This window comes from Luteolibacter sp. Y139 (assembly GCF_038066715.1).
Lineage (GTDB): Bacteria > Verrucomicrobiota > Verrucomicrobiia > Verrucomicrobiales > Akkermansiaceae > Haloferula > Haloferula soli.
The window spans coordinates 461,372-519,042 of sequence record NZ_JBBUKT010000004.1 but is presented as its reverse complement, the minus strand read 5'-3'; the positions used below and the strand labels follow the sequence as shown (position 1 = coordinate 519,042).

General features: G+C 63.0%; 33 protein-coding genes and 1 pseudogene (2 of these 34 running past the window's edge). 17 read left to right on the top strand and 17 right to left on the bottom strand.

Annotated elements, in window-relative coordinates:
- The 4 genes from WKV53_RS13130 to WKV53_RS13115 all read right to left on the bottom strand — a co-directional run.
- A protein-coding gene (locus WKV53_RS13130) for a beta strand repeat-containing protein (protein WP_341405058.1) crosses the window boundary here: on the bottom strand, positions 1-1,079 show its 5' portion. It extends 2,500 nt beyond the left edge of the window; the window shows 1,079 of its 3,579 coding nt (coding positions 1-1,079); the start codon lies at positions 1,077-1,079; its stop codon lies off the left edge, out of view.
- Between the two features lie 101 nt (positions 1,080-1,180).
- On the bottom strand, positions 1,181-1,819 hold the full coding sequence (locus WKV53_RS13125) for a YdcF family protein (RefSeq protein WP_341405057.1): 639 nt from the start codon (positions 1,817-1,819) through the stop codon (positions 1,181-1,183).
- A 197-nt stretch (positions 1,820-2,016) separates the two neighbouring features.
- Complete coding sequence (locus WKV53_RS13120) at positions 2,017-5,466, bottom strand: exo-alpha-sialidase (RefSeq protein ID WP_341405056.1); 3,450 nt, start codon at positions 5,464-5,466, stop codon at positions 2,017-2,019.
- Positions 5,467-5,609: 143 nt separating this feature from the next.
- On the bottom strand, positions 5,610-6,389 hold the full coding sequence (locus tag WKV53_RS13115; protein ID WP_341405055.1) for a hypothetical protein: 780 nt from the start codon (positions 6,387-6,389) through the stop codon (positions 5,610-5,612).
- A gap of 178 nt (positions 6,390-6,567) precedes the next feature.
- Between WKV53_RS13115 and WKV53_RS13110 the strand changes: the two genes are divergently transcribed.
- From WKV53_RS13110 to WKV53_RS13100, 3 genes are all read left to right on the top strand, one after another.
- Positions 6,568-7,746 carry a sialate O-acetylesterase gene (locus WKV53_RS13110; protein ID WP_341405054.1) on the top strand — a complete coding sequence of 393 codons (1,179 nt, stop codon included), beginning with the start codon at positions 6,568-6,570 and terminating at the stop codon, positions 7,744-7,746.
- 85 nt (positions 7,747-7,831) lie between these two features.
- Positions 7,832-9,781, top strand: coding sequence for an exo-alpha-sialidase (locus tag WKV53_RS13105; protein WP_341405053.1), 1,950 nt, complete (start codon positions 7,832-7,834; stop codon positions 9,779-9,781).
- 295 nt (positions 9,782-10,076) lie between these two features.
- Complete coding sequence (locus WKV53_RS13100; RefSeq protein ID WP_341405052.1) at positions 10,077-11,429, top strand: hypothetical protein; 1,353 nt, start codon at positions 10,077-10,079, stop codon at positions 11,427-11,429.
- Positions 11,430-11,598: 169 nt separating this feature from the next.
- Here WKV53_RS13100 and WKV53_RS13095 read toward each other — a convergent pair whose 3' ends face one another.
- The 3 genes from WKV53_RS13095 to WKV53_RS13085 are packed head-to-tail and all read right to left on the bottom strand — an operon-like array spanning position 11,599 to position 14,282.
- Positions 11,599-12,624, bottom strand: coding sequence for a type III polyketide synthase (locus WKV53_RS13095; protein ID WP_341405051.1), 1,026 nt, complete (start codon positions 12,622-12,624; stop codon positions 11,599-11,601).
- A 3-nt stretch (positions 12,625-12,627) separates the two neighbouring features.
- Positions 12,628-13,644 carry an NAD(P)/FAD-dependent oxidoreductase gene (locus tag WKV53_RS13090; RefSeq protein WP_341405050.1) on the bottom strand — a complete coding sequence of 339 codons (1,017 nt, stop codon included), beginning with the start codon at positions 13,642-13,644 and terminating at the stop codon, positions 12,628-12,630.
- Complete coding sequence (locus WKV53_RS13085) at positions 13,641-14,282, bottom strand: class I SAM-dependent methyltransferase (RefSeq protein ID WP_341405049.1); 642 nt, start codon at positions 14,280-14,282, stop codon at positions 13,641-13,643. Before WKV53_RS13085 ends, WKV53_RS13090 begins: the two co-directional genes overlap by 4 nt.
- 30 nt (positions 14,283-14,312) lie before the next feature.
- Between WKV53_RS13085 and WKV53_RS13080 the strand changes: the two genes are divergently transcribed.
- On the top strand, positions 14,313-15,062 hold the full coding sequence (locus tag WKV53_RS13080) for a hypothetical protein (RefSeq protein WP_341405048.1): 750 nt from the start codon (positions 14,313-14,315) through the stop codon (positions 15,060-15,062).
- Here WKV53_RS13080 and WKV53_RS13075 read toward each other — a convergent pair.
- The gene (locus tag WKV53_RS13075) at positions 15,034-15,294 is read right to left on the bottom strand and encodes a hypothetical protein (RefSeq protein ID WP_341405047.1); all 261 of its coding nucleotides are present in this window, start codon (positions 15,292-15,294) and stop codon (positions 15,034-15,036) included. The genes WKV53_RS13080 and WKV53_RS13075 overlap by 29 nt on opposite strands.
- A gap of 182 nt (positions 15,295-15,476) precedes the next feature.
- Between WKV53_RS13075 and WKV53_RS13070 the strand changes: the two genes are divergently transcribed.
- The 4 genes from WKV53_RS13070 (at position 15,477) to WKV53_RS13055 (ending at position 28,403) form a co-directional block, all read left to right on the top strand.
- Positions 15,477-17,864 carry an exo-beta-N-acetylmuramidase NamZ domain-containing protein gene (locus WKV53_RS13070; protein WP_341405046.1) on the top strand — a complete coding sequence of 796 codons (2,388 nt, stop codon included), beginning with the start codon at positions 15,477-15,479 and terminating at the stop codon, positions 17,862-17,864.
- A 115-nt stretch (positions 17,865-17,979) separates the two neighbouring features.
- A complete protein-coding gene (locus WKV53_RS13065; RefSeq protein WP_341405045.1) occupies positions 17,980-18,780 on the top strand; it encodes a phosphatase PAP2 family protein in 801 nt (266 codons plus the stop codon).
- A 333-nt stretch (positions 18,781-19,113) separates the two neighbouring features.
- Positions 19,114-24,027, top strand: coding sequence for an FN3 associated domain-containing protein (locus WKV53_RS13060; protein ID WP_341405044.1), 4,914 nt, complete (start codon positions 19,114-19,116; stop codon positions 24,025-24,027).
- Between the two features lie 509 nt (positions 24,028-24,536).
- Entirely contained in the window at positions 24,537-28,403 is a 3,867-nt protein-coding gene (locus WKV53_RS13055) for a beta strand repeat-containing protein (RefSeq protein WP_341405043.1), read from the top strand.
- An 81-nt stretch (positions 28,404-28,484) separates the two neighbouring features.
- On the opposite strand, the gene WKV53_RS13050 is transcribed toward WKV53_RS13055, so the two are convergent.
- Positions 28,485-28,967 (bottom strand): hypothetical protein, encoded by a 483-nt coding sequence (locus WKV53_RS13050; protein WP_341405042.1) that lies wholly within the window; start codon positions 28,965-28,967, stop codon positions 28,485-28,487.
- Between the two features lie 161 nt (positions 28,968-29,128).
- On the opposite strand from WKV53_RS13050, the gene WKV53_RS13045 reads away from it, so the two are divergent.
- Positions 29,129-29,737: a hypothetical protein gene (locus tag WKV53_RS13045; protein ID WP_341405041.1), complete on the top strand. Its 609-nt coding sequence runs from the start codon at positions 29,129-29,131 to the stop codon at positions 29,735-29,737.
- Between the two features lie 98 nt (positions 29,738-29,835).
- On the top strand, positions 29,836-30,882 hold the full coding sequence (locus WKV53_RS13040; protein ID WP_341405040.1) for a LacI family DNA-binding transcriptional regulator: 1,047 nt from the start codon (positions 29,836-29,838) through the stop codon (positions 30,880-30,882).
- Here the strand turns inward: WKV53_RS13040 and WKV53_RS13035 are convergent.
- Both WKV53_RS13035 and WKV53_RS13030 read right to left on the bottom strand, forming a co-directional pair.
- On the bottom strand, positions 30,879-33,011 hold the full coding sequence (locus tag WKV53_RS13035) for an alpha-galactosidase (RefSeq protein WP_341405039.1): 2,133 nt from the start codon (positions 33,009-33,011) through the stop codon (positions 30,879-30,881). The two genes, WKV53_RS13040 and WKV53_RS13035, sit on opposite strands and share 4 nt — an antisense overlap.
- A 21-nt stretch (positions 33,012-33,032) precedes the next feature.
- On the bottom strand, positions 33,033-34,205 hold the full coding sequence (locus WKV53_RS13030) for a glycoside hydrolase family 88 protein (RefSeq protein ID WP_341405038.1): 1,173 nt from the start codon (positions 34,203-34,205) through the stop codon (positions 33,033-33,035).
- 815 nt (positions 34,206-35,020) lie between these two features.
- Here WKV53_RS13030 and WKV53_RS13025 point away from each other — a divergent pair.
- The 3 genes from WKV53_RS13025 to WKV53_RS13015 all read left to right on the top strand — a co-directional run bounded on the left by WKV53_RS13025 (position 35,021) and on the right by WKV53_RS13015 (position 49,620).
- Positions 35,021-40,471, top strand: coding sequence for a beta strand repeat-containing protein (locus WKV53_RS13025; protein ID WP_341405037.1), 5,451 nt, complete (start codon positions 35,021-35,023; stop codon positions 40,469-40,471).
- 395 nt (positions 40,472-40,866) lie between these two features.
- Complete coding sequence (locus WKV53_RS13020) at positions 40,867-47,133, top strand: LamG-like jellyroll fold domain-containing protein (protein ID WP_341405036.1); 6,267 nt, start codon at positions 40,867-40,869, stop codon at positions 47,131-47,133.
- Between the two features lie 234 nt (positions 47,134-47,367).
- On the top strand, positions 47,368-49,620 hold the full coding sequence (locus WKV53_RS13015) for an alginate lyase family protein (protein WP_341405035.1): 2,253 nt from the start codon (positions 47,368-47,370) through the stop codon (positions 49,618-49,620).
- Between the two features lie 179 nt (positions 49,621-49,799).
- Here the strand turns inward: WKV53_RS13015 and WKV53_RS13010 are convergent, their stop codons facing one another.
- The gene (locus WKV53_RS13010) at positions 49,800-50,126 is read right to left on the bottom strand and encodes a YegP family protein (protein ID WP_341405034.1); all 327 of its coding nucleotides are present in this window, start codon (positions 50,124-50,126) and stop codon (positions 49,800-49,802) included.
- Positions 50,127-50,251: 125 nt separating this feature from the next.
- On the opposite strand from WKV53_RS13010, the gene WKV53_RS13005 reads away from it, so the two are divergent.
- Positions 50,252-51,853, top strand: coding sequence for a thrombospondin type 3 repeat-containing protein (locus tag WKV53_RS13005; RefSeq protein WP_341405033.1), 1,602 nt, complete (start codon positions 50,252-50,254; stop codon positions 51,851-51,853).
- A 721-nt stretch (positions 51,854-52,574) separates the two neighbouring features.
- Here the strand turns inward: WKV53_RS13005 and WKV53_RS28625 are convergent.
- From WKV53_RS28625 to WKV53_RS12995, 3 genes are read right to left on the bottom strand one after another with little or no spacing between them, the layout of a single operon-like run.
- Positions 52,575-53,012, bottom strand: coding sequence for a ribosomal maturation YjgA family protein (locus tag WKV53_RS28625; RefSeq protein ID WP_345789655.1), 438 nt, complete (start codon positions 53,010-53,012; stop codon positions 52,575-52,577).
- Between the two features lie 51 nt (positions 53,013-53,063).
- The gene (locus tag WKV53_RS13000; RefSeq protein ID WP_341405032.1) at positions 53,064-53,744 is read right to left on the bottom strand and encodes a DUF1294 domain-containing protein; all 681 of its coding nucleotides are present in this window, start codon (positions 53,742-53,744) and stop codon (positions 53,064-53,066) included.
- Positions 53,741-54,661: a nuclease-related domain-containing protein gene (locus tag WKV53_RS12995; RefSeq protein ID WP_341405031.1), complete on the bottom strand. Its 921-nt coding sequence runs from the start codon at positions 54,659-54,661 to the stop codon at positions 53,741-53,743. Before WKV53_RS12995 ends, WKV53_RS13000 begins: the two co-directional genes overlap by 4 nt.
- A gap of 413 nt (positions 54,662-55,074) precedes the next feature.
- Here WKV53_RS12995 and WKV53_RS12990 point away from each other — a divergent pair, with 413 nt between their 5' ends.
- The 3 genes from WKV53_RS12990 to WKV53_RS12980 all read left to right on the top strand — a co-directional run bounded on the left by WKV53_RS12990 (position 55,075) and on the right by WKV53_RS12980 (position 56,576).
- A complete protein-coding gene (locus tag WKV53_RS12990) occupies positions 55,075-55,587 on the top strand; it encodes a hypothetical protein (RefSeq protein WP_341405030.1) in 513 nt (170 codons plus the stop codon).
- Positions 55,588-55,729: 142 nt separating this feature from the next.
- On the top strand, positions 55,730-56,152 hold the full coding sequence (locus WKV53_RS12985) for an OsmC family protein (RefSeq protein WP_341405029.1): 423 nt from the start codon (positions 55,730-55,732) through the stop codon (positions 56,150-56,152).
- A gap of 73 nt (positions 56,153-56,225) precedes the next feature.
- Positions 56,226-56,576 carry an FEKKY domain-containing protein gene (locus tag WKV53_RS12980; RefSeq protein WP_341405028.1) on the top strand — a complete coding sequence of 117 codons (351 nt, stop codon included), beginning with the start codon at positions 56,226-56,228 and terminating at the stop codon, positions 56,574-56,576.
- A 36-nt stretch (positions 56,577-56,612) separates the two neighbouring features.
- Here the strand turns inward: WKV53_RS12980 and WKV53_RS12975 are convergent, their stop codons facing one another.
- Together WKV53_RS12975 and WKV53_RS28715 are read right to left on the bottom strand one after the other, a co-directional pair.
- The gene (locus WKV53_RS12975; protein ID WP_341405027.1) at positions 56,613-57,311 is read right to left on the bottom strand and encodes a hypothetical protein; all 699 of its coding nucleotides are present in this window, start codon (positions 57,309-57,311) and stop codon (positions 56,613-56,615) included.
- A gap of 169 nt (positions 57,312-57,480) precedes the next feature.
- Positions 57,481-57,671, bottom strand: a pseudogene (locus tag WKV53_RS28715) (LamG-like jellyroll fold domain-containing protein) (its annotated part continues 1,111 nt past the right edge of the window); the annotation flags it as partial.

Below are 57,671 nucleotides of genomic sequence, written 5' to 3'. Positions count from 1 at the left end.
CCGCCGGAGATCGCATTCGCCGCCGTAATCACCGCTCCGCTGCCATAGTTGAAAACAAGCGAGCCATTGTTGGTCACGCCGCTGCCGCCGATCAGGCCGGTCGCGCCGCCGTTGCCGGCTTGCAAGATCGCACCTGTATTGATGGTCGTCGCCCCCGTGCGTGTATTCGCCGCGGCCAATACCAGCGTGCCACCCGAGACTGTTAGATCAACGTCCGCCGCATTGGCACCTGCGGAAGCCGTCTGCTTGCCCACCACACCGGCCAGCGTCAGCGAACCCGCACCGCTCTTGGTCAGGGCAAGCCGCCGGATGTCCGTGTTGTTGCCCGCTGTGTGCGATAGCACCATGCCATTGAAGACCGTGTCCGTCGCCTGATTCACTTCCACCGTCGCCAGCACCGATCCACCCGCACCCGAGTCGCGTCGCAGCGAGCCATAGCCGGTCAGCGACGTGAGATGAATCGTCTGCCCGCCCCACACGCCGCTGTCGAGAATCACATCTTTTGCACTGGTCGCCGAAGCACCGGTATCGAGCGCGAAGGCCGTCCCCGCAGCCTGCGTGATCCCCGCCCGGCCCAGATACATGAAGCTGCCACCCACTGCGGCCGGAGTCGTCGCCGCATTGCCACCGCGCAGCGTTAGCGTGCCGGTGAAATTGAGCGCGTTCGCCGTGTTGAACGTGGTCATCCCCAGGTTCGCCGTGCCGTTGTTGATCGTCAGGTTTCCGCTGCCGGTCAGTGACGTGAAGTTCAGGCTGTTGTTCGCCGCACTCGTGGTGAGCGACAGACCGTTCGCACCCAGATTCATCGCACCCGCCGCCAGCGTGTTCGCGCCGCTGATGCTCACCGCACCGGAGGCCGCGCTGACATTCAGTCCGCCCCAGGTCAGGTTCGCGCCGAGCGTGTTGGTCAGCGTGCTCGCGGCATTCCACGTCGCCGTGTCCGCGGCTACTGCCGGCGTGCCATCCACCCAGGCACCCGCGACGTTCAGGTTATCGGTGGTGGCACTGCGAAGGTCCTGGCCATGACTGGCACCTGTGGCGACCGCGGCGAAAAGAAGGGCATACGATGTTCTGTCCATGGGGCTTTACTAGGTTCGACGCGGCCACGCTCATCCCGCACGAGCCTCACAACAACGCCCCTCAAGTGGTCGGTATCACCAACCAGTTCACCCCGCCCACCTCAACGCAATTGCCCCGTGAATCCCGCATCAACCAACACCCGGAAAGCATCCATCACCTCCTCCGGCACTTCCTGAACCGAGGCAAATCCAAGCGCCGGATAATCCAGGATCCGCTGGAAGTCCCCCGCCATCGCCGAAGTCACCAGCTCAGTCGTAAGCGTCCCCACACAATACTCCTCAAAACCCAATCCCGGCGAACTCGCCCGAAAGCTCACCCCCGGCCACTGCACATCCAGCGCCGCAATCGTCCGCCGCTCCATATACGGCTTCTGCACCACGATCGCATCGGACAGCACGATGCCCCTCGCCTCCAACAACTCCCGGCTAAAGCAAATATTCTCCCCCGTATTCGTCGCCCTGTTTTCGACAAGGATCACCTCCTCCGGCACCCCACACTCCCGCGCCACACCAGCCATCGCCTCCGCCTCCGTCTCTTTCCAATCCTGAGTCATCCGCCCCCGCGCACCCGAAAACAAAATCCACGGCGCGAGGCCACGATGAAACAACCCCGCCGCATGCTCCGCCACCCGCAGGTCATTGCTCCCAAAAACTAGAATCCCATCAGTCGGCAAGAGTTCATGATTCAACCGATGATAGTTCCAAAGAACCAAGGCTGCAGCGAGGTGATCAGGATGCATGCGATTGATGAAGACCATGACGAAGCGCGAAGCTCACTGGGAGCGCGGAGCCTCTGGCCCGCAGAAGCACCTGACACCTCCGCATCTCATTCCCCTCCGCCGAACCTGTCAACTCAGTGTCAGGCGTCAGCAGTCACGCCTCTTCACGCACTCCGATTGGTGATTGGAGGATTGATGATTGATGGTTCGCTCCCCTTTCACCTCACCACCCTCACCCGATAAAACTCCGCATCCTCCTCACCACTCGGCAACTCCACCCCCATCTCCCCACCCGTCGCCAACACCTCACCCAACCCCGACACCACGTCCCAAGAAAAAAGATCCACACTCCTCTCCACCGCATAGCTCCGCCCCGGCACACTCTTCCACCTCAATTCCCCACCCGCCTCAAACCCCGTCACCCCCAGCACCGACCCCGCATTCGCCGGACCAGTCCCCGCCTCATACTCATCCTTGTTAGAAAACCCATCCCGGTCGAAATCCAGCCCTGCATCGTTCACCGAAGCATTCAAGCCATACAGCAGCTCCCACGCATCCGGCATCCCGTCCCCATCGCCATCCACCGCCGGATTCATCAGCCACTCCGCCTCCACCCGCGCAAACGTGATCCGCGTGTAGTCATCCTTCTCAAACAAAACCCCCACCGAATGATCCGGCAAGATGCAGATCGAGGAATAAGCCGCCGCCCCCGCATAAAGCTGCCGCGACACCGGCCACGAAGCCCCGCCATCCGGCGAAACCCTTAGCGTGAAGTTACTCCGCGCCGAAGAACTCGCCGGATTTCCGAACAACACCAGCTCCCGCGGATCCCCGCGATGCACGCTCGTCCACTGGATCACACTCCCTTGGCAAACGGGATCCGGCACCGCCGCCAGGCGGAAGAGCGAACCCCAGCTCCCATCACGCATCGGCACCGCTCCACCCGGCGTGTAGCGAATCCACGCCCGCTGCCCATTCGAGCCGCTCGGCGTCCGCATCGAAAACAGCAACTGCCCGTCATCCAGCTCGCACACCGTATTCTCATTCGTCTGCGGCGACGAAGTCGGCACTCCCGATCCGAAGTCCCACGTCGCCCCATGATCTGAGCTAAAGACCGAGCAAACCCTCACAGTCCCGCTCTCATCCCGATACTGCGAGGGAAACACCAGCGTCCCGTCGCGCATCGCCAGTCCATGTCCCGGCCCTTGGAAGATCAGATGCCAGTTCACATTGTCCTTCACCGCCGCCGTCACATTGATCGGCGCCGACCAAGTCACCCCGCCATCTTCGCTCTTCACCAGCACATACTGACCGCTCTCCGTGGGCAGCGTCCCCGCACCCGAGCCATTGTAAGCATGATTCCCGAAGGACCACAGCGCCGCCACCCATAAGGTATCCGTCACCGGATCATGAAGGATGCACGGATCACCCACCCCGTTCCCCGATGAACCCGACACCGCGGCATCGAAGTCCATGATCACCCGCGAGGTCGTCCACGTCGCGCCCCCATCCGTGCTCCGGCTGTAGCCCACATCCACATTCGCCGGCAGGTCCGCCGAGCTGTCATATCGATGATCATACACCGCATGCATCACCCCATGCCCGTCACACACGATCCCCGGAATCCGGAACGTGTTGATCCCCAAATCCCCGCTCTTCACCACATCCGTGAACTGCGGCACCAGCCCCAGCGTCACCACTCCCACAGGATCCGCATTCACCGGAACAGTGCTCCCTTGGCCCGCCACCGTCACACTCGTCACCGAGGCATCCAGCGAACTGCCCAAAGGCACATACCGCTGCGGAATGATAGCCACCTGAAAACGATGGCTCCCCTCCGCCAAACTCGCCGACACCGGAAACACCAGCGCATCACTCCCCGGCGCATCCACGCTCCCAAGTACGACACCCGTAGTCGCATTCACAATCGCCACCGATGACACCTTCTCCCGCGTCCCCGCCGCCAGCTGCACTCGCACCTCTTGCAGCGTCGTCACCGCAGGCGTGTTGATCTCCATCCCCAGCAACTCGTTCCTCCCAAAACGCGGAATCTCCCGCGGCGTCTGGCTCACCGAAATCGAAAGCGGCGGCCCCGTCAGCGTGCCCCAGCGCGCATCCCAGTCCGCCTTGAGCTCCGCCACCTCGCCCGCGCCCAGCACACTCGAAAACACCGCCACCTCCGCAATATCTGCCTTCAATCTCATGAAGGGCGAACCACCATTCGCCCCCAGGATCAGCCCGCCCAGATTCGTCACCTGGCTATCCGTCACCGTCGCTGTTAGAGCACCGTTGACCCAGTGACCCACCGTCGTCCCGCCGCTCCCGTTCGGCATGAAGGTGAACACATGCTGCTGCCACACCCCCGTTTGCCGCGCTGTCGTGTTCGTCTCCGTTCCATTCCACGATCCCGTGGAAGTCGTCACCCCCGCCTGCCACTGCCCGGACCGCACCTCCGCACGCGTCCTTCCAGTGCCCGTCGTCCCGTCGAAGAGAAATCCGTCCGCCGCATCCGTCACCCGGCACAGCGCCGCCACGCTCCGCGCCCCGGTCAGCGCACCGAATTCCGTCGTCGCATTCGCCCACAGGTCATTCGTCCCATCGAAGCGCATCACCTGCCGCGCCTGCCCGTTGCCCGCCGTCACCGCGCGGCGAAATGTCTGCCCCGCCACCCGCCGCGTCAGGTCCCGCACCGCACCGCCATTGTGAATGTCCGCCCAGCGATTCACCGCATCCGCACTGTCGAAAGCCATCCCATTGTCCGCCACAAACCACGCATGAACGTTCGCCCACGCCGGCAGCGGCTTCGTCGGCAGGGCATCCATCCCGATCACCTCCGCCGCCATCCGCTCACCTAACAGAATCTGGCTCTCCGCATCATAGTGCACACTCTGCCCATCCTGATTCTGCAGCGTGAGCCCCGTCGATTCCGCATACCCGATGTCCGCCCGGCTGTTCGCCAGCGCCAGCTGCGCGCTCCTCGTCGTATCACGGCTCGTCCCCGCCCCACCGATCTCACCAAACACACCCGTCAGCGACGCCGCCCCTGCCAAGTCCGCCTTCAAATTCACTAGCAGCTCACTGAACCGCGTCCCCGCCTCGCTCGCCTCCGTCGTGCTGTTGCTCTCCCCCTGCACATACAGCAACCCCGCAATCCGGTGCGCATGATACCCGCTCGGCAAACTCGCCACCGCCGCACTCACCGTCGCGACCACATGGTCATACATGTGATGATCCGCCGCGCTCTTCTGCCAAAAGCTATTCCCACCACCACCCCGCGCCGCCTTCACGATCGCAAAGTGCCGGTAGCCCGCATTCCACAGCATCCGCGCAAATCCCACCTCCGGTCCCCAGTGATCGTCATTGCCCGCATACACCCCGCCCGTCTGCGCGCCCACCACCGTCCACCCATCCGATTTGCCCAGCGCCGCATCCCCCGCAGCCGTGCCGTCACTACGATTGTCCCAGTAGAAAGGCACGCCACCCGCCTGCTCCGCCGGATGCGTCCCCACCGCCCCGAAGCGCATGCTCAAGTCAGTCGTCCCAAGCGTCCCCAGCGAATTCGACTGCCCCGTCAGCACGAAGATCTTCAGCGTCTCATCCTCCGGCACCACCTCGGCGTTCGCGAGGGTCAGCAGACAAGCCAGCAGCAGGAAGCGGAGAAACAACATTCCCCACCGTCACTCCCCGCACCCGCGATTTCAGCCCCCCTTCACTGGTTCGGTGAACCAACCAGTCAGCTCCAGGAAACAATCAAGCCGCACGGGCGACCCCACCCGTGCGACCCAATAAACTACCCACGAAAAGAAAGATCTCACCCCCGCCGGCGCCGCAACAACACCAGCACTCCGAACGCCCCCAGCACCGCACAACCCGGCTCCGGCACGATCGCCACATCCAGCGCCACATTGTCAAACAGCGCAAACGGCGTCCCCGCCACATTCGTCGTCCGCCCCAACGCCAGCATGAAGCTATCCGTCCCAAGCAGCGAAGTGCTCGTCCAGCTCGCCGTATAAGTCCGGTCGCTATTATAGCCACCAGCCCCACCCTGCGCCACGAAGCCAAGCCGCAAGGTATCGTCCGCGGCATTGCTATCGCTCAGGATCTGCGCCGAAAAAGTCGCCGGCGCCGTGATCGCTCCATTCGACCCGGTCGTGAAATTGAACACCTTCCCCGCCGACACGAATTCCACATAAGCATTCACGTCATTCGCCGCCGTGCTCGTCTGCGACGACGCGAAGAACGTCAGCGTGAACACATAGCTCTCCCCTTCACCCAGAGCCGCCACACCCGAGAAGCTCCCCGTCGTCGCGATCTGTTGATAGGTATTGCCAGTGGTCAGAGCACTGATCCATCCATGCGTCGTCTCACCCGACCCGGCGCCACCCGGATTGAAAAGGCGCGACTCGTTCGTGTTCACCGTGGTGCCCGCCGAGTCCGAATAGCTCCAGGTATTCTGCACCGTGAAGCTCGCCGCGGTGGGATTCACCGTGGTGCTGCCGAAGTTCTCGGAGAAAATAACGGCCGCATTCGCGGATGTCGCCGCGGTGCCGAGCGCGATCAAGGCCAGGGTGGAGAGTCGGAGCTGCATCATAGAGGGAGAGATTCGGGATGTTCCGTCGCGACCAGTAGCCGCTCGCCCCCGTGCAGCACCAACTTGCTCCCGCGGTCTGACCGACCAACCAGTTTCAGAACCCGCCCCGCCGGTCGGGAAACCCGGCCGCAGGATCAGGATGGCCGCCCCTGCCGAAAACGTCTTGGATTCCACCACGATGAAATGCATCCGCCTCGCCCTCATTACCATCCTCACCGGATGGCCCATCGCGGGAGCATTGGATCTCGGACGCCCCTTCGCTTCCCATATGGTGCTGCCGATGAATAGCGAGGTCCCCGTATGGGGAACCTCATCACCCGGCACCGCCGTCGAACTCTCCTTCAATGGCAACTCCTTTCAAACGACTGCCACCAAATCCGGCTCATGGCGCATCACCCTGCCCCCGCTGAAGCCCTCCGCGAAACCCGCGACGATAACCATCCGGAGCGACGGCCAGCAACTTAAGCTCGATGACCTCCTCATCGGCCGCGTCTTCCTCTGCTCCGGCCAATCGAACATGGACTTCCAACTCAGCCGCGCCATCGGCGGCCCGGAAGAAGCCAAACAAGCCGGCAAGTATTCCTCCATCCGCCTCTGCAATCTCACCGGCGCTCCCACCGACTCCCGCACCTACGACGTCACCACCCTCGCCCGCCTCAACAACCGTGACCACTTCACCGGCACCTGGGAGCGAGCCACCGAAACATCCGCCTCTTCGTTCTCCGCCATCGCCTGGTGGACCGGCAAGATGATCCACGCACGCGACGGCATCCCCATCGGCCTCGTCGAAAACGCCATCGGCGGCTCCGGCACTGAAGCCTGGCTCCCCCGCAATCTCCTCTCCGCGCAACGAGCCTACGCGGAACTGTTAGACAAAGGCTGGCTGTCCTCCCCGCGGATCAGCCCATGGGCCCGCGCCCGCGCCAAACAAAACCTCGGCAAACACCCCGAAGCCAACCACCCCTTCAAGCCCGGCTTCCTCTTCGAGTCCGGCATCCGCCCCTGGTGCGGCTTCCCCTTCGATAGCGTCCTCTGGTATCAAGGCGAAACCAATGCCGAGATCGCCGACAATGCTTGGAATGAAAAACTCATCACCGACCTCATCACCGGTTGGCGAAAGGAACTCGGCGAAGCCAAGCTCCCCTTCTACCTCATCCAGCTGCCCCGCATCGGCGGCCACGAACCCATCCGCCAATACTGGCCCGAGTATCGACAGATCCAGGCCGATGTCGCCCGCAAGCTCCCCGCCGTCCACCTCATCGTAACCCAGGACCTCGGCTGGGACAGCTCCGACGTCCACCCGCCGGACAAGCTCCCCGTCGCCAAGCGCCTCGCCGAAGCAATCCCACCGAAATAACCTCGGCAACCGGTCCCCCCAACCAACCAGCAAGCGACCCCATGCCCCGGACGTAACCTCTTCCAGCATGCTTTCTGTGACCCGAATGACCAAAGCCCTTCATCTCCTTCTTCGTAGCGGAACGATTACGTACACCGTCCTCGCCCTCTCCTCCGCCGAATCCTTCGAGTCTCTCCCCGCCGGCCCGTTGAAGGAAGCACGCACTTCCATCGGCACCTGGTCTGCCGATACCGGCAACGCCCAAATCCAACCAGGCCACGCCAAGACCGGCCAGCAATGCCTCCGCCTCGCCGGCGAAGGCGAACGCACCGCCACCCTTACCCTAACAGAGCCCGCCGCCAAAGGCACCGCCCTCACCTTCCACGCCGAACGCTGGACCAAACGCGACCCCTTCCGCTTCCGCATCGACGCGAAGGAACGCGACAGCTGGAAAGAGATCAAAAACGCCGACGACACCCTCACCGGCGCCTTCAAGACCGAAGTCCGCCTCGACCTTCCCACCGGCACCAGCGAACTCCGCTTCCGCGTCACAGCCGACACTGGAGTGATGATCGACGACGTCACCCTCCATCAACCCGGCCCCGCCCGCGCCGTGCTGGTGGAAACCGTCCAACCCGTCTGCCCCGCCTTCATCCGCGAGGACTACAATCCCGTCCTCGGCTTCCGCATCGTCGTCGAAGGCAGCGAAGGCACCGTGAAACTCGAAGGCCTCGAACTTGGCTTCACCGGCACCACCGATCTAACAGACATCACCTCGTTTCGCATCGTCACCGGCACCGCCGACCCATCCGCCGATCCCGGCACCACCATCGCCGAGGGCAAAAAGGCCGAAGGGAAACTCTCTCTAACAACCAAGCACGAGCTCGCCTCCGGCGAACACTGGTTCTGGATCTCACCGACTCTTAAAGAAACCGCCTCCCTCGACCATCGCATCGATGCCTCCCTCTTCCGCATCAAAGCCGGCGGCAAGGTGCTGGAACCCGCACAACCCTCCCCCGATGGCACCCAGCGTATCGGCTACGCCGTCCGCCTCCCCGGCGACGATCACTCGAAGTCCTACCGCATCCCCGGCCTCGTCCGCACCAAATCCGGCACCCTCGTCGCCGTCTACGACATCCGCTACGACAGCTCCGGCGACCTCCCCGCAAACATCGACGTCGGCGTCTCCCGCAGCATCGATCGCGGCCAGACGTGGGAACCCATGCGCGTCGCCATCGACATGGGCGACGACCCGAAGCACGGCCACGACGGCGTCGGCGACCCCGCCATCCTCTTCGACCCTTCTAACAACCGCCTCTGGATCGCCGCCCTCTGGAGCCACGGCAATCGCGCATGGGGCGGCTCCGGCCCCGGCATGACGCCGGACGAAACCGGCCAACTCGTCCTCGTCCACAGCGACGACGACGGCAAGACCTGGTCGAAGCCAACAAACATCACCACCCAGGTAAAAGACCCCACCCTGCGCCTCTTCTTCAATGGCCCCGGCGCAGGCATCGCCCTGAAAGACGGCACCCTCGCCTTCGCCGCCCAATACCGCGCCGCTGATGGCAAGCCATGGTCCACCATGATCTCCTCAAAGGACCACGGCGAAACCTGGCAAGCCGGCACCGGCGTGAAAAGCGACACCACCGAGTCCCAACTCGCCCAGCTCGCCGACGGCTCCATCATGATCAACTGCCGCGACAACCGCGGCGGCTCCCGCACCATCGCCACCACTCGCGACCTCGGTAAAACCTGGACCCCTCACCCCACCGACCGCCAAGCCCTCCGCGAACCCGTCTGCATGGCCAGCCTGTTAGAGTGGAAGGACGCATTGTGGTTCTCAAACCCGGACGCCACCGACACCCGACGCGCCATGACCCTCAAGCGCTCCACCGACCAAGGCCTCACCTGGCCCGAAAAGGACGCCCGCCTCTACGACTCCCGCAATGGCTTCGGCTACTCCTGCCTCGCCCCCATCGATGACTCCCACCTCGGCGTTATCTACGAAGGCAAGAGCACCATGTACTTCCTCCGCCTCCCCACCACGGAGTGACCATAAGGAGTGTCGACATTCTGTCGACACGGCGCGGACGCAAGTCCGCACCCTCCCACTGGGAGCGCGGGATTCATCCCGCCCGAATGCCCCCCACGCCGGCCTCCATGCGCCAGCAAGGTGGTCCGCACACTCCGTGTGCGGCAACCGAAGCACCTGAGCACTCCGCTCTCCCCCTTCACGCCCGCATCGCCCTCCCCCGGGACCGTCGGTCTCCACACCGGCCGAATGGTCCGTCAACGCCCTCCTCGCATTCACCTTGCCCTGGCCCGCAGCGCTTCTCACGCTTGCGATCATGAAGAAGCGCGTCGCCGCCGCACTCATCCTCCTTGTCGCCCTCCTCTGCCTCTACCGCGGAGCCGACCTCCTCGTGCAAAACGGCAACACCACCGCAAAAACCACCAAGCACCCAACCTCTTCCTCCCCCATCCCCGACGGAGTCACCGACTCCCCCCACCTCCCCACAAAAGCCTCCAATCGCCCCCCAACCTCTGGCATTCACGCCACCCATAGCCCCGAGCGCCTCAAGGAATTCTTCCTCCCCGAAGTCACCATCGACGGCCTCCCGCTCAAAGCCGCCCTCACGAAACTCCTCGCCGCCTACCAAGACGTCTGCCGCGAATCCGGCGAAGTCCCCCTCCACCTCACCTTCATCGTCCCCCCCGAAGCCACCCGACCCCTCACTGCCAAAACCGGCATCCGCAATCTCGACTCCTCCATCCACCTCCTCGCCGCCATAGCAGGCCTGAAGGTCTCTCGCTCCGGCAGCGAATACACCTTCACCGCACCCGAAGAAACCGGCGAGATAGTGAAGAGGGGCCTCCAAGTGCCACCCGACTTCTTCTCACGCGAGTCTTCCGCAGAAGCCGGCCCCTTCGCTGAGCCCGCCGTGATCCCGGAGGGAATGAGCTTCTCCGATTACCTTGCAACCTTGGGAACCAAGGAGGCTCATATCGCCACGGGAGCTCCCAACCAGCTCGCACCCGCCGACTACTTCGCCAGCAAGGGCATCACCCTCGACCCGTCCACTAGCTTCTCCCTCTCAGGCTCCACCTTGCAGTTCACCACCACCAGCGCCGCCGACCAGATCGCCATCGAGGGCCTGATCGATGCCACACTCAGCAACCCGCCTCTCCAACACAAGATGGAGACCCGCTTGATCAATATCCCCGCCGGCATGGATTGGACACCGCCCGATCTTTCGCAACTCGACGACACGGGCGCAGCACAAATGATGCGCCAGTTGTCCCAACTCAAGGGCGTCGATTTGATGTCTACCCCGGCCATCACCGCAAGGGTGGGTGAAGACGCCAAGGTCGAGATCATTCACGAAATCCTCGTCCCCTCGCCCACCGCCCCGGGAGGCTTCGAGACCCAGCCCTCGGGACTCATCGTCGATTTCCGCGCCGCTCCCTACGGCTTCGGCCATCACGTCGATCTCAACTACTCCGAGCGCATCGCAGAAGGAGAATCCGGCACCGCCACCGCCAAGGTCACCGAGCGCACTGCCATCGCCGACAGCTCCTTCTCCAGCGATGGCAATGCCCAGATGCACATCCAGACCCACCCCGATGGCACCCGCTCGGTCGTCCTCGTCACCCCCACCCTCATCGACGCCACCGGCCGCCCTCTCCACCCAAAGGAGTAAACCCGAGGTCTTCAGCTCCAAAGGTGCGGCCATGAAATAGCCCGGGGCAAGCGATAGCGCAGCCCCGGGTTTGACGAAGGCATGATCGGCTCCCTGAAAGGGAGCGATGGGGCCGGAACTACTAAACGCACCGTATTTTCGGCGCGGAGCCGCCCCTTCCCGCGTGCCCTCACCCCCGCCACATCTCACAAGCATGCGCCGCAAACCCCGCCCCAAACGCCGTCAGCCACCACCGCTTGTCGCCATTCACACTCCCCATCGCCCGATCCAGCGCAAACAACACCGAAGGACTGCTCATGTTCCCATGATCCCGCAGCACCTCCCGCGTCTCTAACAACCGGTGCGGCAGCACCGCCTCCAGCGCATCGATCACATCCCGTCCACCCGAGTGCGCCAGCACCCGGTCCGGCTCACCCTGCCGCTTCGCAAAAAGTTCCGCCACCGCCTCCGCCGCAAGCCCCGGCACCGCCTTGTCCAGCTGGTTGCGCAGCTTCCCGCCCGCATTCACGAAACGGATCTTCTCCCGCTGCTCCGGCCGGTGGACCGTCGTGAAATGCCCCGCCTGCCATTTTCCTTCGCCCGCCACATCCGACCACACCGCAGCCGCCGCGCCATCGCCGAAGAGACACAGCGAGATCAACACCCCCGGATCGTCATCCGCAAAGAACGCCGCCGAGCAAACCTCCACCGCCACGGTCGCCACCTTCGCCCCCGGATGCATCGCGAGGAACCCCGCCGCCGACCGCAGCATCGGAATCGCCGCCCCACATCCCAGCCCGACCAGATCCTGCAAGTACGCCGTTTCTCGTAGTCCGAGCAACTCCGCCACATGGCTCGTCACCCCGGGACACAGATACCCGGTGCAAGTGCACACAAACAGCGCATCCAGCTCCTCCGCCTTGATCCCGGCCTTCTCCAGCGCAGGCCCCAGCGCCGCCATCGCCAAAGCCGGCGCCTCACGCTCGAAAGTCTCGTTCAGCTCCTGCGCATCCCGGCCGACCACCGGCCCGATCTCCGGCAGACAAAAACTCCGCGTCGCGATCCCGGACACACCATTCCCCAGGATCTTCTCCAGCATCCCCTGCGAGCGCAGCCTCAGCGCCCCGAAGGCAGCCGAGGTTCGCAAGCCATCAAGACACTGCGATTGCGTGTAGCGATGCGGCGGAACGGCAGTGGCAATGGATTCCAGGAACATGATTCAGCGGACAAGGGAAAGAAGCGGCCGGAACGGCAATAGACCGGCGGCTGCAATCGATTCAATCACATCCCGCCCGCCCCGCCGCAGCAAAACCGGATGCATCGTCTGCGCTGCCACCAGCCGTCGGCGAAACCTCCGCCGCAGCCCCTCACGGATCTCCGCCACACACCCATCCCACGCCAGACCACCCGAGCTCCATCTCTCCAGCGGACCCAGCGCCACCTCCGCCGCCTGAAAAGCCATGCTCATCCCATTCCCCGTGAACGGCGGGATCATGCTCTCCGCATCACCGATCACACACAACCCCTCGCCCACCTCCTGCCGCCCCATTTCAAACCCCGCCACCGCACAAAACGACTCCGCATCCACCGTCGCCTCCCTCAATCGATCCGCCAGCACCCCATTCCCACCCGCACGCAGATAGCCATCTAACAAATCACTCCCTCGTCCCGCCTGCGAGCGATCCACGCGAAACAACCCGCAAACATTCACCCGACCCTCCTCCACCTGCGCCAATCCCGCATAGCCATTCGCACCCAGATGCATCTCCAGATCCGCCTTCATGCTCATCCCATGAAAGTGCGCCTTCAATCCCACCCAGGATCCCCGCCGCGGCACCCGTCCCGCCGCCCAGACCAGTCCCTCGCTCTTCTCTCTCACCTGTCGCGACCGTTCCACCACCATCCCACCCATCTCCACCACCCGCTCCTTCAGCCGCCTGTCCAATCGATACCGCGAAATCCCCATCGCCGCCTCCGGCAATACCCCCTCATGAATCGTCCTCCCCTCCCGAAACCACATCAGGCTCTTCAACTCCAAGGCATCCGCCAAATCCTGCGCGATCCCCAGCCCGTCCAGCGTCGCTCTCTCTACTCCCGAAATAAACTCCCCGCACACCCGGTGCCGCGGATAGCTCCCCGCCTCATGCACGGTCACCCCGATCCCTCGCAGTCGCAGGCCCGCCGCCAGCGAGAGCCCCGCCAATCCCCCGCCCGCAATCGTCACCAAGTCGCTCAAATGCGCGAAGCTAGCATGCGCAGCCCGCCGCGCCATGTGGTTTCCTCCCGAATCCGCCATTTCGACGAATCCAGCCCCAGCCGCTCCGGCAGCTCGCCATGCACGAAGCCCGCGCGGATGCTCACCATCATGTCGTGCTTCGTCGCTCGCCCCACGAAGGGCAGGATGAACTGCGCATCCCAGACCGTCCGCTCCACCCGATACGGCTCATTGAAACAAATCACCTCGAACCGCTCCAGATGGGGCCGGAACTGCTCCAGCTCATCGTTCTCGAAGTGATGCAGGAAAAGATTCGCCGCCAGCACCCCGCCCTTCACCTCCGCCAGGCTTTCAAACACATCCCGCCGGTCCCACGCGATCCGCTCCGGCAGGCCCTCCGGTCGCGGAGCCAAGTCACACGCCGTCAGCGGGATGCCCGCATGCTGTCTCGCCAAGCGCCGCAGCAGCGTCCCCTCACCCGCCCCGATCTCCACCACCCCCTTCGCCAACGCCTCGGGATACTGCGCGATGTGCCGCGCAATCCAGCGCTCGTTGCCCATCAAAAAGTTGATCACCTTCAGGTCCACGCGACTGCGCCTCACGTCCGGATGATCCGGCGGCAGTTGATCAATGATTTCCGGCTCCACAACGCGCTGCATCGCGGTTAGAGCGTGGCTTCCGTATCTGCGATGCGCAAGCTTCCCGCCATCTTCCACCGCCTCCTCATCCTCGCCGCCTGCCTGCTCCTCGGTGCCTGCTTCGACATCCACGAGGAAGTCTGGATCGAGCGAAATGGCTCGGGCCGCGCCGAGCTGCGCTACACCGTGCCCGAGTCCGCCCTCTTCCTCAACGGCGGCACCAGCGGCACCGAAAAGAAGATCCGCGAAATCATCGCCACCCAGCCCTCACTCATCCTCGATGACATCTCCGTCGAAGCGAAGGACGGCAACGCGACCGTTTCGGTGAAGGTCTCCACCAAGTCGCTCCTCTCCCTGCTCGACCTCAAGAAAAGCGAGAGCTTCCAAAACCTCCCCGAGTCCACCGCGGACATTGCCGGCCACTTCGACGTCCGCCTCCGCTGGCTCGACCTCGACTTCGCCCGCAGCGTCCACGTCCGCGAAGCCCTCGGCCTCGCCTCCCTCGCCGTTGGCAGCGACGACCGCGAAAACCGCCATCTCACCTACATCATCCACCTCCCGAAAGCGGCAAAGGAAAGCAACGCGACCTCCGTCACCGACGACGGCAAGACCCTCACTTGGGACTACACCCTCGGCCAAGCGATCCAGAAACCCATCGTCACCCGCTTCCGCGCCACCATGCCCATCCCGCGATACGCGTGGGCCGCGGCAGCCGCCCTACTTCTCGTAGGGGCAGCCACCGCGGCTTGGATCGTAAGGAAGCTTCGCCGCCTCAGGAGAAGAGATACATCGACGCCTTGATCACGGCCGCGAGGATCCCGATGAGACCCGCGCCGATGCCGAATGTGCTGATCACCCCGCCTCGCTTCGAAGGCGCGAGCGAAAGCACCACGCCGATGATCCCGAAGAAGATCGCGACGATCGCAAGGATCAGCCCGAAGGTAGCCCCATTCATGAAGCTGCCGATCGCGGCGACAATGGCGATGAGAGAAGGAAGGCTAAAGGAAGCCCGTGTAGCAGGTGTAGTATCCATGACACCTCCTCCTTCGCCGTTCGCGTGCCACTTCTCCTGCCCACTGGGAGCGCGGAATTCATTCCGCGAGTAAGGAACCCTCGCCCGCACCCCAAGGAAGCCAAAATCCCGCGCTACCAGCGGCTTTTGACGGGTCATTCTTGATCGCCACACTCTCATTCCCGCGTAACATCACCCCTCGCATGCCCGGCTTTCTCCGCCTCTTTCTGGTCATGTGCCTATCCTGCACATTGCACGCCGCATCGTTCGCCGCCGCCGGTCTTGCAAAAATCGACGACGCCATCTCGCAAGCCATCACCGATGCCAAAACCCCCGGCGCCGTCCTCCGCATCGAACGCGAAGACGCCCTCTACCAAAAGGCCTACGGCGACCGCGCCATCCTCCCCCAGCGTGAGCCCATGACCGAAGACACCATCTTCGACGCCGCTTCGCTCACCAAGGTCATCGCCACCACCTCCGCCATCATGAAGCTCGTCGAATCCGGCAAGCTCGATGTCGAGGCACCCGCCAGCCGCTACCTCCCCGAGTTCCACGGCAATGGCAAGGAAACCATCACCCTCCGCCAGCTCCTCACCCACACCTCCGGTCTCCGCGCCGGCCTCCCGCCGCAGGGCGATTGGCAGGGCAAGGAAGGCGCGCTGAAAACCGCCTGCGCCGAACCCCTCCCCGCCCAACCCGGCACCACCTACCGCTACAGCGACATCAATTTCATCCTCCTCGGCCTCATCGTCGAGCGCGTCGCCGGCACCACCCTCGATGCCTTCTGCGCGAAGGAAATCTTCCAGCCGCTGAAGATGACGGACACCGCCTTCCGCACCCTCGACCCCGGCGACGTCTCCCGCATCGCCCCCACCACCGTCACCAATGGCAAGCCCCTCCGCGGCATCGTCCACGATCCCACCTCGCGCCGCATGGGCGGCGTCGCCGGCCACGCCGGTGTCTTCACCACCGCCGCCGATCTCGGACGCTTCGCCCGCATGCTGTTAGACGGCGGCGAACTCGATGGCGTCCGCATCTTCAAAGCGGAAACGGTCAAGGCCATGACCTCCGTCCAAACCCCGCCCGGCCTCCCCCGCCGCGGCTTCGGCTGGGACATCGACTCTCCCTACGCAGGCCCCCGCGGCGACCTCTTCCCCATCGGCAGCTACGGCCACACCGGCTGGACCGGCACCCGCCTCTGGCTCGATCCCTTCTCAAAGACCGCCACCATCTTCCTCTCGAACCGCAATCACCCCGATGAAGAAGGCAACGTCATCGGCCTGCAACGCGAACTCGGCACACTCGCCGCCCAAGCCATCGAAGGCTTCGACTTCACCAAGGTCGAAGGCGCATTGCCACCCGACCCCGCGAACCCACCCATCGTCCGCCGCCCCACCAAAGACGGCCCCGTCCTCAATGGCATCGACATCCTCGAGCGCGACCACTTCCGCCAGCTCCGCGGCCGCAGGATCGGCCTCATCACCAATCACACCGGCATCGATCGCGAACGCAATCCCACCATCGACCTCCTCCACGCCGCCCCCGATCTCAAGCTAGTCGCACTCTTCGCCCCCGAACACGGCATCCGCGGCGAACTCGATCAGGAAAAGATCGGCGACACCACCGACGAAAAGACCGGCCTCCCCGTCTTCAGCTTGTACGGCGAACATCGTACTCCCGCACCGGAACAGCTCCAAGGCATCGATACCCTCGTCTTTGACATCCAGGACATCGGCTGCCGCTTCTACACCTACATCTCCACCATGGCGAACTGCCTGGAAGCCGCCGGCAAGGCCAAGCTCCGCTTCGTCGTCCTCGACCGCGTCAATCCCATCGGCGCCACCGTCGAAGGCCCCGTCCTCACCGCCGAACGCAGCTTCGTCGCCGCCCACGAGATCCCCCTCCGCCACGGCATGACCGTCGGCGAACTCGCCCGCCTCATCAATGCCGAGCGCAAGTTCGGCACCGATCTCGGCGTCATCCGCTGCGAAGGCGGCTCACCCCTCCGCTGGTTCGATGAATCCTCGCTCCCCTGGCGCGACCCCTCGCCAAACATGCGCAGCCTCACCGCCGCCACCCTCTACCCCGGCGTCGGCCTCCTGGAGTTCTGCAAGCTCAGCGTCGGCCGCGGCACCGGCACCCCCTTCGAGCTACTAGGCGCACCGTACATCGACGATCTCAAGCTCGCCACCGAACTGAACAAATCCACGCTCCCCGGCATCCGCTTCATCCCCGTCCGTTTCACTCCCACCGCCAGCGTCTACCAGGACCAGGAGTGCCGCGGCGTCCGCCTCCTCCTCACCGATCGCGAAACCTTCCGCCCCACCGACCTCGGCATCCTCCTCGCCACCACCCTCCACCGCCTCTACCCCTCCGAGCTGAAGCTCGAGAACATCGCCAAACTCCTCGGTGACCCCGAAACCCTCACCGTCATCCAGCAAGACAAGCCCCTCGAAACCATCCGCTCCATCCGCGACCGCGACCTGCCATCCTTCCTAAAACGCCGCGAGCCCTACCTGCTCTACCCGCGGCCTCAAAATGGCAGGGAACTTTCTCCGAAAGGTCCGGCGGGGGACGGCTCGATTCGATAGACGGTTCTCCCGAGCCCCCTGTTCCAGCGCGCAATGCCCGATTGTCCCACCGTTAGAATCTAACAGACCACCGTCCTCACGGCTTTCTAATCTCGCCCCGGTTAGAAATATTCCCATGAATCCACCGTCACGGGGTGGCAGCACCAGCGGTGAACCGGATACCCAGGGGCGGCACCGGCCCGCCAAACCCGGCCCGCCATCCGAAGGTCCTCGCATGGGAGCCCCTGTCAGCCTGCCTCGGGCTGTACCCGGCCTTTCCCTGCTTGTCGCAGCCTTCGCTGCACTGATCCTGTTCGTGATACTGGGAATCGGGGTTCGGGCGGACACGTTTGCCCACCTCGACCCGGATCTCCTCTTGGCTTTGCAAGGAAAGGAACCTCCCTCGGATCCTTTGGGCTCTTTGCGAGCCGCGGAGATGGCGCGTGACATCACAGCCTTGGGTAGCTTCAGCATCCTCACCCTCGTCTCGACTGCAGGTCTCGGTGCCGCACTTCTCTCGGGAAAGGGAAAGGCCACACTCATGGGACTCCTTTCGATCGGCAGCGCTATGGCGGCCATGAATCTTCTCAAGGTCTTCTATAGTCGTCCAAGGCCGGACCTTGTCGCTCATGGGACTTTCGTCAGCGGTGCGAGCTTCCCCAGTGGCCACACGACCATGGCCACCGTGATTTACCTGACGCTCGGCCTCATGATTGCACGCACTTCGTCACGGCGCGCGACGCGATTCTTCGTGATGACCCTGTCCCTCCTGATTCCGGTTTGCGTCGGAATCAGTCGCGTCTACCTCGGCGTCCATTGGCCGACCGATGTCATCGGCGGCTGGATGCTCGGAGCAGTCTGGGGCACCCTGTATGCCTTTGCTACAAAATGGATGGAGAACCGGGGAAAACCATCCTCTCCTCACGAGGCAAGCTAAGACCGGGGCAGCTCCCCCTCATCCTGTCTTCTGCCTCTGGATTGCTTGTTCGCCACTCAGCCTCCGGTGTGTTGCTACGGTGTCTGCAGTAGAGACCCTGGGGCAAAGGGATAGCGCCTCTCTTCTTCTGCCGGGAAATCGACGCCACCCATCTTGACGTCCTTCATACCGGAGACCTGAGTCGAAAGCCCCGCAACGCAAGCATATCTCCGCGATCAGAATGCCGCCCCGCATTCCCACCACACTGATTTTCAACAACTCCGAATTGATAGAGTGCTTGCACAAGGTCACAAACTTGTAACATGCTGCTAGAGTTCCCCTTAGCCCCCTCGCATGCCCCCCGTGCGTCACCAAACCCTGGCGCTCCTCGCTGGCTTGGCCTTAGCGGTCAATTGCCATGCCGATGTTGTCGTTAATGAATTCCAGTCGTCGAACGGCTCCACCTTGCTTGATGAGGATGGCGATCCTTCCGACTGGGTCGAGCTGTACAACCGCGGCGCCTCCTCGGTAAATCTCGCCGGCTGGGGTCTATCCGACCACACCGACGATCCCTTCAAGTGGGTCTTCCCCGCCGTCCAGATCGGTGCCGGCCAGCGGCTCCTCGTCTGGTGTTCCGGCAAGGACCGCACCGGCGCAGCCACCCTCACCGCCAGTTCCCCGGCCGATATCCCCGGCCTCGTCCTCTGGCTGAAAGCCGAAGGCCAGTCCTACACCGACGGCCAATCCGTCACCACCTGGACCGACCTCAGCGGCCGCAGCAACAACGGCACCGCCCCCTCCTCCTCGAACCGCCCCGTTTTCAAAACCAACCGCATCAACGGCAAGCCCGCCTTCCAATTCTCGCGCTCCAGCTCCCAGGAATTCCGCCTGCCCACCTCCGGCTTCAAGGGCCTCACCAATCTCCACAACTACTCCCTCTTCGCCGTCTCGAAGTGGTCCGGCACCGGCACCCCGTCCGGCATCTTCGGCGCGTGGAATACCAACGATGCCACCACCGATACCTCTCTAGAAGTCGGCACCCTCGGCAACACCAGCTTCCGCTCTGGCGCGATGAACCAGATCAATGCCGAAGCAGCAGCCGGTGACGATGAGTGGGTCGTCCTCTCCGCCACCATGGCCGGCACGCAGAATTCGCCGCTCGCCCGCCTCTACAAGAATGGCCAGATGATCGGCTCGCGAGCGCAGAGCCCCGGCACCGTGCTCCTTTTCAGCCTGACGCAGATGTCCGTCGGTAGCTCACGCACCGGCCGGAACTTCAATGGCGATATCGCCGAGTTCCTCCTCTACGATCGCCCGCTGAATTCCACCGAGCTCGCCTTCCTCGATGTCCATCTCGGCACCCGCTACGCCCTGCCCGGTGCCACCCTGCCGCCCGGACCGAAGCTCCACACCAATTTCAGCATCGATTCCGATGGCGAATCCATCGTCCTCACCCGCCCCACCGGAACTACGGAAGACCTAGTAGCTCCCATGGTGCTCCCTCAGGACACCAGCTGCGGCCGCAGCCCGGAAAGCGGCAATACCTGGAAGTGGTTCGCCACCCCCACGCCCAACCAGCCGAATGCCGCCTTGTCCTACGGCGCACCGCTGGTCAAGCCGGCCTTCTCCGCCGCTCGCGGTTTCAAGACCACCGCCTTCTCGCTCACCATCACCCATCCCGAGCCGGGCGTGACCCTCCGCTACACGCTCGATGGCAGCGAACCCTCCCTCACAAACGGCACCACCTACACCTCCCCCATCTCGATCAACAAGACCCGCGTCGTACGCGCCGCCGCCTTCAAAAGCACCGCCTTGCCCAGCCGCGCCATCACCACCAGTTCCTATTTTTTCCTCAATGACATCGTCACCCAGACCGCACGGCCAAGCGGCTACCCGGCAAACTGGGGTGACTTCGCGCAGACCAGCTATTCCATCAGCCCCACCATCGCCGCGCAGTCCGGCTACACGGCCACCATGAAGTCAGCGCTCGGCGGCCTGCCCACGCTGTCGCTCTCGCTCGCGCCTCTGGACATGTTCGGCGAGGACGGTCTCTACAGCAATACGCTCCTGCATGGCTTCGAGAAAGTGGTCTCCGCCGAGTGGCTCACCGCCGACAATTCCTTCGAAACCCAGATCGATGCCGGCCTGCGCATCCATGGCGGAGCCAGCCGCTTCGAGGACAAGTCGCCCAAGCAGTCCTTCCGCCTCGCCTTCCGTGGCGAGTATGGCGAAGGCCGCCTTCGGGTTCCCATCTTCAGTGATGCCGGCACGCCGCTGGCCGATTTCGACTCCCTCATCCTGCGCGCGAATTTCAACAACTCTTGGATTCACCCCGCCTCATCCGAACGCGATCGCGGCCTTTCTTTCCACGATCAGTTCATGCGGGATACCCAGCTTGCCATGAATGGTGCCGCCTCTCACGGCAACCTCGTTCACCTCTATATCAACGGCATCTACTGGGGCATCTACAATCCCTCCGAGCGGCCCGATTCCAAGTTCTCCGCCAGCTACTTCGGCGGCGATCCCGAGGACTATGATGCCATGAACCATGACGGCGTCGTGGATGGTGACAATGTCGCCTGGAATACCTTGCGCGACCTCGCCCGCGCCGGCGTCACCACTTCGGCTCAGTATGCCGCCATCAAGCAGTACCTCGATGTCGACCAATATATCGACTACATGCTGCTGAACTTCTACGGCTCCAATCAGGACTGGCCGGACAACAACTGGACCGCCACCCGCCTTCGATCTCCAGGTGCTGGCTACCGCTTCTTCGTCTGGGACGCGGAGAAGACCCTCGAAAGCGCCACCTCCAATCGCACCAATCCGCCGAACAGCGACCTCACCTACGAAAACCCCGGCATGCTCTACACCGCGCTGCGGCAGAATGCCGAGTTCCGCCTCCGCTTCGCCGACCGCGCTCATCGCTATCTCTTCAATGGTGGCGCACTCACCCCCACCGTGATCGCCGCCCGCTTCACCGATGCCGCGGCAAAGGCCCAGCCCGGCATCTTCGCCGAGCAAGCCCGCTGGGGCGCTTATCGCAAGGAGATCTACGATCTCGATGGCCCCTCGCCCATCTACTCGCTGAATCCCCAGTGGCTCGCCGAGCGCGATCGCCTCCTGAATACCTACTTCCCTGTCCGCACCGCGAACCTGCTCACCCAGCTCAAGAACTCCTCGCTCTACCCCGCGGTCGTTGCCCCCACCTTCAGCCAGCACGGCGGCCAGTTGACCGCCGGCCAGACCGTCTCGATCACCGCACCCGCTGGCACCATCTACTACACGCTCGATGGCTCCGACCCACGCGTCGAAAACACCGGCGCGGTCTCATCCACCGCCACCGCCTACACCGCCGCTCTCACCATCACCGGCCAGAAAACACTGAAGGCCCGCGCACTCAGCAGCGGCGTGTGGAGCGCTCTCGATGAAGCCCTCTTCTCCTCACTCTCCGCCGAATCGATCTTCAAACCGAGCGGCGACGCGAACTGGACCACCAATACCAATTGGACCCCGTCCGGCTATCCCAATGCCTCCGGCAAGCGCGCCGTCATCAATGCGCCCTCAGGCATCGATCGCGACATCAGCCTCACCGCCCCCGTCACCGTCGGCAGCATCCGCTTCAACGAAACCAACGCCTACTACCGCAATCGCATCCAGGACGAACTCACCGGAAAAACCCTCACCTTCAACGGATCCGGCCAAGACGCGAAAATCCAGATCGATGGCAATGGCGATGGCTTCGTCGAATTCGAAGTCGTCGCCGGCAGCGTCCTCACCAACACCCTTGAGTTGCAGGTGAATCAACTCGATGGCGATCACGACTACGGTGCGCTCCGCCTGCGCGAGCGCTGGAGCGGCCCCGGCGGTCTCCGAAAGACCGGCCTCGGCATCGCCTCTCTCACAGGTGAGGAAAAGAACTTCACCGGCGAGCTCGCGATCGCCGAGGGCGTACTCCAGGTCTCCCAGCCTTCCACACCCACCTTCGTCTCATCCATCACCGTCAGCCCCGGCGGCCAACTTCGTCTCACCTCCGGCAGCGACACCCCCGGCGTGCCCCGCACCTATGGCTTCGCCAAGCCCATCAAGATCGCCGGCACCGGCCGCGGCATCGCCATCCCCGATGACACCGGCCAGGGAAAGCTAGGCGCACTCCGCTACGATCCCGGCGATGGCGAAAACCACGTCGTCATCCCCGTCGCTGTCGAACTCACCGCACCGTCGAGCATCCATGTCGATGGAGCCCTGAATCGCCTCGAACTCACCGCCCCCCTCACCCCCACCGCTCACGCCCTCACCAAGTCCGGCGGCGGCACCCTCCATCTCAAGACGGCCAATCCCTCGTTCACCGGCCCCGTCACCATCTCTAACGGAACACTCGAACTCAGCGGCCCGCTCGCCTCTCCCATTACCCTCGCCGCCACCGGCACTCTCACAGGCTACGGCACCATTGGCGCCATCTCCGGCACCGGCACCATCGCCCTTGGCAGCGAGATCCTCACCGCACCCACGCTGAGCGATACCATCATCACCGCCACCCTCGCGAATCCCGGCTCACCCGTTTACACCCAGCCCACCGCCGCTGGAAATGGCCTGCTTTCCATCAGCACCATCAGCTCTCCACCCGACCTCTGCCGCATCTACCTCCCGAATCCCGGCACCACCTTCCGCGGCCTCATCTTCGCTCCTTGGGACACCGACCTAACAGCCGCCATGCATGCGGCCACCTGCGAAGTCTATCAGCCCGACGGCATCGGCGGCTGGTCCCTCTCGAACAACGCCCAGGTCGTCACCGTCCCCGAGATCGCCAACTTCGGCAACGGCCCCGTCTACGGCCACATCGTCGAAGTCCGCCTCGCCGCTCCACCTGCCTCCTTCCCTGCCTGGCAAACCGTCAACTTCCCCATCGCCGCCGACCGCACCAATCCCGCCATCGGCGGCATCGATGCCACCCCGAAGAAGGACGCCATCCCGAATCTCCTCCGCTACGCCCTCGGCATCGGCCTCGGTGAGTCGCCCTCTGCCAAAATGCCAAAGCTCGATCGCTTCTCGAACAGACGCGAGTTCCGCTTCCCCTTCGACCCCGGCCGCGACGACATCGCCTGCCTCGTCGAAGTCACCGCCGATGCCTCGGATTGGGCACACGCCTCCGTCATTTTCGACTCCCGCACCGACTACCCCGATGCCCTTCAAAACGGCTGGCTCACCGTCACCGACCCCGGCATCGCCACCCGCCGCTTCTACCGTCTCCGCGTGATCACCCGTTAGAAAGATCCGTCCTATTCCGCGATCTCCATTCGACCTATCGGGTCCACCAACTCCGGCGACTCAAAAGCCCCAAAGGGGCGGCCAGCCCTAAGCCCAGGGCAAGCGCAGCGCCGCCCTGGGTCTCCCCCCGCCAGCCACGGCGGCCTGAAGGGTCGCGAGAAGGGTGCGGCGCGAACCCGACAACCGCGGCCTCCCGCGCCTGCACGTCGCTTCCCGCCAAAACACCACACGTCCCCGCTTTGGGGACTAGCCACGACCTCCCCGCGACCATGACACAAAAATATCCATTTCTGCGTATTTCCTGACAGAACCACCCAACCCCTTCAAACCAAACCTTTTGCGCAAATCGGAAACAATTTTCCATGCAAAAGATGTAATACAACCTCGCCTGCATGCGCCTGATTCCTTGACCAATTAAACGATTTGTCAGACGGATTTTTCTGAATCGTAGAACCCAATTTTCTCACGATTCCCCTACCCTAACCCGTTTGAACCCAAATCGAAAGCCCATGACCTCGACCCGAGCCTACCAGCAGTCGCTTGCCCTCCTGCTGCCCGTCACTTGCCTCCTCACCGCCACCGCCCACGCCCAGTCCACTTGGGTCGGCACCACCAGCACTAGCTGGGCCGTCGCCACCAACTGGATCCCCGGCGTGCCCGCCGAAGGCGCGAACATCTTCATCGCCGACGCCACGAGCAATGGTGACACCGTGGTACTCGATGCCTCGCACGCCATTGGCAACTTCACCTATGGCAGCACCGGCACCCGCACCACCGCCTTCACCGTGCAGACGAATGCCTTCGCCCTCACCATGGCTGGCGGCGTCACCGCGAATGGCAGCTTCACCGCCCTCGGACCAGCCCTGCGCGGCAACTACATCGTCTCCGCCAACCAAAACTGGACCGTCGCCGGAGCCACCGGCGTCTTCAGCGATGACCGTGGCCTCGCCGTCCGCGGCGTGAATGACAACGCCGCCAGTGTGCCGTCCGGCACCCTCGTCCTCAATGCCAACGTCACCAAGAACGGCAGCGGTGCGGTCATGCTGATCGGGACCGATGTCTCCGGGACCGGCAACCTCGTCGTCGATACCGGCGCCCTGAAGCTGAACGCCGGCGCCAATCAGCCCCTCAACGTCGGCGGCACCGGCAACATCACCGTCAACGGCACCTCCAGCCTCTTCCTCGCGCGGAACTCCGGCACCTTCAATGTCACGCGCCCTATCATCATGAACGGCACGTCCACCATGTCCCTCGGCAATGGCGCTAACAGCACCATCGCCTCGAACATGACTTGGAACGACACCACACACACGCTCAGCGTCGCCAGCTCTTTCACCTTCTCCGGCGCATGGACCGGCACCGCCACGGTGAACAAGACCAGCGCAGGCGAACTCACCCTCTCCGGCACCAATACCGGCTACACCGGCACCCTGAACGTCAATGCCGGCCGCGTGAACTTCACCGGTCCCTTCGCCGGTCCCGTGAACATCGCCGCTGCGGCCCAGGTCGGCGGCGAATCGACTCTCAGCGGTGCCGTCGCCTTGAATGGCGGCACGGTTCATATCGATGCCCTCACCCCGGGTTCGTTGACCGCCACCGGCACCCTCACCGCGACCGGCACCAATACGGTGAATCTTCTAACAACGCCTGCCATCGGTGCCGATGTCACCGTCCTCACCGCCACCACTCTCGTCGGCGGCCCGGCCAATTTCACCGCCACCGGCTATCGCACCGCCGCCTTCACCCAGCCCATACCCGGTCAAATCCACATGACCACCGGCAATGCCAGCCGCACCTGGAATGGCGGTGCCGCATGGGACGTCGGCGTTTCCACCAACTGGCTCGAAGGCGACAACAAGTACTTCCAAGCCGACGCCGTCACCTTCGGCGACATCGGAGCAGGCTCCATCGCCATCACCGGCGTGCTTACCCCGTCCGCGATCACCATCAACAACACCGCCGGCAACGACTACATCTTCACCGCCGCTGCCAATAACCTCATCGGCGGCTCCACCGGCCTCACCAAGTCCGGCACCGGCACCGTCACCTTGGGTGGCGCGAATACCTACACCGGCAATATCCAAGTCAACGCGGGCACTCTGAAAGCCGGCAATGGCCAGGGCTTCGGCGGCAATAGCAAGACCATCACCGTGGCCTCCGGCGCCACCATCGACGCCAATGGCTCGCTGAACGGCAACCGCGACTACAACCTCGTCGTAGGAGGAGTCGGCAGCGGTGCCGGAGCCGTCGTCAATACCGCGGGCAGCCAGAACTTCGGCTACCGCTCCCTGACCTTGACCGCCGACACCACCATCGGCGGCAGTGGCCGCTGGGACGTCCGCCCGATCACCGCGGGTCAGGCCCTCGTCGACCTCGCCGGCTTCACCCTGACCAAGGTCGGCGCCAACTTCATCGGCGTCGTCGATGGCAACCTGACCAATCCCGGCGTCATCAATGTCAACGAAGGCACCCTCGCCTTCACCCGCACGAATGTCACCGGCACCGGCAACATCAACGTCAACAACGGCGCCATCCTCCTGCTCGAGAACTACACCAGCGGCACCTTCTCCAAGCCGATCGCCGTCACCGATTCCACCCTGCGCGATACCGGCGGAAACCCAACGCTCGCCTCCCCGCTCTCCCTCACCGGGGCGTCCAAAATCAGCGTCGGCGCGGGCAATACATTCACCATCCCGAATCCCATCACCGGCACCGGCAGCCTGGAGAAACAGGACACCGGCACCCTGACCCTCACCGCCAACAACACCTTCGGCGGCAGCCTCACCCTCACCGCCGGCACCGTGATTGTCACCGGCACCAATGGCTACACCGGCAATACCGCCATCACCTCCGGCATCCTCCAGCTCGGCAATGCCGGCACCACCGGCAGCATCAATGCCAACCCGATCTCGCTCGACTCCACCACCTCGGGCGTCCGCCTCAATCGCACTGACGACTTCACCTTCCCCAATGTGGTCACCGGCTCCGGCATCACCGGCAACTCCACCAACCCCGCCGCCATCACCAAGGACGGCAACAACACGATCACCTTCACCGGCGCGAGCACCTACACCGGCACCACCCGTCTCGCCGCAGGCACCGCCGTCATCGGCTCGAATGCCTCGGTCTTCGGCGACGCCACCGGCTTGATCGATTTCCGCGGCTCTAACATCCGCTCCTCGGATGCAACTCCCCGCACGCTTGCCAACGCCATCTCCTACAGCGTCAACACCACCTTCGGCAGCACCGGCACCGGCAAGCTCACCTTCACCGGAGGAGTGGATCTCGGCGGCGGCAACAAGACCATGACCATCGCCAACGATGAGACTGAGTTCAGTGGCGTGATGATCGGAGGCGGCACCACCACCGCCCTTACCAAGACCGGCACCGGCAAGCTCGTCCTCTCCGGCGACAATACCTACGCCCAAGCCACGATCATCAGCCAAGGCGTCGTCCAGATCGGCAACGGTGGTACCACCGGATCATTCGGCGTCGGTGCAATCACCAACAACACCTCGATCGTCATCAACCGCCTCCCGGCACCGGAGCAGACCCAGTTCTCGCTCACCAATATCATCTCCGGCACCGGCACCGTCACCCACGCCTGCCCCGGCTACACCGCCCTCACCGCGCTGAATACCTACACCGGGAATACCATCGTCACGGCTGGCACGCTCTCCACTGACCAAGCTTACTTGGCGGACACCTCGTCGGTCCTTGTCTCCGGAAGTGGCAAGCTAGAGCTCTTCCACGGCGTCACCGACACCATCGGCAGCTTCTTCATCAATGGCACCGCCCAGCCCGTCGGTCTCTGGGGACGCATCGGAGCGCAGGCCTTCTGGGCCGATCCCACCATTCACGAGAGCGCCTTCCTCACCGGCGATGGCCTGCTCAGCGTGACCACCGTTGGCACTCCCTACACCCTGTGGGCCGCAGACAAGGGTCTCACTCCGGGTAACAGCAATCCCACCGACAACCCCGACAACGATGGCTTCGACAACCTCGGCGAGTTCGCCTTCGACGGCAATCCGCTCTCCGGCATCGGCTCCGGTAAGATCGTCGTGAAAGTCGCCACCGTCGGCGGACAACCGGTCCTCACCCTGACCCTGCCCGTCCGCTCGAGCGTCGGTGCCTTCACCGGAGCCACTGCTCTAACAGCCACCTCCGCTCAGGACAGCGTCACCTACACCATCGAAGGCTCCGACACCCTCACCACCTGGCCGCTCGATATCGACGAAGTCACCGGCCCCGATGCCACCGCCATCCAGGCCGGCTTGCCCGCCCTCAGCGGCAGCGGCTGGACCTACCGTACCTTCCGCAGCCCCGGCCCCATCACCGGCGATCCCCGTGAGTATCTCCGCGCCCGCGCCGAGTAATCCCCGCCTCGTCTTGTCTTCACAGCACCCGGTCCCTTCGCGGGCCGGGTGCTTTTTTGTTTCCTGCTCAGCCTTCCATCATCATGGCTTCTTTGGCTCCGGCTTGGGATCCTTCTTCCCACCCAGCTTGAATGTCTTCTTGATGGAAAGTCCCTGCGACATCCTCACCGTGCCCTTCGGCAGCGAGTGAAGTATCGACCCATCGAGATACGCCTTCACACCCTTCGGCATCCACAGCACGTGGGTGAAGCCATCCTTCTTCATCGTCTCTTCGATCTCGGGCAGCTCGCCGGCCGGCACCTGATCCAGCGGCTCGCACTTGAGCTTCACCGTCTCCCCATCCCACGTGACGATGCGAAAGTTCGCGTCCGCTGGTAACAGAGTCGGCTGACCTTCATCCGTCCGGACAAAGAAGGGCACACACTCCACCCCGTCCATCTTCCGGCCGTCCAGCAGCGCCATCGTCTTGTCGACGCTGTTGTAGGGAATGCCCTTTTCCTCCTCAGCTCGAAGACCCGGGGAAAAACCAAGGACCAGGCACAGCAAGAACACGTTCGATTTCATGGCTATTTGGGGAGGCTCACCAAGAAATCTCCAGGTGAATGCGTTCCCAACAAGAACCCTTCCTCCGGCATCAAGTTGCTCCCATAACAACTCCGCCAATTCCAGGTAAAATCATCCTCCCACTCTCGCCCCCTCCAACTTTCCCTGCCATCACTCATCCCATGAAAACCGGAGCCCTCGCCCTCGCCCTCGCCCTCATCCTCGGCCTCTTGCTTCTCCCCGCCCACGCCGCCGAACCCGAGCGCTCCGCCGAGGAAAAATTCATCATCGCCTCGCTCGAAAAACTCCCGGCCCGCATGAAGCTGAAGTTCGACATCCCCTTCCCCAAGGACTGGGACACCGACGAACACAGCAAGCAACCCATCGCCATCATGGAAATCGACGGTGCCAAGGTCTGCATCACCCAGCCAAAGATGCAGCCCTACGATGGCCACGGCACCATCGAATGGATGATCGGTCCGGAAGACCCCAAGCGCCTCATCCAGGAAAACGTCCAGTGCTTCCTCCACCTCGATGATTCAGGAGAATTCTTCCAGATCGGACTCCTTGTAAGCAATGACCCATGGACCGCCGAAGACCGGGTGGATCATCAACTCCGCCGCCGCGACGACGAAACCGGCCCCGCCTTCTTCGAGCGCGCCCTGCTCACCTACCGCCTCCGCGCCAAGAAAGCCAAGGATCCCGTCTTCGCCGCCCGCGTCCTCACGACCGTCGAGAAGATCTCCACCATCGTCCAACAGCTGCGAAAGGAAGAAGCCGCTCACAAGTAACCACGGAAAGCACCTGCGTTACACTGGTAAATTGACACCCTCGGCATCCCGCGGAGACAATCACCGTGCTACGATTCGTCCCGTAGCAAACCCACGGCATGACCCCGGAACCCGAAAACCGCCGCTTCAGCCTGCGGGACATCGCACGCCAGCTCGGCGTCAGCCATGCCGCGGTTTCCATGGCCCTGCGCGATAGCCCGCGCATCTCCGCCACGCTCAAGGAAAAGATCCGCAACTACGCCGAGCAAGTCGGCTACCGCCCCGATCCGATGCTCACCGCCCTGGCCAGCTACCGCCAGAGCAAGTCGAACCCCGCCATCCAGGCCGCCATCGCATGGATCAATGCATGGCCCCAGCCGGATGAGCTCCGCTCCTTCCGCGAGTTCGATGCCTATTGGCTCGGCGCCAGCGCCGCCGCCGAAAAGTTCGGATATCGCTTGGAAGAATTCCGCGTCGGCCGCGAATGCAGCCCGAAGCGCCTCCACCAGATCCTCTCCACCCGCGGCATCCGCGGCCTGCTGCTCCCACCTCATCGGGAGCAACCCGATTGGGGTGATTTCCCGTGGTCATCTTATTCGCTCGTTCGCTTCGGCCGCAGTCTCGGCAAGCCGCACACCCACATCGTCACCGCGGATCAGGTCGCCAATACCATGTTGGCCATCCACGAGATCCTCAGGCGCGGCTACCGACGCGTGGGCCTCGTCATCGAGGAGAAACGCCTTCGTGAAAGCGGCCATCTCTTCGAAGGCGGCTACGCCCTCGCCCAGCGCTCGATTCCCGACAAGGATCGCGTTCCCGTCATGGCACTCGGCGCCTTGTCCGCCGGTGAGAAATCCAAGTCCATCGCCACCTGGATCAAGAAGCATAAGGTGGAAGCCATTTTCACCGACCTCGCCGAAGTCCCTGACCTGTTAGGCAAGCAAGGCATCCGCATCCCCGACGATGTCGCCCTCGCCGTCACCAGCGTCCTTGATGCACAGGCCGACGCTGGCATCGACCAGCACCCCGAGGAGATCGGCCGCGTCGGCCTCCTCATGCTGAATTCCCTCATCAACGACGGCGCCCGCGGCATTCCCAAGATCTTCCGCCAGATCCTCGTCGAAGGCTCCTGGGTCGACGGCTCGACCCTCCCCGACCGGCGCTAGCGCCGCTCGTAGAGCCACACGTGACCGCTGAAGTCACCTCCGGTCGCCACTCGGATTTCTCCATCCAACGGCTGCGGTGCGCCCCCAACAGGAGCCCACTCGCCCGCCAAAGGAACCACCACCTCCTCAGGCGCATTCGCAAACGCATGCACCACCACCAGCGCCTGTCCCCCTGACATCCGCACCACCGCCTGCCATCCCTGCGGATGCCTCCAACTCTCCCCCACCTCGCCAAACCTACGACTCCTCCCGTACTTGATCACCGGCGCAGCCTTCTCATAAAGCGCGATCATCTCCCGCACCAGCTCCCACGACTCCTTCGGCAATCCAGCCACATCCCCCGACAAGCACATCCTCCCCAGAAACGTCGCCGCCAGGCTATATTGAATCCTCTGCAGCGAATCACGCGGATGGAGCACCGCCCAAATCTGATTCTGCCGCGGCAAGATCAGCCGGTGCAAATTCGCCGCAATCAGCGGGATCTCCACCAACTCGTGCGCGTCCGAGAACGACGACATCGCCGTCCGAGCCATCATCGATGGCTCCAGCCGGTGCCCTCCCGACGAGCAATTCTCGATCACCAGCTCCGGCAAACGCTCGCGGATCTTCTCGAAAAATCGATACGTCCCCTCGATCTGCAGCCGCAGCCCCTCGCCCTGCGAGTCCGGATGATCACACCCAAACCCCGCCGTCTCATTGTAGTCCACCTTGAGATACCCGAAGCCGCAGCTCTCTAACAAATCGATCACCTTCTCCGTCAGATAGCCGATCGCCACCGGATCACACAGATCCCAAAACCGCCGCTCCCGCACCGTCACCGGCACGCCATCCCTCGTGATGAAATGCTCACCCAGTTTGAAGGCAACACTCTGCGATCCCACCGTCTCCATCTCGAACCACAACCCCGGGATCAAGCCACGCTCACGGATCGCATCCGCCGTCGCTTTGAGTCCCGTCGGAAACAGCGTCTCGCTCGGATTCCAATCCCCGTGACCACTACTCCAGTCCGTATCAGCTGACTTGTACCACCCCGCATCGATCACCAGATAGCGCACCCCCGAATCCTTCAGCCGGTCCGCGATCGCACACAGCTTCTCATGCGAAGGATCTCCCCAAGTCGTGCACCACTCGTTGAAAACCACCGGCAAATCCTGCTCAACCTCCGGCTGCAGATTGACCGCCGCATCCTGCATCGCAGTAAGGCGATCACAAAGGTCATCCAGCCCACCCCGCACACAAGCAACCGTGGCAGCCGGACTCTCAAGCGACTCACCCGGCTCCAACGTCTTCACCCAATGCCCGAACTCCCGGTCCGCCGGCCCGCCTGAAATCGCCACATCATCATGCTGGCGGAACACCTCCATCTGCCACGATCCCGCCCACGCCAACTGCGCGCCCCACAGCACACCCGGCACCGCATCCTCCACCGCCACAAAAGGAAACCACCGCCGCACCGGCATCGTCCCCAGCTGTCCGAAACGCTCGCTAAAACCTGCCGCTCCACTCCACGAGCGCTCCAAGTGAAGCTCCTCGACGCTCCGGCACTCATGCCGCCCCTCCGCGCTCCACGCGGAACGAAAGCGATGCACCTTCAGCCGCCCGGGCGCATCCGCCTCGTGAAACGGCGAGATCCCCGCCAACGAAAAGCTCGCCAGCATCTCAAGCCTCACAGGCCTGTTAGAATCATTCACAAACCCGCTGCTCACCACAAACGCCCCATCCCCCTTCTTCCAGCTCAAGCGATGAGTCGCCACCAAGCCATCCTCACTCGCAAGCTTCGTTTCGATCACCGTCATCTCCTCATCCTCCACCACCCGCTGCCCGGCCAAAGCGAAGCGCCCCAGGCTCTCCGAGTTCCGCATCGTATGCCCCTGCGCAAACGCTCCCGGATAGGCATCCCCCACCAGCTTGAATTGCAACAGCGACTCCACCGGCCGCGCAGGCCACAAGTCATTCCCGGGAAGCACATCAATGAACGCCTCGCCCCGCAACGATTCACGCGGCTCCACCACCCGATCTGCCAATGAAGCCGGCAGCATCTCCAATCCCACCCGCCCCGTTACCGGATCGTGAGGATAGCGGACGATCGTATCGCCGAGCGTGTGGACAGACAGGTATTCGCGAGGCATGGGCGTCTTGATCGGAAGTGCCTACCACCACGTCTCCTTCATCCCCATCTCACGGGCCAGAGCCTCCATCAGGTAATAATCACCCCAGCTCGTATAGGCACTCTTCGCCTTGCCCACCCCATCGCCGACCTGCCCGTGCTTCAGCACCCCCTCCACCGCGAGATCGTGATCCAGATAGTCCTCCGAGCACAGCCGCTCCAGCAACGCCCTCTTGGCCGCGCTGATCCCCTCATCCGCCGCGCCCACCGCCTCCAACTCCTGGAACGCACACACCGCCACCGCCGCCGCCGATGAATCACAAATCACCGGCGCACCCTTCTCCATCCGGAAGTCCCATACCGGCACCACTTCCTCATCGAGCAGCGAAATAAACCTCCGCGCCACCCGCACCGCAGCCCCCAGATAGTCGCTATTTCCCGTATAGCGATACCCCATCGCGAAGCCATAGATCGCCCATGCCGTCCCGCGCGCCCAATGGCTATCAATACTACGACCGCAGTAGTTGTCACCACCCGCCGGCGATCCCAGCACCGGATCGAAGCGATACGCGTGATACACCGAATCATCCGCCCGCACGAACCAGCGCAGGGTCATATCGCTGTGACGCACGGCGATCTCCTTGAAACGCAGATCGCCCGTTTCCTCCGCCGCCCAATACAGCAGCGGCAGGTTCATCATGCAGTCGATAATCGCCAGCCCCTCATAGTCGTTCGCCACATCATCCATCCGCCCCCACGCACGGATGTATCCACCCTTCGGCACGAAACGCCCTGCCAGCACCTCCGCGGCCTTCAGCCCCATCTCGCGATGTCTCGCCTCACCGGTCAGCTTGTAGAGCGCCACCGAGTAGAGCGAATAGAGAAATCCCAGATCATGCATCGTCTCCTCCGCATGCTCACCCACCTTCGCCGCATACCATGGCTCCAGTCTCTCCACCTGGCGGATGAAATGCTCGTCCTCCGTCTCACGCCACGCCAGCAGCGCCATCCCCGTGATGAAGGAACTCGTCCAGTTTCCGATCTCGTAGAACCCCTCGTTCCACTCTGGATAGTGGCCGTCCACCGCAAATGCCCATGTCGCCGGACGCTCGGCAAGCGCCTCGATATTGCGGCGCGTCTTCGCAAGACACAGGTCAAGGGCCCGGCGCAGCGAGGCATTCGCGGCGACCGGCGGAGTGACAACGGCAGGAGTCATGGACAGGGAAATTTGCGTTAAATTGCGCCACGGGAAAAGCCCTCGTTTCGCATCGGATGGCAGGTGCGGCGCAGCTTGCCTCCGGCCATCGCGCCCGCACCTCGTTTCCATGTTTCCGTGGAAAGCGGACAACACTCCGCAGCTGCTTACCAGCGTAAACGCGCGACCACTTCCGATCACGCGACATCGGCTCCTAGTTTCACGACGAATGAGCCGGGCAGCTTTGATCTCGAAAGTCCGGCCTCGTGAAATCCAACCCACAAACCTACACCACGTGCCAATGAATGACGCATCACCATTCACCCCGTTCTCCGGGATGACCGGTGAGTTTGGAGCGGACATCATCGCCACCTCCTCGTCGTTTGTTAGTGGCGGGTATAATCAAGCCACTCTTCATCTCCCCCGAACGGGTGATGAGGAATCATACAAAGGCTTCCCGGAATCCTACAAGCAGCCACCGCACGCGTGCGTTAGCTTGTCTCCACCTTAAGCCACGCAGGTGAAACTGCGTGGCGGGTGCGCCCGAAGCCCGAGTCAAGCAACCCGACTTGTCGATTACTTCCTAACCGAAAGAAACACTCGAAACCCCCGTGATCCGCACAGGATCACAGCCCCAAGCATCTTGCACCCGGGTGGCATGCAGCGTTCCGCAGCCACCCTTTGTTCCCTGAACGCAGTTTAGACAGCGGTTCCCGCCGGACCTGTTAGAGGACGACCATTGCCTCTTCCCAAGCCCGGAACACCCGTGCCCGCGCACCAGCGCCGCTGCTGTTAGCCCACCCAAGATAACACCATCGAATCCACCGACCCTACTTATGAAGTCTCGTAGACCGACCCTGCTTGGAAATGGCTCGTCGCCATTCCTGATCTCTCTCGTCGCGGCCATGACCGCCGGCCATCCCGCCTATGCCGCCACCGTCATCTGGGATGGAGGTCCCGCCACCACCGGCACCGACATCGGCACCGCTGAAAACTGGACCGGCGATGTCCTGCCAAGCGCCGCCACTCCTGACACCGCCCAATGGAATGGCACTCCCGCCGGACCTCTCTCGCTGGTCTATAGCAATGCCCTCCTCGCCGGCGTCGCCGGAAACACCGGCCTGAATCTCGACATCACCGCCGCACAGACCAGCGCAGTCAGCCTCGACTCCGGAAGCAATACCTCTTCGCTCCGCATCAATAACATCAACCTCGCCGCAGGCTCCGGTTCCCTCACCCTCGGCAATGGCACGGACACTTTCGCCATCACCCTCGGCGGCGCGGCATCCACCCAGACCTTCACCAACGCCTCATCGAACACCGTCACCGTCAATTCGGACGTCGTCTTCGGCCTCGGCGGCGGTGGCAATCACCTCCTGAATTTCACCGGCTCGGGCAATTGGTCCGTCGCCTCAAATCTCGCCTTCGCCGCCGGCGGCCAGGCCGCCCTCTACAAGACCGGCACCGGCACCCTCACCCTCTCCGGCGGCGCTGCCTTCAAGGAAGGCGCCACCGTCAATGGCGCCGCCATCTTCGGCGCTGTCCTCAAGGAAGGCACCACCATCTTCAATGGCGGCACCTACACCAACAACATCACCACCAACAATGGTGAGTTCGTCGTCGGCGGCCTCGACACCGTCGGCACCAATACCCAGGTCACGCTCAACAATGCCACCATCCTGAATGGCATCGACTGGGTCAGCATCGGCCGCGGCAATGGCACCGGCGCCACCACCTCGAACCTCACGCTGAACAACACCTCCAGCATCACCCCCGTCAATATGAGCCTCGGCTTCAATGGCGGAAATGCTGCCTGCACGCCAAAGGGCACGCTCACGCTCAACGACGCCTCCGTCCTCACCGTCTCCACCACCAGCAACATCGCCGAGTCCGCCGGATCGAACTTCACGATCCAGACCAATGGCACCTCCGCTCTCACCCTGGCCAATACGGTCAACATCGCGCAGTCGGCGAATACCACCGCCTTCATCGAGCTCAACGGCACCTCCACCGTCAAGCAGACCGCCAATTCCAACCAGACCCGCATCGGCATGGCCGACGGAGCCGTCGGCACGCTCCATCTCAATGGCGGCACCGCCACCTTCGAGCGCGACCTCGTCTTCGGCTACGCCGGCACCGGCACCGGCAGGCTCACCCTCGACAGCGGCACGCTCAATGTCGCCAACGCCACCGAACGCTGGCTGAAGGTGAACGACACCGTCGGGTCAAAGGGCGAGCTCACCATCAACGGCGGCAACATCAACCTCAATACCAACACCGACATCCGCTTCAGCACCAGCGCCGCGGCGGCCGGCACCAGCTTCGTCACCCTGAACGCGGGCGCCATCACCGGCTTCACTGGCAATAACAACGCCGTCCTCAGCGGTGCCAGCGTCATCGACCTGAACCAGGCGTCCACCAGCGGCACCATCAACAATAGCTTCAACCTGAATGGCGGCACCCTGACCATCGGCCAGATCATCACCAGCCAGGACAGCGGCACCGTTGCCTTCAACTTCAATGGCGGCACCCTCAAGGCCGCCGCCAATAGCGCGAACTTCCTCGACCTCGGCGGTGCCAACCAATCCGCCAAGATCCTCGCCGGCGGTGCCAAGGTCGACACCAATGGCGTCAACGTCACCATCCCCCAGTCGCTCGTCTCCGGAGTCTCCGGCGATGGCGGCCTGACCAAGCTCGGCACCGGCATCCTTACGCTTTCCGGCGGCGCTTCCAGCTACACCGGTGCGACCACCGTTTCCGCAGGCACCCTGAATGTCCCATCCGGCCTCTTCTTCTCCTGGGGCAGCGGCATCGGCATCAATGGCACCGGCGCCAAGCTCACTTCGAATGGCATCATCTCCGTGCCCGTCACCCTCACGTCGGGAGCCATCGATGCCGCAGGCGCCATCGATAACCTGACCGTCGCCAATAACGCCACGAACAGCCTCACCGCTGGCAATGGCAGCGCGGCCCAGCTCGTCTCGGTCTCCCTCGCCTTCCAGGGCGCGGCCGCTCTCACCGTCGTCGCGAATGGCACCACGATGGACCGCAACTTCGCCACCACCAATCTCGCCACCAATGCCGCGGGATTGATCACCGTGAATGCCACCAATGCCACCGGCGTCTGGACCAGCGGCACGAACTACCCGGTCATCGAATACTCCGGCACCTTCACCGGCAGCCTCGCCCACTTCACGCTCGGCACCATCCCCGGACTCAATCCGAACCAGACCGCGCAGATCATCAATACCGGCTCCGCGATCGCCATCCGCATCACCGGCGAGTCGCTCATCTGGACCGGCACCCAGAGCGCCGACTGGACCACCGCCGCCGTCGGAGGATCCAAGAACTGGTCCTATCTGAGCAACGGCATCGAGTTCTCCACGAATAGCCCGGTGATCTTCAATGACAACGCGTCACGCCTCACCGTCAATCTCGCGTCGAACGTCAATCCCAGCACCGTCGTCTTCAATAACGACCTCGACTACACGCTCTCCAGCACCGGCAGCTTCGGCATCACCGCCGGCACCCTCACCAAGAATGGATTCGGCAAGCTGACCATCGCCACTAATAACACCTACACCGGCACCACCCAGATCAATCAGGGCACCGTCGAGGTGACCGGCTCCATCGGCACCAGCTCGACCATCACCATCGTCTCCGGCGCGGAATTGCTCCTCAATCCCGCCTCGGCCAAGACCTATGGCAACGCCCTAGCCGGAGCAGGCGTCGTCCGGAAACAGGGCACCGCCGCTCTCACCCTGTCCGGTGCCAGCACCACCTTCACCGGCGACTTCCATCTGGAAGCCGGCACGCTGAATCTGAATAGCGCAGGCGCACTCGGCACCGGCCCCGGCATCTTCGAGATCGCTGGCGGCGTGATCGACAATACCAGCGGCGCTGCCGTCACCCTCACCGGTGCCAAGCCCCAGCAGTGGAATGCCGACTTCACCTTCACCGGCACCAATGACCTCGCACTGGGCACCGGCGCCGTCACCCTCGGTGGCACCGGCACCGCGCGCACCGTCAATGTCGCCGCTGGCAACCTCGGCAGCGGCCCGATCACCAGCGCCTTCTACGACCTCGTGAAGACCGGCGCGGGCGGACTCCGCCTCTCCGGCGCTGCGTCGAATCTCCAGGGCAAGGTCGACATCCAGGCCGGCATCATCGGCATGGGTGAAGACATCCTCGCCACCGGCCTCACCGGCAGCGGCATTTTGGAAAACAACACCCCTAACACCAAGTGGGGCTACTGGAACATCACCACCGACCAGAGCACCGGCACCCTCATCCGCGACGGCGCGGGCGTCGGACGCACCGGCATCGTCAAGCGCGGCGCCGCCAACTGGACGCTCACGAACAACAGCAACTTCGCCACCGGCAACCTCAATGTCGAAAACGGCAAGCTCGTGCTGAATAACACCGGCACCTACGGAGCCACCGGCCCGGCCGGCGCGGTCATCACGAATCTGACCTCCGTTGTCGGTTCCACCGCCGCTGCCAATGGCATCCTCGAAATCAATGGCGCGACCCTTGACTACCACACCGTCAACAACGCCGACGCCGTCGCCTTCCGCGGCTCGCTCACCATCGCCACCAATGGCACCGGTGCCGGCGCCGTCCGCTTGAACTCGGGCTCGCTCACCACCTACCGCCAGCTCGCGGCAGGCGGCGTGAATGGCGCCTACGGTGCCTACACCCAGACCGGAGGTACTACGAATGTCGGAGGTTTCCTCGCCCTCGGCCTGGGCACCGGCTCCGGCGTCTTCGTCCAGACCGGCGGCATCTACAATCAGACCATCTCGCCCATCACCAATGGTGCAGGCACCGGCAGCAATGGCGTCATGCGCCTCACCGGCTCCGCGGTCTTCAATGTGAGCGGCACCGGCGACAATGGCCTCTGGCTCGGCGAAGCCGGCACCGGTCGCCTCAGCGTCTCCGGCAATGCCGCGCTCAATATCGCCGTGGGTAACAATGGCCTCCAACTCGGCCGCGTCGCAGCCGGCGTCGGCATCGCCAACCTCCTCGGCGGCAATGTCACCACTCCCGCAGTCACCAAGGGCGCAGGCACCGGCACGCTGAACTTCAATGGAGGCACGCTCACCGCGAATACGGCCAGCGCCACCTTCCTCACTGGCCTCACGAATGCCTACGTCCACGCCGGCGGCGGCACCATCGCCAATGGCGGCAATAACATCACCATCGGCCAGGCCCTGCTCGCACCGACTGGCAATGGCGTCTCCGCCACCGGCCTCATCCCATCCGGCTCCGGCTTCATCGCCCCGCCGGTTGTCCAGATCACCGGCGATGGCACCGGCGCTACCGCCGTCGCTGAAGTCGATGCCAGTGGCAATCTCACCGGCATCACCGTCACGAACCCCGGCATCGGCTACACCACCCCGCCGGTCTTCAGCCTCGTCGGCGGTGGCATCGGGAATACCGGCACCATCGGCGGCGAAGCCACCCTGGTTGCGAACAGCAGCGGCGCCCTGACCTTCACCGGCACCGGCACCACCATCCTGTCCGCCCAAAACACCTACACCGGCAATACCGTGGTCAACAGCGGCACCACCCTCGCCATCGTGTCCTCCGGCAGCCTCGCCTTCAAGCCAGCTGCCAACCACGTGTCTAACAAGGTCACCGGTGCCGGCCTCGCCAGCTTCGACGGCACCTTCAATATCGACCTCACCGGAGCCGCCGTCGCCAATGGCAACACCTGGACCTTGGTCGATGTCGCCAGCAAGTCCTACAGCGTCGTCACCTTCAATATCCCCGGCTTCACCGAGGTATCGAACGTCTGGACCAAGGTCGACGGAAACAACACCTGGTCCTTCAGCGAAAGCACCGGCGTGCTCTCCCTCGCAGTCTCCGGTGGCAGTGGCAACTTCGCCTCGTGGGTCAGCGGCTTCGGCCTCGCCGCAGGCGATCAGGACCCCACCGATGATCCGGACGGCGATGGCATCTCGAACTTCATCGAGTATGCCCTCGGCGGAAACCCAAGCGTTCGCGAGCTCGCCCTGCTTCCCACCGGTAGCAAGTCCGGCTCGAACTTCGTGCTGTCCTTCTCCCGCAGCGACCTCGCCGTCACCAATGGCGATGCCCCGCTCGCGATCGAGTATGGCAGCAACCTCACCGGTTGGACCACCGTCGCCGTCCCCGCGGCATCAGGAACCGTCAGCGGCGTGACCTTCAGCGTCACCAATGGCTCACCGAATGACGCCATCACCGCCGCCATCCCCACCGGCAGCGGCGCCCGCCTCTACGCCCGAGTCAAAGCCGGCAACTAACGAACCAACTCAACCCTACCACCCCAGCCCGCCGCCCTGCCACCGCAGGCCGGCGGGCTTTTCATTGTAGTCCGCACTCTCCGAGTGCGGTCGAAGCAGTTCTCCTGGCCCCCACCACCCCCACGCCCCTGAGGAGGGACGACACTCCTGTCGTCCCGTAATTCAAAGCAAAGGCAACAAGAACGAACCCTCTCCTTATCGACCTCTCCACAAACTCACCGCGTATTCTCTCCTCCGCTTACCACGGAAAACACCCCGCGAGTCAACGTCGAGCCCACACCACCATAGTTGTAAGGGCGACCACTGGACTTCGCTCATCGCTCTCTTTCGCGCCTTCATCGAACCCAAAACGGCACGGCGAACAAAGCGAACACGTCCATGGCGAACGCTCAGCCATGAAAACCCGGATGACCTTCCGCTCTCTTCCCTTCGCTGGCACTCGGCATCTCGCATTCGCCGCCGTCTTGCTTTCGAGCACAGCGCTCACCCACGCGCACCCGCTCTCCTTCAATTCGACGATCTCCTACTCATCCACACAGCCCACCAGCGCACCCGCCAGCATCTCTCAATGGACCGGCGCCACCTTCGACGCCGCAAACATCGGCGGCTCAGGCGTGAACTCCGACGGCGGCACCAACAACGGCACCGCAAACGACGCCACCACCTACGTCGCCAACAACCAACCTCGCCAAGGACAGCTCATCCTCACCGGCAACAATGCGAATGGCTACGACGCAACTTCGTTCACCGTCCGCATGGCAGGCTACACGAACAACACCGCCTCCGGAAACAACCGCACCTCCTGGGACCTGAATTTCACCAACGGACCCATCATCGTCGAAATCGGAAAGCTGAACGGAACCGCATTCTCAACCGTCTCAGCTCAATGCTTCACCTCCGGAGGAACCGGCCATCCCGGAGCGGGCACCAGCACGAACGGATCAGGCACCTACGTCACCTTCAATCTGCCGTTCAGCGTTCATCTCGAACCGAACACCACCTACGGCTTCGATCTTCGCATCGGCAATGGCAGCAGCGCCTATTTCGAGTGGCTGGGAACAAACGCCAATCCCTACAGCGGCGGAGCAGCCTACACGCGCAACGGCGCGACGATCACTCCGCTGACCGGCGATCGCGTGTTCCAAGTGAACATGACGGCGACCTCCGCGCCCTACACACCATTCTCGCACCCAGGCACTCTGCATTCGGCAGCCGACCTCGCGCGCATGGCATCGAAAGTGGCCGCGAACGCACAGCCATGGAAAGCGGACTTCGACCAACTCGCCGCCAGCCCCTACGCGCAGACCGGCTGGGGTGCCTACAATGTCGACTACATCAATCGCGGCGGCACCGGAGCCAACAATTACACGCGCTCTCAGCAGGACGCGCAGGCGATCTACGAGCTCGCACTGCGCTGGCACATCACCGGCAACACTGCCTACGCAGACCGGGCCGTCCAGATCGCCAACGTCTGGTCGGACCTCATCGGCGTCACCGGCGACACCAATGCTTCACTCGCCGCAGGCATCTGCGGCTACCTTTTCGCCACCGGCGGGGAACTTCTCAGCACCTATCCCGGCTGGCCCGCGGCGGAAAAGCAGGCCTACAAGGACATGATGATGCGGGTCTTTTACCCCGCGAACTTCGACTTCCTCTGGCGGCACCACGGCACCCCCGAGTCCAAGGGCGGCAACACCCATTACCGGCTCAATTGGGACACCTGCAACATGGCCTCCATGGCAGCCATCGGCGTGCTCTGTGACAACCGCGCCGTCTATCAGCAGGCGGTCGACTACTTCAAATACGGTCCCGGCAACGGACGCGTCGAACGCGCCGCATGGATGCTGCACCCCGAAGGCCTCGCCCAGGGCGAAGAAGCCGGACGCGACCAAGGCCACAATCAGGGCGGCTGGTACTGCATGGCCTTGCTCTGCCAGACCGCGTGGAACCAGGGCGATGACCTCTTTGCCTACGATAACAATCGCGTCCTGCGCGCCTTCGAATACGTCGCGAAATACAATCTCGGCAATAGCGTCCCCTACACCGAGCACCGCAATGCCAGCCTCACCTACACGGAAGGCGCCGTCGCCGGCGCACCGGGTCTCGGCTACATCGTCGGCGAGCTGGTTTACAACCACTACGCCAATATCAAGGGGATCGCCGCGCCCTACTGCAAGCTCGCCGCGGACACGACGCGGCCCGAGGGCTACCCACACGTCGAGTATCATCCGTCCGCCGTGGATTGGATCGGCCTCGGCACCCTCACCCAGACACGCGACCCCATCGCAGCCGGTGCCACACCCAGTGGACTCACAGGCTATTGGAGTAAGAATCGCGTGACGTTGAACTGGTTCGGCTCGACCTACGCGACGAGCTACAACCTCAAACGCAGCACCACCCCCGGCGGCCCCTACACCACCATCGCCACCACTCCCGACGCCCTCAATCTCACCGCCACCGACACTACCGTTTCTAACAGCAACGCGTGGTTCTACGTCGTCTCCGCCAACACCCCGTCAGGCGAAACCGCCAACAGCCCCGAACTTCGCGTCGCCCGCGATCTCGTCACCCGCTACACCTTCGACAATACCATCAGCGACGCCATCGGCACACGCCACGCCACCGCCATGGGTGGCGCCACTGCCCCCGGCTACGCGACCGGCTTCAGCGGCCAAGCCATCTCGCTCAATGGCACCGACCAATACGTGCAGCTCCCCGCCGGCTCCGGCAACTATCGCGACATCACCATCGCCTCCTGGGTCTATTGGAACGGCGGCAATGCCTGGCAACGCGTCTTCGACTTCGGCAGCGAGATCGAAAAATACATGATGCTCACGGTGAACGCAGGCTCGAACCTCCTGCGCTTCCAGATGACCACGTCGCGCGGCACCGACGGCACGCTCACCATCACCGGCCCAGCGATGCCCGTGGCAACCTGGACCCACGTCGCGATCACCCTCAATGGCGACACTGCTACCCTCTACGTCAATGGCGTGCCCGTCGGCACCGCGACCGGACCACTCGATCCACTCTTCGGCCAGCCCTTCTGCTACCTCGGCAAGAGCATATGGAATGGCGATCCGTATTTCAGCGGCCGCATCGACGACTTCCGCATCTACAACCACGCCCTCTCCGGCAACGACGTCTATTCGCTCTGGGGCCAGAGCGCGAACACAGCCCCCGCTTTCACCCTCGATCCCATCACCAAGCCGGACGCAACCGAAGACAGCGCCTACACCGGCCAGACACTCGCGAACGACGCAACCGACGCCAACGGAGGAACCCTCACTTGGTCGAAAGTCAGCGGCCCCACGTGGCTCAATGTCGCCTCGAATGGCTCCCTTACAGGCACCCCTCCCAATGGCGACGTCGGCCCGAACCTCTTCGTCGTGCGCGTCACCGACCCTTCCGGAGCCACGGACGATGCAAACCTCTACCTCACCGTCAACAACACCAACGACGCTCCCACATGGAGCTTCAATCCCCTCACCAAACCTGCCGTCACCCAAGGCGTCGCCTACACCAGCACACTCGCCGGCAGCGCCAGCGACGTGGACACCGGTTCCTCCATCGCCTACTCGAAAATCAGCGGACCCTCATGGCTCGCCGTCGCCACAAATGGCGCACTCTCCGGCACACCCGCCCTCTCCGATGTCGGCATCAACAGCTTCATCATCCGCGCGACCGACAACACCGGTGCCACCACCGACGCCACGCTGAACATCACGGTCTTCGGCAACAGCCTTATCGCCCGCTACACTCTCGATGGCTCCGGCGCAGATAGCCAGGGCGGCCCACCCGCCACCATCACCGGCACCGCCAACTACACCCCCGGCGTTATCACCCAGGCCCTCACCTTCGACGGCACTTCGAACAACGCCGACCTCGGCCCACTCTCCCAATACCTCTACAAGGACATCACCGTCGCCGCATGGGTCTGGTGGGACGGCGGTGCAGCCCATCAGCGCATCTTCGACTTCGGCAGCGGCACCGATGAATACCTTTTCCTCACGCCCTCGAATGGCTCCAACATGCGCTTCGCCATCAAGGAAAACGGCGTCGAACAAGCACTCGATACCTCGCCATTGCCCACTGGCACCTGGGCTCACATCGCCATCACCCTCGGTGGCAATACGGCAACCCTCTACGTCAACGGCGTCGCCAAAGCCACCAGCAGCACCATCACCAATGACCCCAGCAACATCAACCTCGCGTTGAACTACCTCGGCGAAAGCCAGTTCGCCGCCGATCCCCTCTTCACCGGCAGGATCGATGACTTCCGTCTCTACAACTACGCCCTCACCCCCTCGGAAGTCGCCGCACTGCTGAATGGAGTCGCCCCCATCGTCCCCACCGGCCTCGACGCTGGCCCTCTCGGCAACAAGGTCACGCTCACCTGGAACACCAGCGCCACCGCCCAGACCTATAAGGTCAAACGCGCCACCACCAGCGGCGGCCCCTATACCACCATCGCCACCGGCCTCACCGCCACCACCTTGGTCGATACCGCCGTCGTTAGCGGCACCACCTATTACTACATCGTCACCGCGGTAAACACCCAGGGCGAAAGCGCGCCATCCACCGAGGCAACCGCCGTCATTTCCGACCTGCTTCTGCGCCTGAAGTTCGATGAATCCACCGGCACCACCGCCGCCGACTCCAGTGGCAATGGCACCAACGCCACCCTCATCAACACACCCGCATGGGCCGCCGGAAATTTCGGCAATGCTATCAACCTCCCCGCCACCGCCAGCCAGCACCTGACACTCCCCAGCGGCATCGTGAACGGCCTCACCGACCACACCATCTCTTGCTGGGTGAAGATCGGCGCATTCACCACCTTCTCGCGCATCTTCGACTTCGGCACTGGCACGAACAACTACATGTTCCTCACGCCGCAATACACCGGCACTTCACCGAACACCGCCAAGCTCCGCTTCGCCATCCGCACACCCTCCGTCGGCGAGCAGATCATCAATAGCTCCACCGCACTCACAGTCGGCACCTGGGCCCACGTCGCCGTCACCCGCTCCGGCAATACCGGCACGCTCTACGTCAATGGCGTCCAAGTCGGCCAGAACACCGGCATGACCCTCTCGCCGACCAGCCTAGGCATCACCACCCAGAACTACCTCGGCAAATCCCAGTTCGCCGCCGACCCGTATCTCAATGGCGCACTCGATGAATTCCGCATCTACAGCCGCGCCCTGAGCGCCGCGGAAATCGCCGCCGCCGCCAATCCTCAGCCCGTCATCCCGACCGGCCTCACCGCAGGCGCGGGCGACACGCAAATCCCCCTCACCTGGACCACCGCCGATTTCGCCAGCACCTATCAGGTCAAGCGCTCCACCACCAGCGGCGGCCCCTACACCGTGATCGCCAGCGGCCTCACCACCACGAGCTTCACCGACACCGGCCTCACCAATGGCACCACCTGCTACTACGTCGTCGGCTCTACGAACGCCTTCGGCACCAGCGCGAACTCCACTGAAGTCGCCGCCACCCCGAGCTACCTTCGCCTCCATCTGAAGCTCGATGAAAGCGAAGGCCTCACCGCCTCCGACGCAAGCGGCCTCGGCTGGCACGGCACCACCGTGAATGCACCAGCCTGGCAAGCCGGCAAGCTCTCCAACAGCCTCTCCTTCACCGGCAGCTCCTCCCAATACCTCACCCTCCCCACCGGCACCATCAGCGGACTCACCAATGCCACCTTCATGACCTGGGTCCGCCTCAATGGAGCTCCCACCACTTGGCAGCGAATCTTCGACTTCGGCACCGGAACCACGAACTACATGTTCCTCAGCACCCAATACGGCACCGGCGGCAGCTCTAACAAACTTCGCTTCGCCATCCGCACCCCGTCGGTCGCCGAGCAGATCATCAATAGCAACATCGTCACGCCTCTCGGCGAGTGGGCACACGTCGCCGTCGTCCTTTCCGGCACCACCGGCCGCCTCTATCTGAATGGCGCTCAGGTCGGCGAAAATACCACCATGACCCTCTCGCCCGTCAGCCTCGGCACCACCACCCAGAACTACCTCGGCAAGTCGCAGTGGAATGATCCCTACTTGAATGCCGCGCTGGATGACTTCCGCATCTACTCCCGCGCCATGACCACGGAGGAAATCGCCACCTTCGCCTCACCGCTCGCCGCTCCCTCCGGACTGGAAGCCACCGGCGAGTTCCAGCAGGTCCAGCTCTCATGGGAAGCCGTCCCCTACGCCTCCAGCTACACGGTCAAGTCCGCCACCACCGCCGGCGGCCCCTACACCATCGTCGGCAGCGGCCTCTCTCAGCCCGCCTTCCTCCACACCGCCCTGCCCACCGGCGTCACACGCTACTACATCGTCAGCGCCACCAACTTCACCGGCACCGGAGCCGACTCCACGGAAGCCAGCGCCACACCCGAGTCGGCACCCATCACCGACGGGGAAATCCGCAACGCCTCCCTCACCACGCCACACCCCGGCGGCAATCTCTCCATGTCAGTCGCAAGCTCGGTGCCCGGACACGTTTACCAAATCCAGTACTCACCCGACCTCACCGAGGGCTCGTGGCAAAACATCGGCTCCCCACAGACCGGCAACGGTAGCACCCTGCAGCTCGTCGCGCCCGTGCAAACCGGCAGCCGCGGTTTCTACCACATCCTCGTCACGCGCTGACCCGCCCGCAACGGGCTGCCGTGGAGAAACCCAACTCCACGGCAACCCTTCCCGTTTATACCCAAATAACGGGACCCGGCCCCACCATCGGCAATCCCGCACCGCTTCTCGACGGCTCGCGGATTTACATTGGCAAGCAGGCGTTGCTTCGACTGTTACCATGGTAAGCGATCCCCGCAGCAACACGCCTGAAAGGCCGTCCGTATTTCTATCCGCCGCTTTTCTTCCTCGTTCATGACCTCCCTTCGCACGCTGCTCTTCTCCCTCTGCCTTCTCGCGCCAGCCCTCGCCCGCGACTTCATCCACCCCGGTGGCCTCCACACCCAGGCCGACTTCGACCGCATGAAGACCAAGGTCGCCGCCAAGGAGCACCCATGGATCGATGGCTGGGAAACCCTTCTCAAGGACCGCAAGGCCGCCAGCGACTACAAGGCCGCACCCCACCCCCACATGGCCAGCCGCCAGCGCGCGCAGGACGACGCCACCGCCGCCTACCTCAATGCCCTCCGCTGGGTCATCTCCGGCGAAAAGGACCACGCCGAGTGCGCCGTGCGCATTCTCAACGGTTGGGCCTCCACCGTGAACGAACTTCCCAAGGGCCCAGACCAACCCGGCCTCAGCGGCATCCCCATCGGCAGCTTCGCCCTCGCCGCCGAAGTCCTGCGCACCTACCCCGGCTGGTCCGCCGCCGATCAGGACAAGTTCAAGCACCTCCTGTTAGACTACTTCTACCCCGTCTGCCACGACTTCCTCGTCCGCCACAATGGATCAGAGGACAACAACTACTGGGCCAACTGGGACACCTGCAATCTCCGCGCCATCCTCGCCATCGGCGTCTTCTGCGATGACTCCGCGAAGTTCGATGAAGCCGTCGACTACTTCAAGAACGGCCGCGGCATGGGCTCGCTCAAGAACGCCGTTCCCTTCCTCTACCCCGGCGGCCTCGGCCAATGGCAGGAAAGCGGCCGCGACCAGGCCCACGCCATGGGCGGCATGGGTCTCCTCGTCGAAACCTGCCAGGTCGCCTGGAACCAAGGCCTCGACCTCTTCAGCCACGACAACAACCGCCTCCTCGCCGCCGGCGAATACACCGCGCAGTTCACGCTCTGGAAAGGCGTCCCCTACACCTTCTACACCAACGACGACCGCGCCAACCAGTACTACATCTCTCGTAATTACAAGGGCCGCCTCCTCACCTCGCACTTCGAGCTGATGTACAATCACTACGTCGTCCGCCAGAAGCTCAAGGCCCCTCAAGTCCAGCTCCTCGCCGAACTCCGCCGCCCCGAACCCGGCGAGGTCGATGTCTTCGGCTACGGCACCCTCACCTACACCCTCGATGCCAAGGCCTCGCCTCTAACAACCGCCCCGCCTCCCACCCCGCGCGAAGTCACCGCCACCCCCGGCATCAATCGCATTGAGCTGAAATGGTCTCCTTCCGGCGCTTACACCGCCCACGGCTACGAAGTCACCCGCGCCACCTCACCCGGCGGCCCCTTCAAGTCCATCTACTCCACCAACGTCTGGACCACGCCCACCTACACCGACACCGATGTCGAGCCCGGCAAGACCTACCACTACACCATCGCCGCTCTCAATAACGCCGGCAAAAGCCAGCCCTCCACCCCCACCAGCGCCGAACCCGCCAAGCCCGGCCCCTTGCCCCCCGCCTTCCAATCCACCTCCATCGCAGACACCTCCTTCTCAGACGCCGCCGGCCACTCCTTCATCGTCCCCGCCACCGGCAAGGCCATCGATGGCAGCTTCACCGGCACCCCCATCGAAGGCGACTTCGACCTCACCGCCCGCCTCGTCGAATGGCGCGGCCCCGTCGGCATGATGGGCATCATTGTTAGAGACAGCGACAGCAAGTCCCCGCGCATCGCCGCCATGACCCTCGGCGATGCCGGCGGCCGCCAGGCCCGCTTCCGCACTCGCGATGACAAGGGCAAGGTCACCACCAAGCCCGGCAACGACTACACTTGGCTCCCCGTCTGGTTCCGCCTCCAACGCCACGGCGACGACTTCACCGCCTACCAATCACCCGATGGCATCGAGTGGTTCGAAGTCGGCAAGAGCACCCTCAATCTCCCAACCGCCGCCCTAGCCGGCCTCCTCGTCAGCGCCGAAGGCAACCCGCCCGGCACCAAAAAAGAAGATCCCCCGCAAGGCCTCTTCGACCACGTCACCATCGAAAAGAACCTCCCCGCCCCACCACCATCCCCCGGCAATCTTAAAGCCACCAAAGTCTCCAACGACCTCATCCGCCTCGACTGGCCTCTAACAAACGACGCCACGCAACCGCCCATCTCCGGCATCAAAATCGAAGCCTCCCTCGACAACGCCCCCTTCTACGAAATCGCCGACCTCTCCCCCACCGCCACCAGCTTCGAAAACACCGGCCTCAAAAACCCCGCCGCCTTCCACTACCGCATCCGCACCTACCACCGCGGCGGCTACTCCCCTTACTCAAACGTCACCCCATAAGGAGCAACGACACTCCTGTCGTTGCACGGGGACGGCCCACTTCTCCAACCGTAGGCGCATTCGTGAGAATGCGGAAGCCAGTGCGACGTTCGCCCCACTGATCAATCCCGCGGCATCGCCAATGCCCCGCATCAGTCTTCTTCCTGAAAACTGAAAACTAGAACCTAGCAAACTTCACCTCACTCCTCCTTCACCGTCGTACTCGCACTGTTAGCCTGCACCGAGGCAATCCCATTATCCCTCCCCGCCTCGCTCGTATACATCTCGCTCGTCCCGATGATCTGCCCGTTCCCCGCCTTCAGCACGAAATACGGCTGCTTCGCCGACGAAGTCTTCTTCTCATAGTTCTTCGCATCCGGACCATTCTTCCGGACCGACTCGATCCCTCCTTCCGCCCCCGCCTTCGAGTCATAGCTCTGGCTGGTCAGAATCACCTCATGGTTCGCGGCAAGCAACGTGAAGCGGCACGACGCCCCACCCTTAAGTTTGTAATATCCTTGGGCCATACTCCCCTGTTAGCGCGTCGCCTCCCCACTGTCCAGCCGCCAGCGAACCGCCTCTTTATACCCCCGAAACCCCGGAAAACTCGGAACTTCATCCTCCCCGATTTTCCGGTAAGGTTCACGGCGTCATGAAGCTGCTCGCCGCCCGCCTCTTCTTCTGCCTGCTCCTCTTCCTCGGCCAAGCGCTCCCACTGCGCGCCGACAATGACAAGTTCGCCGAGGCCACCGACCTCGCCACCTTCGCCCTCCCCTACTACGGCTTCATCGGCGGCGGTGGCACCGCTGAAGCCGGCGAACCCGCCCACGCCGGCAGCCCCGCCGCGCATTCCTACTGGTTCCGCTGGACCCCCACCACCTCCGCCCCCTGCATCATCCGCGAGTTCCTCAATACCACGAATACCCGCATCGCCATCTACACCGGCAATACCCTCGCCACGCTCAACGTCGTCGCCCAGGGCACCGAACACGTCTTCTTTCCCACCACCGCCGGCGTCACCTACCGCATCGCCATCGACAGCGTCGGCGCGGATGTCTTCCAGTTCAAAACCTACCCTCCCGGCGGCACCGACGACCTCGCCAGCGCCACCCCCATCACCGGTGCCCTGCCACAGCGCCTGCATGGCAATAACGTCTTCGCCACCACCACCGCCGCCACCGATGAAGACTGGTATCCCTCCGCACCCCCACAAGCCACCGTCTGGTGGCGATGGACCGCCCCCGCCGCCGGCGCCATCCGTCTCGATTCCCGCCTCAGCGATTTCGAAACCCGCCTCACCGCCTACGAGCGAGCTCCCGGCGGCTCCCCCGTTCGCGTCTCCCTCGGCTTCTCCACCTGCGGCATGAAGGTGCAGGCAGGCTACGACTACCTATTCTGCATCGATGGCACCAACAACCGCGGCGAGATCGATTTCTGGCTCGAATCCATCCCCACCACCATCCCTCCGAATGACAACCTCGCCAACGCCACCAACCTCGGCTCCGCCCTGATCGCCTGCGATGGCGGCTGGATCTTCAATGCCACCGCCGAAACCGGCGTCCCGAATGAAACCATCACCCCATGGTCCTACGATCACACCCTCTGGTGGAAATGGACCTGCCCGCAGAGCGGCACCTACCGCTTCTCCCAGCTTGGCAGTGATGGCTCTGCCGGCATCTACGTCTTCACCGGCACTCCCGGCTCCCTCACCATGATCACCGGCCTCGATCTTCCGGAAGGTGTCCGCATCGAATCCATCACCGCCGGCACCACCTACTACATCCAGATCAAGGACTGGAAGTGGAGCGCCGTCCGCGCCGAGCTCAATATCCACCCCGCCGCCACCGAGCCGCGCTACTTCACCAACTTCGGCAGCCGCGGCTACTTCCGCCTCCTCGGCCCCCAACGCCACCCCGCCGCCGACCCCGATGGCGACGGCTTCTCAAACGAAATCGAATTCGCCTGCGGCACCAACCCCGAGGTCTACAACCCGAACGACCCCAACCTCCCCCGCCTCACGGTAAGCTCCGGCACCAAGACCTTCTCATGGGTAGAAGACTCCACCTACCTCACCACCACCCCCGGCCAGCCAATCTCCCTCAAAGCCCAAACCTCCACCAATCTCTCCCCCACCTGGCTCGACGCCACCGCCACTTCATCCAGCGGCGGCCGCAAAACCATCACCCTCCCCAACTCCACCCGAGCCTTCGCCCGCCTCAACCTCACCGACCCCAACTGGAACCCCACCCCATAAGCTTCCAATAAAAATAGCAGCCCTAAGGAGAGGGGACACTCCTGTCCCCTCTTTTTCTTTTTAATACTGCCACCAGTGGCACTTCACCAGCCCCTCGCGAAACATCCCCGCGATCCTCACCGGCTTCCCCTCACAATAAGGGAGCTCTTCACTTCCTAGGTCGCCGCGTGGGACGTCGGTTCTTCCGACGGCGGCCGTCCTTACGCCTCCCCTCTTTGAGATGTTGAGGAACTCTTTTCCGACGTCTGAAAAACTTCTCAAAGAACAACAAACACAAGCCAATCGCTTTGAGGTCAGAAAGGATACCAGCAAGCGAATCGATCAGTTGGAATAATGCGGTCACGCATATATGCCGGTGTCAAAAGCGATCACCCATTTTTCAGTCGAAGAACGCGCGACGTCGGAAGCCAAATGCGTCCATTTGGTAGGAACAAGCCACCCCAACTACCACCTGCGGTAGAATCCAAGTTTTTCTAGGTAATTTTGTAACACGCCTCTACGCGCGCGTATTTTGCCATAGATCCGACCAACTCAGCGTGCTGGAGGAAGCTATTGGGAGAAGAGGCCGTGAGCAGTATGACCTCCGTCATCACCAGCCGTTCGAGTTCCGCAGGAGGTCAATGTTAGAACACCGACCTTCCCCTGCCCTCACTCCTTCTCCGCGCTTCCTCTGCGACCTTTGCGTCTCTGCGGTTCGTTCCTTGCGCCGGTCCTGTGGCTTTCACTGATCAGACCGATCACTCGGCAATCTCCCGCCTTCCCTGAAAGCTGAACACTTCAAACCAGCAAACTTCTCCCCAACGACTCCCACCGCGACTCCAACAGCATAACAAATCAAATCCGTAGCCACCCACCCACGCCCCAACACCAATCCCCCCATCCTCGTCGCCCGGATCCCATCAATCCACTCCGCGTGATACAGCTGGCTCACCTCCACCCCGAACGAAATCCCCAGCGCCCCCGCCGCAATCTTCCAAATCTCCACCCGCGGAAACAAAAACCCCAATCCCAAAAACACCATCAACGCCCACAACGCATCCCCCGCATACTCCCTCACAAACACCGCCAAAAATTCCCTCCCCCACCCCGACCGCGACACCAGCCCCATCGCGATCACCACCACGATCCATCCTCCATACACCAGCCGGTTCCGCTGCATGGCACGGCAGCATAAGGAGTGCGGACGTTCTGTCCACGATACTCCCGTGCGTCACGAACGGGGAGATCCTGAAGGAACCTTCTTTTCCAGGACCTCGCTCAGCTCCCTCAACACCCGCCGGCTAAGAGCATGTCCCAGGATCACATCCACCGCCACGAGCTGATGGAGGATCACGATCGAAATAAAGATGAACTGGAACGAAACTTTCCTCGTCTTGTGCCGGAACCTCCGCTGCGCCAGGAACGCCCCCGGCCAACCGCCAAGCAATTCGATCAGATGAAGGCGTGCTTCCTTGATCCGCCATTGCCGGGATTCCGCCCGCCGTTTGTCGCTGCGATAGCAAATCCACGCCACCGCTGATGCGACTGCCATCACCGTCGGCACTTCCCATTTGGGCAGCGGCAAATACTCCGTGGAAAAGAGCGGCAGCACCAGCAAGGCCGCGAGCAATAGCCAAGCCCCCACACCGATCCTCCCCGTCGTCCTCACCAGACGCACCCGCTTGGCACAAGCCCTGCCCTGCACATCCACTCCTGTCGTGAACGTCACCTCATCCCCCGCCACCGGACGAGGCTGCCCGCGCTCGAAATCCCTGATGTGTGCAAAGATCCGCAGCCCTTCCGCCTGCACCCACCCAAAGCCCCTCGCATCCTCCCATTGTGCCAGCCGACCCTTGCGTTGAGCTTCCTGACCCTGGTGGCCAGCCGTTGTTTGGTTTGTGGGCGCATTCATGCACTATCCACGTTTCGACAATGAGCCTCGATCCGATCAGCAATCATTCGTACCTCACTAGGGGGCAAAACGTCGCTCTGGGAAAACCTCGATATGCGGGCCGAAATACGCAGCGGATTAAGAACCAGAAGATCTGGAAACGCCTCCTCCTCGGTATACCAACCCGGCATGGCGATAATCGGATAGACCGGCACCCGACTTGGAGAGGTTCCGGTTAGGAATTTCGAAAGCTCATCTGCATTCTTTCTCACCTGCTTCAGGGGCTTCCGTTGCCGATGCCCTCCGGGAAGCAACAGCGCGTCACCATCCCCTCTCACTTTGTGCCTTTCATCTCCTTCCGGCAACTCACCATTGGGTTGGCGATACGTCTTGGTCTCCAAAACAAACACGCCAGCGGGACCTACCACAATATGATCAATATTGAAGTTCGTAGCATCGCCACCCGGTTTCATATCGAAAAGAAAATCGTGGAACACTCGATAACCCTGTCCGATGAGCTCGGATAGTTTTTCCGCCACGTAGCGTTCACCATCGAATCCCAGCCGGTAGTTCCGCAAGGTTTTCCGCAGCCCCTTGAGCTTGTTCCAGCGATGTCGCCCGCAGGCGAAACCTATTGCTGAAATTATCGTCCAGACGATTCCATTCATCCACCACGCTTGGAAAGTGAAGACCATGATTGCACCGCCCGTGCACGCTGTGGTTACAGCAAGGACCAGCCCCTGCTCCATGAACTCGTCGTGAAGTTCTTCGATCTTCAGGCGCAAGCTCTCTCCGGGAGGTCTGAGCAGCTTCTCCTTGAAGGGTGCCCGGCTCCGCCGCTTCTCCTCCGCAAAAATCCGGTCAATTTCGCGATGGAGAAAATACAATCCCCCTGCCATCACCCCAACGCCGACAAACATTCCAAGATGCAGATTCAAACGATCACTATGTTCGAGGTTCCTTCATACCCTTGGGCCACTTCCCGGGCACCGGAACAGTAGCGGACAAAGATCTAGAAAAAGATTAGTCGAAGGTTATGGCAAAGGATAAATACTGGAAAGCTGGCGCCGAAGCCTCACTTTTACCTACTAGCCTCGGTGAACGGCGCCTCCACCGGGTGGTCGTGGCAGCACCCTCATTTCCCTTTCCTCCCCCGATTTCTGGTCTCTATTGGAGCCTCACAATGAAGCCCCATCTCTTCACCCCTGCCCCTCTCGCCTTTGCCGCCACCCTCGCCGCCGCCTTGGTCATCCCGTCTGAGGCCAGAGACCCCGGGCCGCCCCCGACTTCCAGCACCTCTCGAAGCGCGGCACCCGCACAAAAAAAGCCCGCCCCGGCTCCCCGCCGCGGCATGCAAGCCCGCCCCGATCCCCGCTACCGCCCCGCCCTGAACTTCGGCGAGCTCCAGACCATCGCCGGCGAAGTCGCACGCGCCTCCGGTCGCAAGATCAACTGGCACCTCCGCCTCGGTGAAAACCCCGGCCCCCTCGTCCGCATCCGCGGCACCCAAGCCGACTGCACCATCTTCATCCACCCCCTCGCCGCAAAGAAAGTCCCCGCCAACACCTGGGCCTTCCTCTTCGGCCATGAGTTCGCCCATCTCACCGAAAAACTCGGCGCTCACACCGAAACCAACCCGGACATCGAACTGAAAGCCGACATCACCGGCTCCCGCTACGCCACCGCCGCCGGCTTCCGCCTCGATGCCTTCCTCGGCTGGGTCCTCACCGAGCCTAACAAGACCACCTCCTCCCACGGCACCCTTCACCGCCGCGTCGACGAAATCGCCAAGCGCTTCGGCATCCACCAAGCCGCCATCCGCGCCCAAGCCCAGCTCTACTCCGACTACCGAGCGAGACATTAAGGGGTGTCGACGTTCCGTCGACGCGTCCAAGCACCACATCCGTCGCCGAAACTCCCTTGCGAAACGGCAGCCGCCTGCTCTCCTCCACAGCGATTGCCGGTCACACCCGCAATCACTTCCCCAACCCCACTACCAACACACCATGAAACACAAAGCATCCGCCCAATGGCAGGGCTCCCTCAAGGAAGGCTCCGGCATCCTCAGCACCGGCTCCGGCGCACTCACCGCCAAGCCCTACTCCTTCAAGACCCGCTTCGAAGGCGAACCCGGCACCAACCCCGAAGAACTCATCGGCGCCGCCCACGCCGGCTGCTTCTCCATGGCCTTCTCCATGATCCTCGGCATGGCCGGCTTCACCCCCGAGAAAATCTCCACCACCGCCACCGTCTCGCTTGAGCCAAAGGACGGCGGATTCGCCATCACCGCCAGCCACCTCGACGTCACCGCCTCCATCCCCGGCATCGACGACGCCACCTTCCAGGACCTCGCCGCCAAGGCCAAGGCCGGCTGTCCCGTCTCCAAGGTTCTCAATGCCGAGATCACCATGGACGCGAAGTTGGGATAACCCCCTCGCACAAGCAGAGCCCGATTCGACCGGCTTGCCGTGACACGGCAGCCGGTTTATTTTTTCAGAAGCAGTGAAGCGAATCTTACTCCAGTCCCTGGCCATCGGCGCATTCCTCGCCTGCTGCGGATGCGGAAGCAGCGCATCTAGAAAAGGCAAGGCCGATGCACGCGCCGACATCGCCGCCGGCAAGCTCGGCCTCGAAACGGCCGGAATGGTCTCGCCCGGGATCGCCACCTACGAACGGCTTCTCTACGAACGCCATGGCATCCAAGTGCGCAGCGTCTCCGGCTGCGTCATCGACAAAAAGATCATGCAGCACATGGAAGCCTACAATGAAGTGATGAAGGCCGAGATCTCGCGCCGCTTCGGCGAGGATGCCCTTGAAAAGATCGCGGACGAGGCCCAGCGGCTCAAGCCTTGATCGCTCAAGCCTGCGAATGGATCGCGCTTCCCCACGTTACTCTTTCCCACTCCCGTCCTCGATCTCCTTCCTCTTCTTCAGATACCTCCCGAGGATGAACTCCTCATCCTCCTTGTCCTCGAAACCACGCTTCTTCTCCTCCGCGATGCACCAGTCGATGAACTCCGTGAACACCGACGCTCGCGAGCGATCCTTCACCGCTTCCACCCACGCCTCCATCCCGCCGCGGATCTTGATGTAGTCCTCGATCCTCAGCGGATGGTGCGCCTTGCCCTCTGCATTCTCCCGCAGTTTGTAGCCACTCACCCAGGCCAGGTCATTCGTCAGCACGAACTCGTGGATAGCTTCGCCCACCGAGTGGTTCATCCAGCCTTGTCCGTTGATCCCGGAAACGAACGGCTGGTCGCTATAGGAATACCGGTCGTCATCCAAATGCTTCAGCAAGTGCGGAAACGCCGATGGCCCCAGCTCCTGAAGCTTGCGAATCGACGCCTCCACCTCCGCTGTCGCATAGCGCCCCGACATCGACACCAGCCCCAGTCCACCCTCCTGCCCCAGCTCCTTCGGCTCCTCCGTGCTCGTCGGCGCCGGCGCAGGACGACGGGACACCAATCCCGCCACCAGTTCATCCACCGCCTTCGATCCCGAATCAGCGACGCTGACCGGCAATTCCTTCTCGCCCCCGATGGCTACCGGCGAAAGCAATAACAGCAGCGCGGAAAAGATCAGCTTCATGGGAGAGGAGGAATCCCATGAAACTATCGAACGGCTCCGTCGAGTCAAACTCCCGGCCAATGCGTAACGTCTTCCAAAGCCCCGCTTCCAGGACCGGCAACAACTCCAGAAACTCCAGTATGTATAGGAGACTGGAGTTTCTGGAGTAGCCTCGAAGGCCTACCCCGGATCACTCCTGCAGCACCCGCAGCCTCACGAATCCCTTGGCCGCATCATCGATCGGCACCTCATAGTACCAAGTGAAGACCTCAAAGTCGCCATCATCCACCGGCGCACCCGCCTGACTCACATTCGCCGCGGCCGCCGGCGTCCCCAGCTCCGCAAGCGTCGCCGCTCCCTCCGGAATCAACGTCACTCCCG

Coding starts and splice junctions, on each gene's coding strand:
- WKV53_RS13125 (WP_341405057.1), bottom strand. CDS start 1,819: ATGCATCCTGATCACCTCGCTGCAGCCTTGGTTCTTTGGAACTATCAT.
- WKV53_RS13120 (WP_341405056.1), bottom strand. CDS start 5,466: ATGTTGTTTCTCCGCTTCCTGCTGCTGGCTTGTCTGCTGACCCTCGCG.
- WKV53_RS13115 (WP_341405055.1), bottom strand. CDS start 6,389: ATGATGCAGCTCCGACTCTCCACCCTGGCCTTGATCGCGCTCGGCACC.
- WKV53_RS13110 (WP_341405054.1), top strand. CDS start 6,568: ATGAAATGCATCCGCCTCGCCCTCATTACCATCCTCACCGGATGGCCC.
- WKV53_RS13105 (WP_341405053.1), top strand. CDS start 7,832: ATGACCAAAGCCCTTCATCTCCTTCTTCGTAGCGGAACGATTACGTAC.
- WKV53_RS13100 (WP_341405052.1), top strand. CDS start 10,077: ATGAAGAAGCGCGTCGCCGCCGCACTCATCCTCCTTGTCGCCCTCCTC.
- WKV53_RS13095 (WP_341405051.1), bottom strand. CDS start 12,624: ATGTTCCTGGAATCCATTGCCACTGCCGTTCCGCCGCATCGCTACACG.
- WKV53_RS13085 (WP_341405049.1), bottom strand. CDS start 14,282: ATGCAGCGCGTTGTGGAGCCGGAAATCATTGATCAACTGCCGCCGGAT.
- WKV53_RS13080 (WP_341405048.1), top strand. CDS start 14,313: ATGCGCAAGCTTCCCGCCATCTTCCACCGCCTCCTCATCCTCGCCGCC.
- WKV53_RS13075 (WP_341405047.1), bottom strand. CDS start 15,294: ATGGATACTACACCTGCTACACGGGCTTCCTTTAGCCTTCCTTCTCTC.
- WKV53_RS13070 (WP_341405046.1), top strand. CDS start 15,477: ATGCCCGGCTTTCTCCGCCTCTTTCTGGTCATGTGCCTATCCTGCACA.
- WKV53_RS13065 (WP_341405045.1), top strand. CDS start 17,980: ATGAATCCACCGTCACGGGGTGGCAGCACCAGCGGTGAACCGGATACC.
- WKV53_RS13060 (WP_341405044.1), top strand. CDS start 19,114: ATGCCCCCCGTGCGTCACCAAACCCTGGCGCTCCTCGCTGGCTTGGCC.
- WKV53_RS13055 (WP_341405043.1), top strand. CDS start 24,537: ATGACCTCGACCCGAGCCTACCAGCAGTCGCTTGCCCTCCTGCTGCCC.
- WKV53_RS13050 (WP_341405042.1), bottom strand. CDS start 28,967: ATGAAATCGAACGTGTTCTTGCTGTGCCTGGTCCTTGGTTTTTCCCCG.
- WKV53_RS13045 (WP_341405041.1), top strand. CDS start 29,129: ATGAAAACCGGAGCCCTCGCCCTCGCCCTCGCCCTCATCCTCGGCCTC.
- WKV53_RS13040 (WP_341405040.1), top strand. CDS start 29,836: ATGACCCCGGAACCCGAAAACCGCCGCTTCAGCCTGCGGGACATCGCA.
- WKV53_RS13035 (WP_341405039.1), bottom strand. CDS start 33,011: ATGCCTCGCGAATACCTGTCTGTCCACACGCTCGGCGATACGATCGTC.
- WKV53_RS13030 (WP_341405038.1), bottom strand. CDS start 34,205: ATGACTCCTGCCGTTGTCACTCCGCCGGTCGCCGCGAATGCCTCGCTG.
- WKV53_RS13025 (WP_341405037.1), top strand. CDS start 35,021: ATGAAGTCTCGTAGACCGACCCTGCTTGGAAATGGCTCGTCGCCATTC.
- WKV53_RS13020 (WP_341405036.1), top strand. CDS start 40,867: ATGAAAACCCGGATGACCTTCCGCTCTCTTCCCTTCGCTGGCACTCGG.
- WKV53_RS13015 (WP_341405035.1), top strand. CDS start 47,368: ATGACCTCCCTTCGCACGCTGCTCTTCTCCCTCTGCCTTCTCGCGCCA.
- WKV53_RS13010 (WP_341405034.1), bottom strand. CDS start 50,126: ATGGCCCAAGGATATTACAAACTTAAGGGTGGGGCGTCGTGCCGCTTC.
- WKV53_RS13005 (WP_341405033.1), top strand. CDS start 50,252: ATGAAGCTGCTCGCCGCCCGCCTCTTCTTCTGCCTGCTCCTCTTCCTC.
- WKV53_RS28625 (WP_345789655.1), bottom strand. CDS start 53,012: ATGCAGCGGAACCGGCTGGTGTATGGAGGATGGATCGTGGTGGTGATC.
- WKV53_RS13000 (WP_341405032.1), bottom strand. CDS start 53,744: ATGAATGCGCCCACAAACCAAACAACGGCTGGCCACCAGGGTCAGGAA.
- WKV53_RS12990 (WP_341405030.1), top strand. CDS start 55,075: ATGCAAGCCCGCCCCGATCCCCGCTACCGCCCCGCCCTGAACTTCGGC.
- WKV53_RS12985 (WP_341405029.1), top strand. CDS start 55,730: ATGAAACACAAAGCATCCGCCCAATGGCAGGGCTCCCTCAAGGAAGGC.
- WKV53_RS12975 (WP_341405027.1), bottom strand. CDS start 57,311: ATGAAGCTGATCTTTTCCGCGCTGCTGTTATTGCTTTCGCCGGTAGCC.